General features: G+C 73.9%; 52 protein-coding genes and 1 pseudogene (1 of these 53 running past the window's edge). 31 read left to right on the forward strand and 22 right to left on the reverse strand.

What is annotated here, in order from left to right; genetic code table 11:
- Positions 1–101: 101 nt before the first annotated feature.
- Complete coding sequence (locus tag AB0K25_RS26225) at positions 102–617, reverse strand: LytR C-terminal domain-containing protein (protein WP_208569585.1); 516 nt, start codon at positions 615–617, stop codon at positions 102–104.
- Between the two features lie 436 nt (positions 618–1,053).
- Here AB0K25_RS26225 and AB0K25_RS26230 point away from each other — a divergent pair, with 436 nt between their 5' ends.
- Together AB0K25_RS26230 and AB0K25_RS26235 are read left to right on the forward strand one after the other, a co-directional pair.
- Positions 1,054–1,350 (forward strand): DUF4193 domain-containing protein, encoded by a 297-nt coding sequence (locus tag AB0K25_RS26230; protein WP_067315205.1) that lies wholly within the window; start codon positions 1,054–1,056, stop codon positions 1,348–1,350.
- A gap of 131 nt (positions 1,351–1,481) precedes the next feature.
- A complete protein-coding gene (locus tag AB0K25_RS26235; RefSeq protein WP_357537758.1) occupies positions 1,482–2,351 on the forward strand; it encodes a hypothetical protein in 870 nt (289 codons plus the stop codon).
- A gap of 151 nt (positions 2,352–2,502) precedes the next feature.
- Here the strand turns inward: AB0K25_RS26235 and AB0K25_RS26240 are convergent, their stop codons facing one another.
- Positions 2,503–2,997: a DUF3093 domain-containing protein gene (locus AB0K25_RS26240; protein WP_357537824.1), complete on the reverse strand. Its 495-nt coding sequence runs from the start codon at positions 2,995–2,997 to the stop codon at positions 2,503–2,505.
- A 48-nt stretch (positions 2,998–3,045) separates the two neighbouring features.
- On the opposite strand from AB0K25_RS26240, the gene dut reads away from it, so the two are divergent.
- From dut to AB0K25_RS26260, 4 genes are all read left to right on the forward strand, one after another.
- Positions 3,046–3,618 carry a dUTP diphosphatase gene (gene dut, locus AB0K25_RS26245; RefSeq protein WP_255599141.1) on the forward strand — a complete coding sequence of 191 codons (573 nt, stop codon included), beginning with the start codon at positions 3,046–3,048 and terminating at the stop codon, positions 3,616–3,618.
- 25 nt (positions 3,619–3,643) lie between these two features.
- A complete protein-coding gene (locus AB0K25_RS26250; protein ID WP_208569536.1) occupies positions 3,644–4,279 on the forward strand; it encodes a DUF3710 domain-containing protein in 636 nt (211 codons plus the stop codon).
- A 384-nt stretch (positions 4,280–4,663) separates the two neighbouring features.
- Positions 4,664–5,044: an OB-fold nucleic acid binding domain-containing protein gene (locus tag AB0K25_RS26255; RefSeq protein ID WP_208569535.1), complete on the forward strand. Its 381-nt coding sequence runs from the start codon at positions 4,664–4,666 to the stop codon at positions 5,042–5,044.
- Entirely contained in the window at positions 5,041–5,724 is a 684-nt protein-coding gene (locus tag AB0K25_RS26260) for a DUF3159 domain-containing protein (RefSeq protein ID WP_219468678.1), read from the forward strand. The genes AB0K25_RS26255 and AB0K25_RS26260 overlap by 4 nt, the downstream gene beginning before the upstream one ends.
- Before the next feature lie 10 nt (positions 5,725–5,734).
- On the opposite strand, the gene AB0K25_RS26265 is transcribed toward AB0K25_RS26260, so the two are convergent.
- Both AB0K25_RS26265 and AB0K25_RS26270 read right to left on the reverse strand, forming a co-directional pair.
- On the reverse strand, positions 5,735–6,424 hold the full coding sequence (locus tag AB0K25_RS26265; RefSeq protein ID WP_208569533.1) for a TrkA family potassium uptake protein: 690 nt from the start codon (positions 6,422–6,424) through the stop codon (positions 5,735–5,737).
- Between the two features lie 3 nt (positions 6,425–6,427).
- The gene (locus tag AB0K25_RS26270) at positions 6,428–7,093 is read right to left on the reverse strand and encodes a TrkA family potassium uptake protein (RefSeq protein WP_208569532.1); all 666 of its coding nucleotides are present in this window, start codon (positions 7,091–7,093) and stop codon (positions 6,428–6,430) included.
- A 160-nt stretch (positions 7,094–7,253) separates the two neighbouring features.
- On the opposite strand from AB0K25_RS26270, the gene AB0K25_RS26275 reads away from it, so the two are divergent.
- The 4 genes from AB0K25_RS26275 to dxs all read left to right on the forward strand — a co-directional run bounded on the left by AB0K25_RS26275 (position 7,254) and on the right by dxs (position 14,054).
- Complete coding sequence (locus AB0K25_RS26275) at positions 7,254–9,326, forward strand: APC family permease (protein ID WP_357537755.1); 2,073 nt, start codon at positions 7,254–7,256, stop codon at positions 9,324–9,326.
- A gap of 137 nt (positions 9,327–9,463) precedes the next feature.
- On the forward strand, positions 9,464–10,816 hold the full coding sequence (locus AB0K25_RS26280; RefSeq protein ID WP_363823253.1) for a TRAM domain-containing protein: 1,353 nt from the start codon (positions 9,464–9,466) through the stop codon (positions 10,814–10,816).
- A gap of 9 nt (positions 10,817–10,825) precedes the next feature.
- Positions 10,826–12,028, forward strand: a complete 1,203-nt coding sequence (locus AB0K25_RS26285; protein WP_363823256.1) for an anhydro-N-acetylmuramic acid kinase — start codon at positions 10,826–10,828, stop codon at positions 12,026–12,028.
- A gap of 70 nt (positions 12,029–12,098) precedes the next feature.
- Positions 12,099–14,054, forward strand: a complete 1,956-nt coding sequence (gene dxs, locus AB0K25_RS26290) for a 1-deoxy-D-xylulose-5-phosphate synthase (RefSeq protein WP_363823258.1) — start codon at positions 12,099–12,101, stop codon at positions 14,052–14,054.
- A 251-nt stretch (positions 14,055–14,305) separates the two neighbouring features.
- On the opposite strand, the gene AB0K25_RS26295 is transcribed toward dxs, so the two are convergent.
- A complete protein-coding gene (locus AB0K25_RS26295; protein ID WP_357537749.1) occupies positions 14,306–15,502 on the reverse strand; it encodes a hypothetical protein in 1,197 nt (398 codons plus the stop codon).
- 249 nt (positions 15,503–15,751) lie between these two features.
- Between AB0K25_RS26295 and AB0K25_RS26300 the strand changes: the two genes are divergently transcribed.
- Positions 15,752–17,722 carry a hypothetical protein gene (locus tag AB0K25_RS26300; protein WP_308291062.1) on the forward strand — a complete coding sequence of 657 codons (1,971 nt, stop codon included), beginning with the start codon at positions 15,752–15,754 and terminating at the stop codon, positions 17,720–17,722.
- Positions 17,723–17,767: 45 nt separating this feature from the next.
- Here the strand turns inward: AB0K25_RS26300 and AB0K25_RS26305 are convergent, their stop codons facing one another.
- Positions 17,768–19,624 (reverse strand): hypothetical protein, encoded by a 1,857-nt coding sequence (locus AB0K25_RS26305; RefSeq protein WP_308291134.1) that lies wholly within the window; start codon positions 19,622–19,624, stop codon positions 17,768–17,770.
- 156 nt (positions 19,625–19,780) lie between these two features.
- On the opposite strand from AB0K25_RS26305, the gene AB0K25_RS26310 reads away from it, so the two are divergent.
- From AB0K25_RS26310 to AB0K25_RS26330, 5 genes are all read left to right on the forward strand, one after another.
- A complete protein-coding gene (locus AB0K25_RS26310) occupies positions 19,781–21,055 on the forward strand; it encodes a hypothetical protein (RefSeq protein WP_363823261.1) in 1,275 nt (424 codons plus the stop codon).
- Positions 21,052–22,341: a PQQ-binding-like beta-propeller repeat protein gene (locus AB0K25_RS26315; protein ID WP_219468697.1), complete on the forward strand. Its 1,290-nt coding sequence runs from the start codon at positions 21,052–21,054 to the stop codon at positions 22,339–22,341. The genes AB0K25_RS26310 and AB0K25_RS26315 overlap by 4 nt, the downstream gene beginning before the upstream one ends.
- Positions 22,342–22,406: 65 nt before the next feature.
- Positions 22,407–23,069: a response regulator transcription factor gene (locus AB0K25_RS26320; RefSeq protein ID WP_208569525.1), complete on the forward strand. Its 663-nt coding sequence runs from the start codon at positions 22,407–22,409 to the stop codon at positions 23,067–23,069.
- Positions 23,070–23,229: 160 nt separating this feature from the next.
- Positions 23,230–24,408 (forward strand): HAMP domain-containing sensor histidine kinase, encoded by a 1,179-nt coding sequence (locus AB0K25_RS26325; RefSeq protein WP_208569524.1) that lies wholly within the window; start codon positions 23,230–23,232, stop codon positions 24,406–24,408.
- Between the two features lie 188 nt (positions 24,409–24,596).
- Positions 24,597–24,983 carry a VOC family protein gene (locus tag AB0K25_RS26330; protein ID WP_219468699.1) on the forward strand — a complete coding sequence of 129 codons (387 nt, stop codon included), beginning with the start codon at positions 24,597–24,599 and terminating at the stop codon, positions 24,981–24,983.
- A gap of 77 nt (positions 24,984–25,060) precedes the next feature.
- On the opposite strand, the gene AB0K25_RS26335 is transcribed toward AB0K25_RS26330, so the two are convergent.
- From AB0K25_RS26335 to AB0K25_RS26360, 6 genes are all read right to left on the reverse strand, one after another.
- A complete protein-coding gene (locus AB0K25_RS26335; RefSeq protein ID WP_219468702.1) occupies positions 25,061–25,774 on the reverse strand; it encodes a hypothetical protein in 714 nt (237 codons plus the stop codon).
- A gap of 235 nt (positions 25,775–26,009) precedes the next feature.
- The gene (locus tag AB0K25_RS26340; protein WP_363823265.1) at positions 26,010–27,329 is read right to left on the reverse strand and encodes a hypothetical protein; all 1,320 of its coding nucleotides are present in this window, start codon (positions 27,327–27,329) and stop codon (positions 26,010–26,012) included.
- A gap of 167 nt (positions 27,330–27,496) precedes the next feature.
- The gene (locus AB0K25_RS26345; protein WP_363823267.1) at positions 27,497–29,566 is read right to left on the reverse strand and encodes a 3-hydroxyacyl-CoA dehydrogenase NAD-binding domain-containing protein; all 2,070 of its coding nucleotides are present in this window, start codon (positions 29,564–29,566) and stop codon (positions 27,497–27,499) included.
- A 55-nt stretch (positions 29,567–29,621) separates the two neighbouring features.
- On the reverse strand, positions 29,622–30,815 hold the full coding sequence (locus AB0K25_RS26350) for an acetyl-CoA C-acyltransferase (protein WP_363823270.1): 1,194 nt from the start codon (positions 30,813–30,815) through the stop codon (positions 29,622–29,624).
- Positions 30,816–30,977: 162 nt separating this feature from the next.
- Entirely contained in the window at positions 30,978–32,288 is a 1,311-nt protein-coding gene (locus AB0K25_RS26355; RefSeq protein ID WP_219468713.1) for a ribonuclease D, read from the reverse strand.
- 189 nt (positions 32,289–32,477) lie between these two features.
- Positions 32,478–33,050 carry a DUF3000 domain-containing protein gene (locus AB0K25_RS26360; RefSeq protein ID WP_208569517.1) on the reverse strand — a complete coding sequence of 191 codons (573 nt, stop codon included), beginning with the start codon at positions 33,048–33,050 and terminating at the stop codon, positions 32,478–32,480.
- A gap of 226 nt (positions 33,051–33,276) precedes the next feature.
- Here AB0K25_RS26360 and hemE point away from each other — a divergent pair, with 226 nt between their 5' ends.
- Genes hemE through hemQ form a run of 3 tightly spaced genes read left to right on the forward strand, consistent with a single transcriptional unit; the run spans position 33,277 to position 36,500 of the window.
- Positions 33,277–34,374 carry a uroporphyrinogen decarboxylase gene (gene hemE / locus AB0K25_RS26365; RefSeq protein WP_219468717.1) on the forward strand — a complete coding sequence of 366 codons (1,098 nt, stop codon included), beginning with the start codon at positions 33,277–33,279 and terminating at the stop codon, positions 34,372–34,374.
- Positions 34,375–34,377: 3 nt separating this feature from the next.
- Positions 34,378–35,790 (forward strand): protoporphyrinogen oxidase, encoded by a 1,413-nt coding sequence (hemG, locus tag AB0K25_RS26370; protein ID WP_363823274.1) that lies wholly within the window; start codon positions 34,378–34,380, stop codon positions 35,788–35,790.
- Positions 35,787–36,500, forward strand: coding sequence for a hydrogen peroxide-dependent heme synthase (hemQ, locus tag AB0K25_RS26375; RefSeq protein ID WP_208569514.1), 714 nt, complete (start codon positions 35,787–35,789; stop codon positions 36,498–36,500). The genes hemG and hemQ overlap by 4 nt, the downstream gene beginning before the upstream one ends.
- Positions 36,501–36,639: 139 nt before the next feature.
- Here hemQ and AB0K25_RS26380 read toward each other — a convergent pair whose 3' ends face one another.
- From AB0K25_RS26380 to msrB, 4 genes are all read right to left on the reverse strand, one after another.
- Complete coding sequence (locus tag AB0K25_RS26380) at positions 36,640–37,755, reverse strand: lytic polysaccharide monooxygenase (protein WP_219468724.1); 1,116 nt, start codon at positions 37,753–37,755, stop codon at positions 36,640–36,642.
- 172 nt (positions 37,756–37,927) lie between these two features.
- Complete coding sequence (locus AB0K25_RS26385; RefSeq protein ID WP_219468727.1) at positions 37,928–38,374, reverse strand: GNAT family N-acetyltransferase; 447 nt, start codon at positions 38,372–38,374, stop codon at positions 37,928–37,930.
- A gap of 60 nt (positions 38,375–38,434) precedes the next feature.
- The gene (locus tag AB0K25_RS26390; protein WP_088645482.1) at positions 38,435–38,692 is read right to left on the reverse strand and encodes a Prokaryotic metallothionein; all 258 of its coding nucleotides are present in this window, start codon (positions 38,690–38,692) and stop codon (positions 38,435–38,437) included.
- A 104-nt stretch (positions 38,693–38,796) separates the two neighbouring features.
- The gene (msrB, locus tag AB0K25_RS26395; protein ID WP_219468733.1) at positions 38,797–39,207 is read right to left on the reverse strand and encodes a peptide-methionine (R)-S-oxide reductase MsrB; all 411 of its coding nucleotides are present in this window, start codon (positions 39,205–39,207) and stop codon (positions 38,797–38,799) included.
- Between the two features lie 47 nt (positions 39,208–39,254).
- Here msrB and ligD point away from each other — a divergent pair.
- Positions 39,255–40,268 (forward strand): annotated as a pseudogene (gene ligD / locus AB0K25_RS26400) (non-homologous end-joining DNA ligase); the annotation flags it as partial.
- 366 nt (positions 40,269–40,634) lie between these two features.
- Positions 40,635–40,790 (forward strand): hypothetical protein, encoded by a 156-nt coding sequence (locus AB0K25_RS26405; protein WP_219468737.1) that lies wholly within the window; start codon positions 40,635–40,637, stop codon positions 40,788–40,790.
- Here the strand turns inward: AB0K25_RS26405 and AB0K25_RS26410 are convergent.
- A complete protein-coding gene (locus AB0K25_RS26410) occupies positions 40,783–41,028 on the reverse strand; it encodes a hypothetical protein (RefSeq protein ID WP_363823279.1) in 246 nt (81 codons plus the stop codon). The two genes, AB0K25_RS26405 and AB0K25_RS26410, sit on opposite strands and share 8 nt — an antisense overlap.
- Positions 41,029–41,275: 247 nt before the next feature.
- On the opposite strand from AB0K25_RS26410, the gene AB0K25_RS26415 reads away from it, so the two are divergent.
- Together AB0K25_RS26415 and AB0K25_RS26420 are read left to right on the forward strand one after the other, a co-directional pair.
- Complete coding sequence (locus AB0K25_RS26415) at positions 41,276–41,464, forward strand: hypothetical protein (RefSeq protein WP_208569508.1); 189 nt, start codon at positions 41,276–41,278, stop codon at positions 41,462–41,464.
- 14 nt (positions 41,465–41,478) lie between these two features.
- A complete protein-coding gene (locus tag AB0K25_RS26420) occupies positions 41,479–42,066 on the forward strand; it encodes a GNAT family N-acetyltransferase (RefSeq protein ID WP_363823282.1) in 588 nt (195 codons plus the stop codon).
- A gap of 41 nt (positions 42,067–42,107) precedes the next feature.
- Here the strand turns inward: AB0K25_RS26420 and AB0K25_RS26425 are convergent, their stop codons facing one another.
- Positions 42,108–42,401: a hypothetical protein gene (locus AB0K25_RS26425; RefSeq protein ID WP_208569506.1), complete on the reverse strand. Its 294-nt coding sequence runs from the start codon at positions 42,399–42,401 to the stop codon at positions 42,108–42,110.
- A gap of 155 nt (positions 42,402–42,556) precedes the next feature.
- On the opposite strand from AB0K25_RS26425, the gene AB0K25_RS26430 reads away from it, so the two are divergent.
- The 4 genes from AB0K25_RS26430 to AB0K25_RS26445 are packed head-to-tail and all read left to right on the forward strand — an operon-like array spanning position 42,557 to position 50,213.
- Positions 42,557–45,742 (forward strand): ABC transporter permease, encoded by a 3,186-nt coding sequence (locus AB0K25_RS26430; RefSeq protein WP_219468744.1) that lies wholly within the window; start codon positions 42,557–42,559, stop codon positions 45,740–45,742.
- A 43-nt stretch (positions 45,743–45,785) separates the two neighbouring features.
- Positions 45,786–48,476: an FtsX-like permease family protein gene (locus AB0K25_RS26435; RefSeq protein ID WP_363823285.1), complete on the forward strand. Its 2,691-nt coding sequence runs from the start codon at positions 45,786–45,788 to the stop codon at positions 48,474–48,476.
- Between the two features lies 1 nt (position 48,477).
- Positions 48,478–49,476, forward strand: coding sequence for an ABC transporter ATP-binding protein (locus AB0K25_RS26440; protein ID WP_208569503.1), 999 nt, complete (start codon positions 48,478–48,480; stop codon positions 49,474–49,476).
- Positions 49,473–50,213: an ABC transporter ATP-binding protein gene (locus tag AB0K25_RS26445; protein ID WP_357537723.1), complete on the forward strand. Its 741-nt coding sequence runs from the start codon at positions 49,473–49,475 to the stop codon at positions 50,211–50,213. The genes AB0K25_RS26440 and AB0K25_RS26445 overlap by 4 nt, the downstream gene beginning before the upstream one ends.
- A 53-nt stretch (positions 50,214–50,266) precedes the next feature.
- On the opposite strand, the gene AB0K25_RS26450 is transcribed toward AB0K25_RS26445, so the two are convergent.
- Complete coding sequence (locus AB0K25_RS26450) at positions 50,267–50,719, reverse strand: GNAT family N-acetyltransferase (protein WP_219468750.1); 453 nt, start codon at positions 50,717–50,719, stop codon at positions 50,267–50,269.
- A 121-nt stretch (positions 50,720–50,840) separates the two neighbouring features.
- On the opposite strand from AB0K25_RS26450, the gene AB0K25_RS26455 reads away from it, so the two are divergent.
- On the forward strand, positions 50,841–51,335 hold the full coding sequence (locus tag AB0K25_RS26455) for a potassium channel family protein (protein ID WP_219468753.1): 495 nt from the start codon (positions 50,841–50,843) through the stop codon (positions 51,333–51,335).
- 110 nt (positions 51,336–51,445) lie between these two features.
- Here AB0K25_RS26455 and AB0K25_RS26460 read toward each other — a convergent pair whose 3' ends face one another.
- Positions 51,446–52,984, reverse strand: a complete 1,539-nt coding sequence (locus AB0K25_RS26460) for an alpha/beta hydrolase (RefSeq protein WP_219470803.1) — start codon at positions 52,982–52,984, stop codon at positions 51,446–51,448.
- 74 nt (positions 52,985–53,058) lie between these two features.
- A complete protein-coding gene (locus tag AB0K25_RS26465; protein WP_363823290.1) occupies positions 53,059–54,174 on the reverse strand; it encodes an ATP-dependent DNA ligase in 1,116 nt (371 codons plus the stop codon).
- Positions 54,175–54,307: 133 nt separating this feature from the next.
- Between AB0K25_RS26465 and AB0K25_RS26470 the strand changes: the two genes are divergently transcribed.
- The 3 genes from AB0K25_RS26470 (at position 54,308) to AB0K25_RS26480 (ending at position 55,747) form a co-directional block, all read left to right on the forward strand.
- Positions 54,308–54,517: a hypothetical protein gene (locus AB0K25_RS26470; RefSeq protein WP_208569499.1), complete on the forward strand. Its 210-nt coding sequence runs from the start codon at positions 54,308–54,310 to the stop codon at positions 54,515–54,517.
- 218 nt (positions 54,518–54,735) lie between these two features.
- Positions 54,736–55,158 (forward strand): SRPBCC family protein, encoded by a 423-nt coding sequence (locus AB0K25_RS26475; RefSeq protein ID WP_219468759.1) that lies wholly within the window; start codon positions 54,736–54,738, stop codon positions 55,156–55,158.
- A gap of 79 nt (positions 55,159–55,237) precedes the next feature.
- Positions 55,238–55,747, forward strand: coding sequence for a DUF1990 domain-containing protein (locus tag AB0K25_RS26480; protein WP_219468761.1), 510 nt, complete (start codon positions 55,238–55,240; stop codon positions 55,745–55,747).
- 114 nt (positions 55,748–55,861) lie between these two features.
- Here the strand turns inward: AB0K25_RS26480 and AB0K25_RS26485 are convergent, their stop codons facing one another.
- Positions 55,862–56,586: the 3' portion of a DNA-3-methyladenine glycosylase 2 family protein gene (locus tag AB0K25_RS26485; protein WP_219468764.1), read on the reverse strand. 196 nt of this gene lie beyond the right edge of the window; 725 of the gene's 921 nt are visible here — the last part of the coding sequence; its start codon lies off the right edge, out of view; its stop codon occupies positions 55,862–55,864.

Consider the following 56,586-nt stretch of genomic DNA (forward strand, 5'->3'; position numbering starts at 1 on the left):
CGGGGTCGGTTACTCGTTCTCGACCGGTGGTCGGTTACTTGTCCCCGACCGCCGGTCGGCACCGACCGCCGGGTGGTCACCTGTCGCTGACCGGTGGTCGGTTACTTGTTCTCGACCGGCATCGGGCAGGAGCCCTCCGGCGCGGTCGGCGCGCCCAGGTCGCCGAGGGACTGGTTGACCTCGGTGGTGGTGGCCAGCTGCTGGAAGCCGTCGCCCAGCACCACGTCGACCGTGTCGTCCTGGCGCTTCGCGTCGTAGTCGCGTTCGGCGTTGTCGAGGAAGAAGGCGCGCAGCAGGTGCGCGGAGCCGACGCCCTTGGGGCCGAAGCGCAGCAGCGCGACGCCGTCGAAGTGCGCGGCGTTGCCCTCCTTCTTGACCTGGAACTTCCGGTTCCGGAAGTCGTCGCCCACGCTGCTGGCCAGGCCCGGCTCCCCGGTGCCGTTCAGGATATTGATCTTGACATCCTGGTAGGTGCGCAGGGACAGGTCGGCCAACGGCCAGCCCTCGGGGCATCCCCTGGCGTTGGCCCCGCTGCCCTGGGTGTCGCGGACCACGGCGACGACGACGAAGACCAGGGCGACGGCCGCCAGCAGTCCGACGACAACGAGTGCTCGCACTCGCGCAAAACTCATCTGGGCGCTCCCCGGACAGTGAGGTGGTGGTGGCGGCGGACGTCGTCGGCGGGCGGTGTCGTCGGCCGTCGAGTACGCCGCTGAGGTTAACGGTTGTCCGGCAGTCGCGTGGAAACAGTCCGACATGCCGGCGCGCCAACCGGGAACGGGGTACTACTACCCCTATCTTCGTGTCGCCTGAGTCACATTGGGAACATCTTGGGTCCCGGGGGCGTACATCTCTGCCGCGAGGGCGGTATACATGCCTCGCCTGGGAGGGGGTAAGGTACCGCGCTCGTCGGTGCTTGCCCCGGAGACCTCGATCCAGAGGCCGTCGGGTGGGGCGACCGACACACATTGGTGGCCGGCCAGTGGGAACCGAAACAGCGTCGCCCGGCGTTACAACCGGAAGCGACAACATCGATATGGGAGAGTGAAACCGATGGCCACCGACTACGACGCCCCGCGTCGCGACGAGGTCGACCTCGGCGAGGACAGCCTGGAAGAGCTCAAGGCCCGGCGGGTCGACTCACAGTCGGGTGCCGTGGACGTCGACGAGGCCGAGGTGGCCGAGAGCTTTGAGCTGCCCGGCGCCGACCTGGCCGACGAGGAGCTGACCGTGAAGGTCCTCCCGATGCAGCAGGACGAGTTCCGATGTGGGCGCTGCTTCCTGGTGCATCACCGCAGCCAGTTGGCAGTCGAGCGCAACGGCGACCTGATCTGCCGTGAGTGCGTCTGAGTACCCACCCCACCGGCGGCGGCCTCCTCGCGGGGCCGCCGCTGCCCGAGCCGCCGTGCGCACACGGCGGGTTGCTGCTTGACTCGTACCGGCGTCCACCGGAACCGGTGGGACCTCGGGAGGGCAGGCAGATGAACGAGCACGGCGAGCGGCATGGCGAGTCCGACCCGGACGGGTCGCTGTCCGACGCCGGGCCGCCCGCCGCCGTACCCGAGGACCGGACCGCCGGGGCTGACCCGGCTGCCCGGCCCGGCGACGAGTTGGGCGCGACGGTGGCGGCGCTGACCGCCGACGACATCGCGCCCGCCCGCCGCCGGCAACTGCTCACCCGACTGGTCGGGCAGGCCCGTGGTCGAGGGCTGGGCGATCTGTTCAAGCCGCGGTCGGCGCTGCGTTGGATGGCCGACACGGTCGCCGACGTCGCGCCGCACGTCCCGGTCCGGGACCTGGCCACCCTGCGGCTGCACTTCCCCGGTCTGGACGACGAGGCGCTCGCCGACCGGCTCGTCCGCAACGCCGCCCGGGCCACCGCCGGGGTGGGCGCGGCCGGCGGCGGCGTCGCCGCGGTGGAGTGGGCCGTCGCGCCGACCCTGCTCTCCGCGCCGGTGCTGCTCGCCGCCGAGACGGTGGCCGTGGTGTCGATCGAGCTGAAGCTGATCGGCGAGCTGCACGAGATCTACGGGGCGCCGCTGCCCACCGGCACGACCCCCAGGACCGTCGCCCTGCTCCAGTCCTGGGCCAGCCAGCGCGGAATCAACCCGATGGTGCCGGGCGCCGGGGTGGGTGCCGTGCTCGGTACCGCCGCCCGCAAGGAACTACGGGACACCCTGCTCAAGCGTTTCGGCCGCAACCTGACCACGCTGGGCCCGTTCCTCACCGGGGCCGCCGTCGCCAGCTACCTCAACCGTCGGGCCACCCGCTCGCTGGCCGACCAACTCCGGCGGGACCTGCGCAAGCAGCGCCGGGAGCTGCCCCCCGGCGGGCTCCCCGCCCTGCCTTGACCTGCCCTGCCTTGACCCGCCCGCTGCACCCGCTCCGAACTGCCCTGCCCCGGGTGAGCCGGTCGGCCCTGCCCGCGAAGGAGCGGTCGACCCTGACCACGGGCGGGAAGGTCTGCCGGGAGCGGCGCAGTGGCGGGGCCGGCGGCGGCGTTCAGGCCGCGTCGCGGGCGGCCAGCAGGGCGGCGGCCAGCTCGGTCGGCCGGCGGGAACTCACCACCCAGAACGGGGTCGGGTCGGCCGGATCGTCGAGCACCACCTGCACCGCGCCGCCGATCCACGGTCGCTGCACCACGAAGGCCAGCGGGTCCGCGCCCACCCCGAGCACCTCGCGCCGGCCCTCGGCGTCGAGCGCGACGGCGTCGGCGACGTACCGCACGGGCAGGTGGGCGTCGTCGACCCACAGCTCACCGCCGTCGACCGCGACCCGGACCCGGCCCAGCCACCACAGCCCGGCCAGGACTGCCGGCAGCAGCAGCACGAACGGCAGCCAGGACCGCACCCCACCGGCACCCATCCACAGCTCGGCGGCGGCGAACCCGGCCAGGGCGAGCCCGGCCAGCCAGCACCACCACGGCAGGCGGAGCCGCTCGGAGTACGTCGGGGCGGCCGCGGCGCGCGGCGTCGACGACGACGGGGAAGGCGACAGGCTCACACTCGCAGGGTACGGAACACGACGGCCGGTCGACCCGGCAGGATGGCAGGGGCACCCCGTGAACGCCGACGGAAGAGGCAGAACGTGACCCACGTCGTACCCGTGCCCGTACGGCAGCTCGACCCGGAGCTGCCGCTGCCCGCGTACGCCCATCCCGGTGACGCCGGCGCCGACCTGGTGGCCGCCGCGGACGTCGAGCTGCCCCCGGGTGGCCGGGCCCTGGTCCCCACCGGTGTGGCGCTGGCCCTGCCGGAGGGCTACGTCGGCCTGGTCCACCCGCGCTCCGGGCTGGCCGCCAGGCTCGGCGTGACGGTGCTCAACGCGCCCGGTACGGTCGACGCCGGCTACCGGGGTGAGATCCTGGTCAACCTGATCAACCACGATCGGGACGCACCGGCGAAGATCTCCCGTGGCGATCGCATCGCGCAACTCGTTGTCCAGCGGGTGGAGCGGGCCGATTTCCAGCCGGTGGCGGTGCTGCCCGGGTCCCGACGGGGGACCGGCGGGCACGGGTCGACCGGCGGCCATGCCGGGCTCGTGCCCCCGCCCGGTGGCCCGGCCGGGCCCGAGGGTGCCGACCGGGCGGGCGAACGGACGGAAGAGGTGGCAGGGTGAGTGCGAACAGCGGAGGGTGGGCGCAGTGATCTTCTCCCGAAAGCGGGCCGACGGTGGGCGGCACGCCCGTGACCAGCGGGCCGACGTCCTCGACTCGTACGAGGCGGCGGGCCCGGCCCGTGGCCCGTACGACCTCGCCGAGGCACCGGACGACGTGCAGCGGCTCGACCTGGGCAGCCTGCACATCCCGGCGGTGCCCGGAGTCGAGGTGCGGGTGCAGGCCGACCCGCAGGGCGTCGTCCAGCAGGTCGTGCTGGTGAACGGCGACAACGCCCTCCAGCTCGGTGTCTTCGCCGCGCCCCGCTCCGAGGGCATCTGGGACGAGGTGCGCGAGGAGATCCGGCAGTCGCTGGTCGGCGACGGCGCCACCGTCCAGGAGACCCGGGGCGAGTACGGCGTCGAGTTGCACGCCCGGGTGCGTACCCCGGACGGGCCGACCGACCTGCGTTTCGTCGGCATCGACGGGCCGCGCTGGATGGTCCGGGGTGTCTACCAGGGCGCGGTCGCCACCGACCCGGCCGCGGCCGGCCCGCTCGCCACCTGCCTGGACGGCCTGGTGGTGGACCGGGGGCAGGAGGCGAAGCCGGTCCGTGAGCCGCTGCCGCTTCGGTTGCCCCGGGAGATGGCCGACCAGGCCGCCGAGGCCCCGAGCGAGAGCTGAGCGACCCCGTCCGGGCCGGAGGCCGTCACCCGAGGGTGGCCGCACCCGGCCCGGACCGCTGTCCGGCGTCGGACCGGGCCGTCGTCGACCGGGTGGTCGTCGGTCGGTCGGGTGGGCCTCGGTCGGGTGGTCGTCGGTCGGTCGGGTGGGCCTCGGTCGGGTGGTCGTCGGTCGGGTGGTCGTCGGTCGGGTGGTCGTCGGTCGGTCGGGTGGGCCTCGGTCGGGTGGTCGTCGGTCGGGTGGGCCCCGGGCTTCGGGCCGGGACCGGCACACCGCACCGACGCCGTCGGGGCCCGATCGGCGTACGCTGGCGGCACGGTCCCGCCCGGGGTCGGGGCAGCGCCGGTGCCGACCGGTCCACCTGGAGAGGGTGACGCGGAGGTCATGTCGACCGACGAGAGCAGGAAGTCACTGCGGGACATCCTGCGCCGGTTCACCGCCAGCGAGGCCGAGATCGAGGCGCAGGAGCTGCGCCGGGAGAGCGCCGAATCCGGTGGCGTGCTGGCCCGGCAGTGCATGCGGGGGCAGGTGGTCTCGGTCGCCGGGCGGCTCCGCACGGTGGTCTACACGCCGCGTACCAACCTGCCCACCCTGGAGGCGGACCTCTACGACGGCAGTGACGTGGTCACCCTGGTCTGGCTGGGTCGGCGGCACATCGCCGGCATCGAGCCGGGCCGGCACCTCACCGCCCGGGGCCGGGTGGCCGTCCGGGACGACCGCAAGGTCATCTACAACCCGTACTACGAGCTGGAGTCGCCGAAGTGACGACAGGACAGCCCCCGGCCACCGAGCCGCAGACCACCCCGACGGACGACGAGCGGCTGCCCAGCCTCGCCGAGCAGATGGCCGACCAGTTGGGCGGCTGGCGCGGGCTGGTCGAGTCCAGCATCCCGGTGGTGGTCTTCGTGCTGGCCAACGTGGTCGGGGAGCTGCGGCCGGCGGTGATCGCCTCGGTCGGGGTGGCGCTGCTGATCGCGGTGGTCCGGCTGGTCCAACGCCGTCCGGTCCGGCACGCCGTCAACGGGCTCTTCGGCGTGGGCATCGGGGCGGCCATCGCCTGGCGTACCGGGGACGAACGGGACTTCTACCTCCCGGGCATCCTCTACGGCATCGGCTACGGCATCGCCCTGCTGCTCTCCGCGGTGATCCGGCAACCCCTGGTGGGGTGGATCTGGTCGGTGCTGGTCGCCAAGGGGCGCTCCGAGTGGCGCGACGACCCCCGGCTGGTGCGCACCTTCACCCAGCTCACCGTGCTCTGGGGAGTGGTGTGGCTGGCCAAGGTCGGGGTGCAGGCCGGGCTCTACCTGGCCCACCAGGACACCGCGCTGGGGGTGGCCCGGCTCGCCCTGGGCTACCCGCCGTACGCGCTGCTGCTGCTGATCACGGTCTGGACGGTGCGCCGGGTGACCCGGGAGAACGCCCCGACGCCGCTGCCGGGCGGCTGACCGGCAGCGCTCACGTCGCGCCCCGGGTCCGTTCCACGCTGTCCGGGCCGAGGATCACCCCGCGCACGTCGTCCTCCACCTGGGCGGTGCACACGAAGATCAGCTCGTCGCCGGCCTCGATCGGGTCGTCAGGGCTGGGCACCAGCACCCGCTTGCCGCGCAGGATCGCCACCAGCGCGGCGTCCCGGGGGAGCGGCACGGCGTGGATCGGCTGGCCGACGTAGGGCGCGGTCGGCGGCAGGGTGATCTCCACCAGGTTCGCCTCGCCCTGCCGGAACGTCATCAACCGGACCAGGTCGCCGACGGTGACCGCCTCCTCGACCAGCGCGGCCATCACCCGGGGCTTGCTGACCGCCACGTCGACGCCCCACTGCTCGGTGAACAACCACTCGTTCTCGGCCCGGTTGACCCGGGCCACCACCCGGGGCACCGCGAACTCGGTCTTGGCCAGCAGGGACACCACCAGGTTGACCTTGTCGTCACCGGTGGCGGCGACCACCACGTCGCAGCCCGCGACGTTCGCCTCCTCCAGGCTGGCCAGCTCGCAGGCGTCAGCCAGCACCCAGTCGGCGGTGGGCACCCGGTCCGGGCGCAGCATCCGCGGCTGTCGTTCGATCAGCATCACCTGGTGGCCGTTGTCGATCAGCTCCTGGGCGATCGACCGGCCCACGTTGCCGGCGCCCGCGATGGCGATCCGCATGGCTCAGTGCCCTCCTTCGGGCGGCGTCGCGGCCACCGCGGTGACCGAGGCGGCGATGTCGTCGGTGACCAGCACGTAGAGCTGGTCACCCTCCTGTACGACGCTGGAGGCGGTGGGCAGCATGCCGATGCCGAACCGGGTCAGGTACGCCACCCTGGTCCCCGCCGTCTGCTCCAGTTGGCTCAGCGGTCGACCGATCCAGTCCTTGTGCACCGGCACCTCGATGATCGACACGGTGCTGGTCGGGTCCCGGAAGATCTCCACGTTGCCCTCGGGGACCAGGTGGCGCAGCATCCGGTCGGCCGTCCAGCGGACGGTGGCGACGGTGGGGATGCCGAGCCGCTCGTAGACCTGGGCCCGGCGCTGGTCGTAGATCCGGGCCGCGACCCGGGAGACGCCGAACGTCTCGCGGGCCAGCCGGGCCGAGATGATGTTGGAGTTGTCGCCGCTGGAGACGGCGGCGAAGGCGTCCGCCCGCTCGATGCCGGCCTGACGCAGCACCTCGCCGTCGAAGCCGGCACCGGTGACGGTGATCCCGGCGAAGTCGGGGCCGAGGCGGCGGAACGCGTCGGCGTCGTGGTCGATCACCGCCACCGAGTGCCCCCGGGACTCCAGGCTCTGGGCCAGCGTCGAGCCGACCCGCCCACAGCCCATGATCACGACGTGCACGGTGTCCCTCCCAAGGTGCGCCTGCGTCCGGCGACTGTCGTCTGCGAGCCTGCCACGTCCACCCCGCCGACGGGGGACCGAACCGTACCGCGCCGGGGCGTGGGAGCGGGATCAGGCACCCCCCGGCGACCACCATCCGGTGGTCGTACCCTTAGCGCTTGTGGCCAGTCCCACCTCGCTGCTGAAGCGACTCCTCGTCGGTCGACCGTTCCGGTCCGACCGGCTCCAGCACACCCTCCTGCCCAAGCGCATCGCCCTGCCGGTCTTCGCCTCCGACGCGCTGTCCAGCGTCGCGTACGCCCCCGACGAGATCCTGCTTACCCTCTCCATCGCCGGCGCGTCGGCGTTCCTGTTCTCCCCGTGGATCGCCCTCGCGGTGGTCGTGGTCATGCTGACCGTGGTGGCCAGCTACCGGCAGAACGTGCACGCCTACCCCTCCGGCGGTGGCGACTACGAGGTGGCGACGGTCAACCTGGGTCCCCGGGCCGGGCTGGCGGTGGGCAGCGCGCTGCTTGTCGACTACGTGCTGACCGTCGCCGTGTCGGTCTCCTCCGGGGTGGCCAACCTCGGTTCGGTGGTGCCCTTCGTGGCCACCCACAAGGTGCTGATCGCGGTGACCGCGGTGGTGCTGTTGACCGCGATGAACCTGCGCGGGCTGCGTGAGTCCGGCACCGCGTTCGCCATCCCGACGTACGGCTTCGTGATCGTCATCGGCGGCATGATCCTCACCGGGCTGGTCCGGTACTTCATCCTCGGCGACGACCTGCGCGCCCCCAGCGCCGGGCTGGAGATCCAGGCCGAGCACAGCGTGACCGGCTTCGCGCTGATCTTCCTGCTGCTGCGGACCTTCTCCTCCGGCTGCGCCGCGCTGACCGGGGTCGAGGCGATCTCCAACGGGGTGCCGGCGTTCAAGGCCCCGAAGAGCCGCAACGCGGCCACCACCCTGCTGCTGCTCGGCACGATCTCGGTGTCCATGCTGGTCGGCATCATCTGGCTGGCCCGGCTGACCGGCCTGCAGTTCGTCGAGGACCCGAACACGCAGATCCTCTCCGGCCCCGACGGGTACGTGCAGAAGACCGTCACCACCCAGCTCGGCGAGACCGTCTTCGGCGGCGGGTCGGTGCTGCTCTACGTGGTCGCCGGGATGACCGCGCTGATCCTGTTCCTGGCCGCGAACACCGCGTTCAACGGCTTCCCGGTGCTCGGTTCGATCCTCGCCCAGGACCGCTACCTGCCCCGGCAACTGCACACCCGGGGCGACCGGCTGGCGTTCTCCAACGGCATCGTCTTCCTCGCCGTCTTCGCGATCGTGCTGATCGTCGGTTTCCAGGCCGAGGTGACCCGGCTGATCCAGCTCTACATCGTCGGCGTCTTCGTCTCGTTCACGCTCTCCCAGGCCGGCATGATCCGGCACTGGAACCGGCACCTGCGCACCGAGCGTGACCCGCAGGCCCGCCGCCGGATGTTCCGCTCCCGGGCGATCAACGCGTTCGGCATGGCGATGACCGGCACCGTCCTGGTCATCGTGCTGATCACCAAGTTCCTGCTCGGCGCGTGGATCGCCATCGCCGCGATGGCGGTGATCTACGTGCTGATGCTGGCCATCCGCCGGCACTACGACCGGATCGCCGCCGAGCTGGAGCCGACCGAGGTGCGCGGGGTGCTGCCCGCCCGCAACCACGCCATCGTGCTGGTCAGCAAGCTGCACCAGCCGACCCTGCGGGCCATCGCGTACGCCCGCGCCACCCGGCCGGACACGCTGACCGCGGTCACCGTCAACGTGGACGAGAAGGACACCCGGCAGCTCCAGCAGGAGTGGGAGCGGCGGGAAGTGCCGGTGCCGCTGACCGTGGTCGACTCGCCGTACCGGGAGATCACCAGGCCGATCCTGAACTTCGTGGCGAACACCCGCCGGGAGTCGCCCCGCGACGTGGTCACCGTCTTCATCCCCGAGTACGTCGTGGGCCACTGGTGGGAGAACCTGCTGCACAACCAGAGCGCGCTGCGGCTCAAGGGCCGGCTGCTCTTCGAGCCGGGCGTGATGGTGACCAGTGTGCCCTGGCAGTTGGCGTCCACCGCGACCAAGAACCTCGACCGGCTGGACGAGACGTTGAGCCGTACCCCCGCCCGGGGTCCCCGGGTCGCGCCGCGCAGCACCCTGCCGCCGCCCGCCCCGCCGGTGACCGCCGTCCCGTCGGGCGAGCCCGACCCGTCGACCGGAGACCGCCCGTGACCGCCCGATCCCGCCCCACCCGTTCCGCGACCACCGCCCGTTCCGGCCCGGCCGGATCCGAGGCAGCCGGGTCCGAGGCGGGACGGTCCGAGGCAGCCGGGTCCGAGGCGGGACGGTCCGAGGGGGCCGGGTCCGAGGTGGGACGGTCGGCGGTCGGGGCCGGTGGGTCCGGGGCGGAGCGGCGGCCCGGGCTGGAGGAGGCCGAGCGGGTCGAGTTGACAGTCGACGCGGTCGCCCCCGGTGGGCACTGCGTGGCCCGGGTCGACGGCCAGGTGGTCTTCGTCCGGCACGCGTTGCCCGGTGAGCGGGTGATCGCCGAGGTGACCGAGCTGCACCGGGGCTTCGCCCGGGCCGACGCCGTCGAGATCGTCGCGGCGGCACCGGAGCGGGTCACCCCGCCCTGCCCGTACGCCCGGCCGGGCGGTTGTGGTGGTTGCGACCTGCAACATGTGGCCCCGGCCGCCCAGCTCGGCTGGAAGGCGGCAGTGGTCCGTGAGCAGCTCACCCGGCTGGGCGGGCTCACCGACGCCGAGATCGACGGGCTGCGGGTCACCGTGGAGCCGCTGCCCGGTGGGCAACTGGGCTGGCGCTCCCGGGTCCGCTACGCGGTCGACGCCGCCGGCCGGGCCGGGCTGCTCAAGCACCGCTCGCACGAGGTGGTGCCGATCGACCGCTGCCTGATCGCCCACCCGGCGATCCAGGAACTGCCGCTGCTCGGTCGGCCCTGGCCGACGGCCGAGTCGGTGGAGGTCGTCGCCTCGACCGGCGGCGACGTCGTGGTCACCGCCCTGACCGACGGGGTGCCCACCCTGGTCGACCTGCCCGGCCCGCCGGCTACGACCGTCGACGTCCCGGATGGGCCGGCGGCCGAGGTCGACGGACCGGCGACGGTACTGGAGGTCGACGGGCCGGCGACGGTACGGGAGGTCGCCGCCGGTCGGAACTGGACGCTGCCGGCCGGCGGGTTCTGGCAGGTGCACCCGGCCGCCGCCGACACCCTGGTCGACGCGGTCCTCGACCTGCTCGCCCCGCAGCCCGGCGAGTCCGCCTGGGACCTGTACGGCGGGGCGGGCCTGTTCGCCGGCGCGCTCGCCGCCCGGGTCGGCCCGGACGCCCGGGTCACCGTGGTCGAGTCCGCCGCCGAGGGGGTCGCCGCCGCCCGGCGCAACCTGGCCGACCTGTCCCGGGTCGAGGTGGTCGCCGCCCGGGTGGAGACCGCGTTGGCCCGCCGCCGGATCACCGGCCCGGTCGACCTGGTGGTGCTCGATCCGCCGCGTACCGGTGCGGGTGCGGCGGTGGTCCGGGACATGATCGCCGCCGACCCCCGGGCGATCGCCTACGTGGCCTGCGACCCGGCCGCCTTCGCCCGGGACGTGCGCACCTTCACCCGGGCCGGCTGGCGGCTCGCCGCCCTGCGCGGCTACGACCTGTTCCCGATGACCCAGCACGTCGAACTGGTCGGCCTGTTCCTGCCGCCGCCCGCTGACTAACCTGGCCCGATGAGGATCGTCGGGCTGATGTCGGGCACCTCCTACGACGGGGTGGACGTGGTCGCCGCCGAGTTCACCGCCGTCGGGCAGACCCTGCGGATGCGGGCGTTGGGGCACCGGGAGTTGGGCTACGACGCGGAGTTGCGGGAGCGGATCGGGGCGGTGCTGCCGCCGAACCCGACCACGGTCGAGGCGGTCTGCCGGCTCGACAACGCCCTCGGTGCGGTGTTCGCCGACGCCGCCGCACTCGGCGTCGCGCTGGCCGGCGGGCGGGCCGACGCCGTCGTCTCCCCCGGGCAGACGGTCTTCCACTGGGTCGCCGGCGGCACCGTGCACGGCACCCTCCAGCTCGGTGCGCCGGCCCGGGTCGCCGCCCGGGTGGGCGTACCCGTGCTGTCGGACCTGCGGTCGGCGGACGTCGCCGCCGGTGGCCAGGGCGCCCCGCTGGTCCCCGCCTTCGACGCCCTGCTGCTCGCCCCCGACGACCCGGCCGGGGCGCGCGGTGACCTGGGCGGGCGACCCGGCGGCGGGGTACGGGCGGCGCTCAACCTGGGCGGCATCGCCAACCTCACCGTGGTCGCCCCGGACGCACCCGTGCTCGGGTACGACGTGGGCCCGGCCAACGCCCTGCTCGACGCGGCGGCCCGCCGGTTCCTCGACCGGCCCTGCGACGTCGACGGGGTACGGGCGGCGGCCGGCCGGGTACACCCCGGGTTGCTGGCGCTGCTGCTCGCCGAGCCCTACTACGCGGCACCACCGCCCAAGTCCACCGGCAAGGAGCTGTTCCACCCCGGCTACCTCGACGAACGGCTGGCGGCGCTGGGGGAGCCGGTCGTCCCGGACGACGTGTTCGCCACGCTGACCGAGTTGACCGCCCGGACGGTCGCCGCCGCCTGCGCGCGGCACCGGGTGACCGAGGTGGTGGGGGCCGGTGGTGGGGTACGCAATCCGACCCTGTGGGGTCGGCTGGCCGCCCTCGGTATCGGCCGCTGGGCGCTGCGGACCACCGACGAGCTGGGGGTGCCCGCCCAGGCCCGGGAGGCGTACGCGTTCGCTCTGCTGGGCTGGCTGTCCTGGCACGGCCTGCCGGGGGCGCTGCCCTCGGTGACCGGGGCCCGCCGGGCGGCCGTGCTGGGGTCCTGGACCCCGTCCGGGCCGCCGGCCGGGGTGACCGGGACGCTCCCGCCGCGTCGACTGGTCGTGCTGCGCTGATCGGGGCCCCCACCAGCGATGATCCACGGCCGCACTGCGGAGTGTGCGGCGGCCGATAGACTCTCTCGTCATGAGTGTTGACGAGGACACGGCCCACCACGGCCGGCTGCTGGGCACCGTGCGTGGTCCGCAGGACGTGAAGCGGATGACCGGCGAACAGCTGGACATCCTCGCCGCCGAGATCCGTGACTTCCTGATCGCCAAGGTCTCCCGCACGGGTGGGCACGTCGGCCCCAACCTGGGGGTGGTGGAGCTGACCCTGGCCATGCACCGGGTCTTCGACTCCCCGCGCGACCGGCTCCTGTTCGACACCGGCCACCAGTCGTACGTGCACAAGATCCTCACCGGCCGGCAGGACGGCTTCGACAAGCTCCGCCAGCGCGGTGGCCTCTCCGGCTACCCCAGCCAGGCCGAGAGCGAGCACGACCTGATCGAGAACTCGCACGCCTCCACCGCCCTGTCCTACGCCGACGGGCTGGCCAAGGCGTACGCCCTGCGTGGCGAGCAGCGCAGCGTGGTCGCCGTGGTCGGCGACGGCGCACTCACCGGCGGCATGTGCTGGGAGGCGCTGAACAACATCGCCACCGCCGGCAACCGGCTGGTGATCGTGGTCAACGACAACGGCCGCTCCTACTCGCCGACCATCGGCGGCCTGGCCGACCACCTGTCGTCGCTGCGGCTCAACCCCGGCTACGAAAAGGTCCTCGACACGGTCAAGGACGCCCTCGGCAACACCCCGTTCGTCGGCAAGCCGATGTACGAGGTGCTGCACGCGGTCAAGAAGGGCATCAAGGACGCGGTCGCCCCGCAGGCGATGTTCGAGGACCTCGGCATCAAGTACGTCGGCCCGGTCGACGGGCACGACATCGCCGCCGTCGAGTCGGCGCTGCGCGCGGCCAAGAACTTCGGCGGCCCGGTGATCGTGCACGCGGTGACCCGCAAGGGCTACGGCTACCGCCCGGCCGAGGAGGACGAGGCGGACTGCCTGCACGGTCCGGGCGCGTTCGACGCCGAGACCGGCAAGCTGCTCGCCGCCCCGTCGGTGAAGTGGACCCAGGTCTTCGCCGACGAGCTGGTCGCCATCGCCGACGAACGGCCCGACGTGGTGGGCATCACCGCCGCGATGGCCGAGCCCACCGGCATCGCCACCCTGGCCCGCAAGCACCCCCACCGGGTGTACGACGTGGGCATCGCCGAGCAGCACGCCGCCACCTCGGCGGCCGGCCTGGCGATGGGCGGGCTGCACCCGGTGGTGGCCGTCTACGCGACCTTCCTGAACCGCGCGTTCGACCAGGTGTTGCTGGACGTGGCGATGCACCGGCTGCCGGTGACCTTCGTGCTGGACCGGGCCGGCATCACCGGGCCGGACGGGCCGAGCCACTACGGCATCTGGGACATGTCGGTCTTCGGGGTGGTGCCGGGCCTGCGGATCGCCGCCCCCCGCGACTCCGCCAGCCTCCGCGAGGAGCTGCGCGAGGCGATCGCCGTCGACGACGGTCCCACCATCGTCCGGTTCCCCACCGGCACCGTCGCCGCCGACCTGCCGGCCATCCGCCGGGTCGGCCCGGTCGACGTGCTGGCCGAGTCGGCCCGTACCGACGTGCTGCTGGTGGCGGTCGGCTCGTTCGGGCTGCTCGGGATGGAGGTGGCGTCCCGGCTGGCCGAGCAGGGCTACGGCGTCACCGTGGTCGACCCGCGCTGGGTGCGTCCGGTGCCGGCCGAGCTGGTCGAGCTGGCCGCCGGACACCGCCTCGTGGTCAGTGTCGAGGACGGCGTACGCATCGGTGGTGTCGGTGACGCGCTGGGCCAGGCGCTGCGCGACGCCGACGTCCGGGTGCCGCTGCGCGACCTCGGCGTACCGGCCGACTGGCACCCGCACGGCACCCGCGCGCAGATCCTGGCCGACCTGCGGCTGACCGCGCAGGACGTGGCCCGCGACGTCACCGGCTGGATCTCCGGCCTAGACGGCGACGCCCCCACTGTGGAAACCGTCCGCCTCCCCGCCCGCGACGCCACCCCCAACTGACCCACCGGCGACCCCACAGGGGCGGTCACGGCACTGCCGTGACCGCCCCTACCCCGTCTCCCGTCTCCCGCCCCGCCGTCCGCCGCCCGTCGCCGCCGTCGCTGACCCCGGTGATCAAGAAGTTTGCGTCAATCCCTCCCGTGATCAAGAGGTTTGCGTCAATCCAGTGATCAACTTTGACGCAAACCTCTTGATCACCGGGGCGGGGGCGAGCCGGGGCGGGGAGGGGAGGGGAGGGGGGAGGGCGGGGGTCAGCGGCCGCCGGCGGAGCGGTAGTAGGTTTTTTCGGCGGTGGCCAGGCTGAAGGTCTGGCGGGCGGCGGGCAGTGGGACGACCACCAGGCCGGGGCGGTCCACCAGGCGGGGGGTGCCGGGCGGCACCGACAGGGACGCGTCCCGGTTGCCCCGCCAGGTCAGCACCACCAGCGGCTGCCCCGGCACCGGCAGGACGTACGTCTGGAGCGGGTTGGACCGGTCGGCGGGGGAGACCACCGGCGTGCCGTCGCCGGCCGGGCGGTAGACCACCGCGGTCATCGTCCCCGCGTCGGTCTCCCAGGTCAGCTGCTCCAGGTCACCGGGGTCGGCTCCGCCGCCCAGCATCATCTCGCCGATCGCCCGGACGGCAACCTTCTCCATCGGCCACGACTCGGGCACCGAGCGGGGGGCGTCCCGGTCGCCGATGCGGCGCGGGATGCTCCCGAACGGCCCCTGCTCGTCGGCGAGCATGCAGGTGTCCAACCCGTCGAGGGCCCGCCGGCCGGAGCCGGTGTCGTCGCGGACCAGGGGGTACCTCGGGTCGGCGGTGGCGACGCCCAGGTCGAGCAGGCGGTCGGCGGCCCGCCCCCGGGGCAGCGACTCGGTGGCCCGCAGGGTGGCCGTCACCGGCACCGCCCGGCACTCGGGCACCTTGACCGCGCCGGTCAGCCCGTCGGTCAGCAGCAGCGCCCGACCGTCCGGGCCGAGCAGGCGTTCCACCCGGCCGGAGGTCAGGTAACGCCGGCCGTCGGGCAGGTGCAGCGGGAGCACGTCGGCGTAGACCAGGTAACCCGGGTCGGTGTACTCGCTGGCCCGGGTCACCTCGTACCGGCCGTCGCGACCGGTGAGCTGAAGCAGCCAGGAGGCGCTCTCCCCGGGCACGTCGGCGGCGACCAGGGCCAGCGGGACGCCGTCGACCGCACCCGACCACAGGATGCCCGACGACGGCAGGTGGGCGCGGTCGTCGATCGGGGATCGCCAGGCACGGACCGCCTCGGTCACCGCCGACGTCGCCGTGGCGTCCCCGGCGAGCGACCCGCGGGGCGGCCACACCGCGCGGGTGCCGTCCAGGCTGTCGTAGCCGACCCGCAGCTCGCGGGCCTGACGCCCGGCGACCGGGCCGCACGCCGGGACGGTCAGCAGCAGACCGAGCAGCACGGCGACAGTCGTGCCACGACGGCGAACCGAAGCCATCCCTACGCCCCCGATCGCGTCGCCGTCGTTGTCGGAAGCCCACATGGTACGCAACGCCCGGTGACGCCCCGCAGCCGTGTCCCCGATGACCACAAGGGACACCAGAGTGAATTTCGGGCTTTTTCCCGGCTCCGGTAGACTCCGCCGACTGTGACGTCTGCCGAGCCCCGTGGCGCCTCCGCACCGGCCCCCGACGACTCCGAGGGCCCTGCCCGCGGCACGACGGCCACCGCGACAGCGCCCCCACCCGTGACCCGTACCACCCCCGCCGACCTGCGTATCACCGGAGTGCCGGCACCCGTGGACCGGACCGTCGAGGCGACGCCGGTCGACGCGCCACCGGTGGAGGCCGCGCCCGTCGGGGCAGCCGACGGGTCGGAAGTCGACGGCGACGGCACGGCGGCGGTGGGCGTACCGGAGCGGGGGGCGGCGGACACGGACGGTGACGGCGCGACGCCGGCCGCGTGGTGGCGGCGCTGGCGCTGGACCGCCCGCCGCAAGGACCTGGTGGTGTACGGCATCTTCCTGCTCGTCGCCCTCTGGGTGACCAGCCGGATCTGGGCCGACCCGGCCGGCCGGGTGGCCTCGCTCTACAGCAGCGACCCGGCGCAGGTGCAGTTCTTCCTGGCCCACTCGGTGCGGGTGGTGCTGCACGGGGAGTTCCCGTTCTACACCGACCAGTTCAACTTCCCCGACGGCGTCAACCTGATGGCCAACACGGCGGTGCTGGCGCTGGGCATCCCGATGGTGCCGGTCACCCTGCTGTTCGGGCCGGCGGTGTCCTTCGTGGTGCTGGTCACCCTCGGCCTCGCCGGCACTGCCGCCGCCTGGTACCACGTGTTGTCCCGGCACTTGGTGCGGCGGCGGCTCGCCGCGGCGGTCGGCGGCTGGTTCTGCGGGTTCTCCCCGGCGATGCTCTCGCACGCCAACTGGCACCCCAACATCATCAGCCAGTTCCTGCTGCCGTTCATCGTGTGGCGGGTGATGGTGCTGACCCGTTCCACCCGGCCGCTGCGCGACGGTCTGCTGCTCGCCGTGCTGGTCACCGGGCAGGCGTTCATCAACGAGGAGATCCTGCTCTTCACCGCCCTGGCCTGCGGCATCTTCCTGATCGCCATGGTGGCCCAGCGGCCGGCGCTCTGGTCGGCGGCGTGGCGGCCCCTGGCCAAGGGGGTGGCCGCCTGCGCGGTGCTGGCCGGGGCGCTGCTGGCGTACCCGCTCTACATCCAGTTCGCCGGGCCGATGGCCTACCACGGGCTCAGCGACGCGGTGCAGGACTACGGCAACGACATCGCCGCCTTCTTCGCCCCCGGCTCGCCGACCTTCGGCGGCAACGAACGGGCCAACGTCAACCTGGCCCCGAACTACTCCGAGGAGAACGCCTTCTTCGGCTGGAGCCTGTCGCTGATCGCCGTCGGCATCGTGCTCTGGCTGCGCCGCGAACGCCTCGTCCGGGCGCTCGCCGTCACCGGCGCGTTCTTCGCGCTGCTCTCCCTCGGCGAGCGGATCTCCTGGTGGGGGCGGGACCTGGTCACCGGGCCGTGGGAACTGCTGGTGCGGCTGCCGCTGCTGGACGCGGTGGTGCCCACCCGGTTCGCGCTGATCACCTCCGTGGTGATCGGCATGCTGCTGGCGCTGGCGGTGCAGCGGGCCTGGACGTTGCGCGGCGCGCAGTGGCGGCACGCCAAGACCGTCACGGTGGCCGCCCTGGTGCTGGCCCTGCTGCCGATCGTGCCGATGCCGCTGAAGGTGACCTCCCGCCCGCCGGTGCCGGACTTCATCACCGCCGACCGCTGGCGGGAGTACGTCGGCCCCGGGCAGACCCTGGTGCCGGTTCCCGTGCCCAGCATGGGCAACACCCACGGGATGCGCTGGGCGGCGGCCACCAACCTGGACTTCAAGATCCCCGGTGGCTACTTCCTCGCCCCGCGCAACGGCAACACCGGTGACCCGGGGCGGTTCGGCGGGCGGCCCAGCGGCATCGGGCAGCTCCTCGACGAGGTCGCCACCACCGGGCGTACCACCAAACTGGACGACCGGCAGCGCCGCCGCAGCCTGGACGAGCTGCGGCACTGGAACGCCGCCGTGCTGGTGCTGCCGTTGCGCCAGCACAACGCGGAGCCGCTGCGCCGGACCGTCGAGCAGTTGGTCGGCCCCGCCCGCCGGGAACTCGACGTGTGGGTGTGGGACGTCCGGCCGCTGTCCGCCCGCACCGCCTGACTGTTCCGGTCGAGCCGGGCTGGACTGCGCGACGGGCCGGGCGGGTCAGCCGACCAGCGGGCGGACGTCCCAGAGCCAGACGTCGTCGACCCGCTGCGCCGGGCCGAGCAGGCCGGTCATCAGGTCCCGCAGCACCGCCTCGCGCGGATGGGCGCCCAGCACCACCACCGAGGCCCGCCAGAACCGCAGGTCCGCCACCGCCTGCCGACGGTTCTCCTCGGTCAGGGCGGGCACCGTGCCGGCGTCCATGGTGGCGTAGACCAGGGTGCTGGTCGGCCGGTTCGGGGCACCGAAGACACCCTGACCCAGCTCGTTGGGGCCGATGAAGTAACCGCCGGGCACCGGGAACTCGTGCCCGGTCAGCGCGCTCCACCGCAGCGTGGACAGGCCGTGCACGTTGCTCGGGATCGGCACCGGGACCAGGGTGCGCCCGTCCGGGACGTACGGCCGCCAGCCGCCCGCGGTGATGAAGTGCGGTGGCAGGTCGATGTGCTGCGCGGGCAGCGGACGGGGGAACAGCGGCAGCACCGCCAGCGCGATCGCCGCGTACCCGACCGGGCGGACCCAGCGGCGGCGGGCCGGTGGCCCCGACGGGTCGGTCGCGGCGGTGTCCCCGGCGACGGTGTCGTCGGCGGCGGCGCGCGGCGCGGGCACCCGGGGCCGGCCTCGGCCGCCTACCGCGTCCCAGGCCAGCGCGAGCAGGACGCCGACCGCGCCGGTCACCACCAGGGTCAGCCGGGTCGGCATCATCATCTCGACAAGCGGCAGATCGTCGGAGATGTACGCCCACGGGCCGTCGATGGTGGTCTCCACCCCGTTGAACCGCACCTTGGGGCCGATCGCCGCGACGGTGAAGACCACCACCAGCACACCGGCGATCCGGGCGGCCAGCGACCGCCGCCAGAGCAGCACCAGGGCGGCCACCGCGACCAGCACCAGCGGCCAGCCGAACCAGGTGTTCTGCTCGGTCAGTCCGATGGTCTTCTCGACCGCCTCGTCCCCGGCCACCGTGTCCCGGGCGAAGGTGACGAAGGCCATCAGGTCCTCGCCCCAGTTGTGGAACACCCCGCCCTGCAACCCCCGGTAGGACTGCGGCCCGTTGAACTGGTACCAGATCGGGTACGCGGTGAGCAGCAGCGCCAGCCCGCCGCCGACCCCGAGCGCGGCCAGGAAGCCACCGGCCCGGGCGCGGGCCTCGCGGGGCCGCTGCACCACGTACGCCACCACCGCCACCAGGCAGGCCAGCGCGGTCAGCAGCAGCATCTCCTCGTTGATGAAGACCTGGTACGCCACCAGCAGCCCCAGCACCAGCCCGTCGCGGCGCCACCGGCCGGGCCGGCCCAGCAGCAGCACCCGGGTCACGATCACCGGCAGCAGGAAGTTGGAGACGAAGTTGGGCTGCCCGTTGGCGTGGTGCACGATGCCCGGGGCGAAACCGAGGAACGCGCCGCCGACGAACGCGCCGGCCCGCGAGCGCACCAGGTGCCGGGAGAGCATCCAGTACGAGGTGGCCGCCGTCGCGGCGAGCGCCCCGCCCAGATAGAGCGCGTAGGTCACCTGCGGGCCGAACAGCAGCGTGACCGGGGCCAGCGGGATGGTCATCCCCAGCAGCGAGGTGTTCGCCATCATGTTCACCCCGTCCGGGGCGTTCTGCCGGGCGCTGAACAGCGGGTTCTCCAGGTGCCGCACCGAGTACGCGCCGTGGGTGAACAGCCACTCGAACCAGCTGTGGTCGGTCGGCAGGTGGGACGACACCCGATGCTGCACGTCCACCCAGTAGTTCAGGCACACCAGAACGCCGATCAGCACATAGGCTCCGATGGCGAGCACGTCGGCCCGGCCCGGCCGACGGCGGGGCCGCCGGTGCGGGTCTGTCGCGTCCGGCTCGACGGCGTCGGGCACGGACGTCGGGTTCAACGAGGGATCTACCACCGGCACGGCCACGACGGGCCATCGTACAGGCGACGGTCGGCCGGTCCGGTGACCCGGTGCACGGCGGTCCCCGTCCACCAGCGGGCGGTGCGGTCGACGGGGTGCGACGGTCGAAAGAGGGTGCGCGTGACGGTCATCGATCTGGGTGAACTCCGCGACGCCGGGTCACCGCCGCCCGGTCCCGTGCCCCGGCCCGTCGGCCGACCGCTGCGGCTGGCTGTGGTGCTGGTGTTCGCCCTGCTGGCGTTGGCCGCCGCCACACCGGTGGCGAAGCGGGCGACGTTCGTGGTGCCCGCCCCGCTCGGCGCGGTGGCGCTGCTGCACGACGGGGACGTCTTCCTGCTCGAGCCGGGTGACGTCTCGATCGCTTCCGGCCGGTTGAGCGCGTGGCGCATCCCCGACTCCCCGAGGGCGCGGCCGGTGCGGCGCTGGCAGGTGCCGGTGCCGGTGGTCAGCGGTTCCGCCGAGCTGCGCTGGCACGCCGACCTGGTGCTGGTCACCGGCTCCTCCGGCCGACCGGACGGGGCGTACCGGACGTTCGCCCACGCGCGGGACACCGGTCGGGTGCGGTGGCAGCGGTCCGGGGAGGGCCTGGCCGCCGGCCCCGACCTGCTCTTCGAAGACGGTGGGGACGGCCCACCGACGGTTCACTCGGTCGACCCGGTGACGGGAAAGGACCGCTGGTCGGCGTCGATGCTGTCGGCGGTCACCCTGTACCGCAACCGGGCCGACGGCGTGGACCGGATCGTGACGGTACGCCCCGACGGCCCGGCCGAGGTCTGGGACGCCCGCCGTGGGGTACGCCTGCACACCGCACCGCTGGTGGCCTCGCCGTCGGGCACCTACGGGGTCGTCGGCGATCTGCTGCTCGCCGTCGAGCCGAACGCCGACCGGCTGACCGGGTACGACGTCGACGGGCTGACGCGCCGGTGGGACGTACCGTGGCGGGTCCCGTCGTTCTTCGTCCCGTGCGGGTCGTTGATCTGCGCGCAGGGTGAGGCCGGTGGGGTGCGGGCGTTGGATCCGGCGACCGGCCGGACGGTGTGGCGCGACAACCGGTGGGAGCTGGCCGGCGCCGAACGCGGCGGCCGGATGCTGGCGAGCAGCCTGGGGCGGGGCGTCTGGCACCCCCTGGTGGTGCTGGACGTCGCCTCCGGGCAGGTCGCCGCCGAGCTGGACGTCTGGAACCTCGCCCCCTCGGACACGTCGGACGGGCCGGTGTTCGGGGTGCGTCCGGCCGGCGGGGACCGGATGCTGGTCGCCGAGTTGGATGTCGCCGCCGCGCGGGTCCACGCGCGCGACGTGCTGCCCGCCGTGTCCGGTGACTGCCGGGCCGACGCTCAGCTCCTGCTGTGCCGGCTGATGGACGGCAGGTACGGGGTGTGGCGGGTGTCCCGGTGACGGTGATCGATCTGGGTGAGGTCGGTCACCACGATGAGCCGACGCCGCCGCCGGCACGCCGGCCCCGGGCGCGGCGGTCGGCCGGCCACCCGGTGTTCGTCGCCCTGACCGTCCTGCTCCTGCTGCTCACCATGGCCGGCGCGGCACCCGGGCCGCCCCGGTTGATCCCGGTGCCCCTGCCGGACGTGCCGGAGCCCAGTCACCTGATCGTCGGGGACCTGCTGGTGCTCGCCTACCCGTCGGCGCTGTCACCGGCCGGCAGCCGGCAGCTCACCGCGATCGACCTGACCGACGGGCGGGTGCGCTGGGAGACGTCGCTGTCGCCCCGGCACCAGCTGGTGGTGCTGGAGGGGGTCGACGACGACGTGGTGGTCACCACCGATCCCGGCGGCGAACCCGTCTCCATGGTGCTCGACCACGTCGACGGGCGGACCCGGTGGCGGCAGCCCGGGGCGGCGGTGGTGACCGGCGACGGCGGGTTGCTGCTGGAGGATCTCCACGTCGACCGGGTGGCGGTGCGCGGCGTCGACCCGGCGACCGGCGCGGTCCGCTGGACGGCCACGGCCGGACCGGCCACCGTCGGGTACCGGACGGGCCCCCGGGGCATCGAGGACCTCGTCCTGGTCACCAGCGCCGGTCAGGCCGAGGTGTACGACGTCGGCACCGGCGCGCGTCGGTCCACCTTCCCGGTGCCGCCCGCCCGGGGCGACCACCACCACCTGGCCCAGCCGGTCGGTGGCCTGCTGCTCGTCAGCGAGGACCCGGGCCGGGTCGCCGCGTACGACCTGGGGTCCGGTCGGCGTCGCTGGGACACGACGGATCCGGTCCCCGGCGGCGGGAGCGCCTACGCCTGCGGCGATGCCGTCTGTCTCGGTGGCTCCTCCACCGCCCGGGTGCTCGATCCGGTGACCGGCCGGGAGCGCTGGTCCAGCGACCGGTGGGCCCCGGTCGAGGCGGTCGGCAACCGGATGCTCGGCGTCAGTTTCGGCGACGGGCCGCAGCGGCTGGCCCTGCTCGACTCGGCGACCGGCCGACTGGAGGCCGAGCTGGGCGAATGGAGGACGGTCTACCAGCGGCCGTTCACCGCGCCGATCCTCGCCCTCCGACCGGCGGCGGGCGGCCGGCAGTTGCTGGCCGAACTGGACCCCACCGACGGCACCGCCCGGGTACGCGACGTGCTGTCCGGGCGGTGGGACGTCTGCTGGCACAGTCAGGGTGTGTTGGTCTGCTGGCGGCAGAGCAACAGTCTCGGGGTGTGGCGGATGCCGGCTGACCGTGCCGGGTGACCTGCCTGCGGCGGTCGTTTGGCCGGCGGCGCTAGGTTGTCGGACAGGTCGGCGAGGAGGTCGGGATGCGGGTGCTGGTGGTCGAGGACGAACGGAACCTCGCCGACGCGATCGTGCGTGGGCTACGCAAGCGGGGGATGGCGGTCGACGTGGCGTACGACGGGGACGCCGGCCACGAGGCCGCCTTCGTCACCCGGTACGACGTGGTGGTCCTCGACCGGGACCTGCCCGGGATGCACGGCGACCAGATCTGCGCCGAGCTGGCCGCCTCCGGCACCCTCACCCGGGTGCTGATGCTGACCGCCAGCGACAGCGTGGCCGACCGGGTGGCGGGGTTGGGGCTCGGCGCGGACGACTACCTGCCCAAGCCGTTCGCCTTCGACGAGTTGGTGGCCCGGGTGCAGGCGCTGGCCCGTCGGGCCACCCCGGCCGCCCCCCCGGTGCTCCAGGTGGGCGACGTGGTGCTCGACCCGGCCCGCCGGGTGGTGACCCGGGCGGGTGCCCCGGTCGACCTGACGAACAAGGAGTTCGGTGTGCTCAGCGAGCTGGTCAAGGCGCGCGGCGCGGTGGTCTCCAGCGAGGAGCTGCTGGAACGGGTCTGGGACGCGAACACCGACCCGTTCACCACCATCGTCCGGGTCACCGTGCGGACCCTGCGCAAGAAGCTCGGCGACCCCCCGTTGATCGAGACGGTGGTCGGTGCCGGCTACCGGACGGTCAGCCCGTGAGCGCGAGGAGTGAGTGGGGTGTGCGAGCCCCGCAGTCGCGAGCTGAGGTCGTTTCGGTGAGCGCGAGGAGTGAGTGGGGTGTGCGAGCCCCGCAGTCGCGAGCTGAGGTCGCTTCGGTGAGCGCGAGGAGCGGGCGGGTCGTGCGGGTCGGGGTGGGTTCGTGACCCGGCGGTTGCGGCCCACCCTGCGGCTGCGGCTGACGCTGCTCAACGGGGTACTGCTGGTCGGGGCCGGGGCGATCCTGGTGACGCTGGCCTGGCTGCTGGTGCGCGACGCGCTGCGGCCCACCGACGAGCTGCGGCCGGGCACCACCGTGCTGCTGGCCGACGGGCGGTCGCTGGACGCGGCGGTGTGGCAGCGGCAACTGGTCGACGCCGCCTCCGACGAGTTGCTGGTCAAGGGCCTGCTGGCGCTGCTGGCGATCAGCGTGGTCGGGGTGGCCGGGGCGTACTGGGTGGCTGGCCGGACACTGCGCCCGCTGCACCAGGTCACCGCGACCGCGCGTCGGCTCGGCGAGACCACGCTCGACCAGCGGATCGGCTGGTCGGGGCCGGACGACGAGGTGGCGGAGCTGGCCCGGACGTTCGACGCGATGCTGGACCGGATCACCGCCGCCTTCGAGGCGCAGAAACGGTTCGTCGCCAACGCCTCGCACGAGCTACGGACCCCGCTGGCGGTGATGCGTACCGAAATCGACGTGACCCTCAGCGACGACGAGGCGGACGCCGCCGAGTACCGCCGGATGGCCACCGTGGTCCGGGACGCCTCGGAACGCGCCAACGGTCTGGTGGACGCGTTGCTGGTGCTGGCCCGCAGCGAGGCTCAGACCGGCCGCCGGTTGGCCCGGCGGACGGAGTGTGACCTGGCGACCGGGACCGCCAACGCGTTGTCGGCGATGTCCCGGGAGGTGGAGCGGATCGGGCTGCGGGTGCAGTCCTCGCTGCGGCCGGCCCCGGTGACCGGCGACCCGGGCCTGCTGGACCGGCTGGCCGGGAACCTGATCGAGAACGCGGTGCGTTACAACCACCTGCACGGTCGACTCTGGGTGCGTACCGGCACCGACGGGCGCTCCTCGTGGCTGGTGGTGCGCAACACCGGCTTCGAGGTGGACCAGGCCGACGTGCCGGGGCTGTTCGAACCCTTCCGTCGGGGTGGGCGGGAACGGACCGGGGCCCGGGGGTCCGGGCTGGGCCTGTCCATCGTCCGGGCGGTCTGCGACGCCCACGGGGGGACCGTCCAGGTCACCGCACAGAAGGGCGGCGGGCTGGAGGTGACCGTCACGTTGCCGTCGGTCGACCAGGTGCCGACCGGCTCCGGTCGGGTCGAGCCGCACCGGTAGCACCCGGTCCACCGGGCGGATCAAACGGATTGCCGGCCGGCCGGGCCGCCTGCGAGGATCATGCGGTCGGCCCGAGCCGGAGAGAGGGGGTGCGGTTGATGTCCACCATGACCTGTCCCGCGCCCCACCCCGCCCACCGCTGACATCGCACGTCGCGGGGCGCGTACCACTGCTTCGGAGGCAGACCCGTGAGCGCACGAATCCACAACCTGAGCATCGACTGTCATGACACCTACGCCCTGTCCGGCTTCTGGGCGCAGGTCTTCGAGTGCCCCCGCCAGCCCGACGACCTCCCCGGCGACCCGGAGGCGATGCTCCTGCCCGAGGGTGGGCCGGAGGTGCTCTTCCTGGCCGTGCCGGAGGGTAAGTCGGTGAAGAACCGCCTGCACCTCGACCTGGAGCCGGTCGACCGGACCCGGGACGAGGAGGTCGAGCGGCTGCTGGCTGTCGGCGCCGTCCATGTCGACGACAAGCGTCGGCCGGACGGCACGGGCTGGGTGGTGCTGGCCGATCCGGAGGGCAACGAGTTCTGCGTCCTGCGCAGCGCCGCCGAGCGGGCCGCCACCGCCGGCTGACGTTCGCGTCCCGTCGTCGACGGCGACAGGCCCCGCCCACCCTGAGGTGGACGGGGCCTGTCGGGCCGACCGGTGGGTCAGCCCTTCTTCTCGATCTGCCCGCGCATCGTGACGAACTCGGACTTCAGGTCGGCGGCCGACTTGTAGTACTGCACGATCAGACCGACGCTGCCCCGGTCGGCCCAGATGCAGACGCCCAGCGGGACACCCTCGCTCTTGCCGTCGCCGCACTTGGCGTCGCCGCCGAGCGGGCCGGCGTCGACAGCCGCCATGTTGGTGACGTTCAGCTGGGTGGCGATGCCGGTGACGGCGTCGTTCAGCTCCTTCTTCGGGTCGGCCATCACGCCGGACGCGGCGGCGATCATCAGCAGGTCCCGCTTGGCCGGGTCACCGTAGAAGGCACCTGCGGTGCTCGTCTCGTTTTGCACGGACTTCTTCATCTCGGTGACCAGCCCGTCGGCGACCGCCTTCAGCGCCGGCTCGGTGACCTGCGGCCGGCCGGCCAGGGTGGCCGGGGCGGTGACCGTCGTGTTGACGGCGTCCACGGCCTCCTTGACGTCGTCCTTGAGGGCGAAGGCGGCGATGGCGGCACCACCGAGGCAGAGCACCAGCAGTACGGCCAGCACGATCAGGACGATCTTGACAGGGGACCGCTTCTTGGCCGGTGGCGCGGGCGGCCCGGCGTACGGCGGCGTGCCGACGGTGTCCGGCTGCGGCGGTGGCGGGTAGCCGCCCTGGGGCGTACCGCCGTCCGGCTGGGAGGCGTGCGGACCGGTCGGGGGCTGGGACATGAGGTGGACTCCAGAACGTCGTGGGTAAGGCCGGATGATCTTAGCCAGAGGGTCGGACAACCCTGGCCCCGCTCCACCGGCCCGTTCCGACCCGGCCCGTCGGGCGGTCGGCGGTTTCGGGACAGGTCGATGCGGGCGGAGGGGTACGGTCGCCGGGCGGCACGCGGGGTGGACCCGGGCGCGCGGAGTCACCGGTCCCACGTGGGACCGGTGACCGTGACCGTCGTCGCGCGGATCAGTCCCGCTTCTCGATCTGCCCCCGGATGGAGACGAACTCGGACTTCGCCTTGCTCGCCGAGGAGAAGTACATGACGATCATGCCGACGCTGCCGTGGTCGGCCCAGACGCAGACGCCGAGCGCGATGCCGGACGCCTTGCCGTCCCCGCACTTCGCGACCCCACCCAGCGGACCCGGTTCGATGGTCGACATCTTGGTGACCGCAAGCGAGCTGCCCAGGCCCTTGACCGCGTCGTCCAGCTCCTGCTCGGGGAGGATGACCGGGCCCGACGCGCCGGCCATCATCACCATGTTCCTGCTGGCCGCGCTGCCGTAGAACGCGCTCACCGCCCCGGTCTCGTTGCGGACCTCGGACTTCATGTCGCGGACCATCTGGTCGGCGATCCGGCGCAGCTCCGGGTCGGTGCTCTTGGACCGGCCACCGAGGGTCGTCGGGGTCACCAGCCGGATCGGGCCCGGGTCGTCGGCGCTCTCGGTGGGGGTCGGCTCGGGAGTCGGGCTGTCGGTCTCGACGGGGGTGGGGCTCGGGGTGGGCGACGTGACCGCGGTGGGCGTCGGCGACGGGGTCGGCGTCTTCGGGTCGTCGTCGCTGAGGGCGACCCAGGTGAGACCGCCGCCGCCGAGGCAGAGCACCAGTAGGCCGGCGAGCCCGAGCGTGAGCAGCAGCGGCAGCTTCGACCGCTGCGGCGCGGGTCCGTGCGGCAACCCCGGCGGAGCGCTGTACGGCGCACCGCCGAAGCCGGCGTACTGCGGCGCGGCGGGCTCCGGGTAGCCGCCGGGCCGGGGCGCACCCGGGTACCCCGGCTGCGGGCCGGGGTAGCCGGGCTGCGGGGTGCCCTGGTAACCGGGCTGCGGGGCCGCCGGGTAGCCGGACTGCGGCGCACCGGGATAGCCGGCGGGCGGGCCGGACTGCGGCGCACCGGGATAGCCGGCGGGCGGGCCGGACTGCGGCATGCCGGGGTAGCCGGCGGGCGGGCCGGACTGCGGGGTGGCGGGGTAGCCGGACGAGGGGGTGCCGGGCGGGCCGGACTGTGGGGGCGTGGGGTAGCCGCCCTGCGCCGGGTCGGGCTGCGACCAGCCGCCGTACTGCGGACCGGGATAGGAGTCGGCCGGGGGAGCTGACTGCGGGTCGGGCCAGCCGCCGGACTGCGGGGTCGCTGCTCCCGGGTACGGCGTGGTGGGCCAGCCGCCACCCGGTGGCGGGGTGTGCGGACCCTCGGGCGGGGCGGGCGGGCCGTCGGACGCAGGCGGGTAGTGACCGGTGGGCGAGCCGTGCTCCGGCTGTCCGGACCAGGGATCGACCGGCGGTGTGGTCATCAGATCAGCTCCAGGCGAGGGTGAGAACGCGTGATCGTAGCCAGACGGAGCCCGGCCCCGCAGCCCCCCGAGTCTGACGAGGGTACGCAAATGACGATCGCGGTGGCCACGATAGCCCGGGGGGAGGACATCGTCGGCCACCGCGATCGCGGGGGAGCGGGGATGGTTCAGGCGCGCAGGCTGGCGACTCCGCGCGGCAGGAAACGCTGCCCGGTGACCCGCTCGGAGGTGCCGGTCCGGTCCAGGTACGGGGTGACCCCGCCCAGGTGGAACGGCCAGCCCGCACCGAGGATCATGCACAGGTCGATGTCCTGCGCCTCGGCGACGACACCCTCGTCGAGCATCAGCCGGATCTCCTGCGCCAGCGCGTCGAGCGCGTTCTGCCGGACCTGCTCGCCGCTGAGCGGCTGGTCGCCGACGACGAGCAGCTTGGCCACCTCGTCGTTGATCCGGTCCTCGACGACGATCGGCTGACCCGACTCGGCGATCCGGCGGAGGTTCTCGCTGACGTCGAACCGGTCCGGGTACGCCGCGTGCAGGGTGCCGCCCACGTGGTACGCCACGGCCGGCCCGACCAGCTGGAGCAGGGCGAGCGGACGCATGGGCAGCCCCAGCGGGTCCAGGGCGCTGTCCGCCACGTCGAGCGGGGTGCCCGCGTCGACGGCGGCGAACACGGTGCCCAGGAAACGGGTGAGCAGCCGGTTGACCACGAACGCCGGGGCGTCGGAGACCAGCACCGACGACTTCTTCAACTGCTTGCCCACGGCGAAGGCGGTGGCCAGGGTGGCGTCGTCGGTCCGTTCACCCCGGACGATCTCCAGCAGCGGCAGCACCGCGACCGGGTTGAAGAAGTGGAAGCCGACCACCCGCTGCGGGTGCTCCAGCTCGGCCGCCATCGCGGTGATCGACAGCGACGAGGTGTTGGTGGCGAGCACCGCCTCCGGCGAGACGATCTTCTCCAGCTCGGCCCAGACCTGCTTCTTGACGTCCAGGTCCTCGAAGACGGCCTCGATGACGAAGTCGGCGTCGGCGAAGACGGACTTGTCGACCGAGCCGGAGACCAGGCCGTACAGCTTGGCGGCGGTGCCCTTGTCCATCCGGCCCTTGCTGACGGCCTTCTCGATCTGGGTGTGTACGTAGCCGACGCCCTTGTCGACCCGCGACTGGTCCAGGTCGGTCAGCACGACCGGCACCTGGAGGCGGCGGGCGAACAGCAGCGCGAGCTGGCTGGCCATCAGGCCGGCGCCGACGATGCCGACCTTGGTGACCGGCCGGGCAAGGGCCTTGTCCGGTGCGCCGGCCGGCCGCTTGGCCCGCCGCTGCACCAGGTCGAAGGCGTACAGACCGCTGCGCAGTTCCTCGGAGAAGATCAGGTCGGCCAGTGCCTCGTCCTCGGCGGCGGTGCCGGTGGCGAAGTCGGCGTCCTTGGCCGTCTCCAGCAGGTCCAGCGCCTTGTACGCGGCCGGGACCGCGCCGTGCAACCGCTGGTCGAGGGTTTGCCGGGCGAAGTACAGCACACCCGCCCACATGTCCTTGTCGACCTCGGGTCGGGTGACGGTGACCGCGCCCCGGACCACCCCGGCGGCCCATTCCAGCGACCGTTCGAGGAAGTCGGCCGGCTCCAGCAGCACGTCCGCGATGCCCATCTCGGCGGCCTGCTTCGGCTTGAGCATCTTGTTCTGCATCAGCGGGTTCTGCAGGATCACCTGGGTGGCGGCGGGGATGCCGATCAGGTTGGGTAGCAGTTGGGTGCCGCCCCAACCGGGGATCAGGCCGAGGGAGACCTCGGGCAGGGCCAACGCCGCCGCGCCGCCGGACAGCGTCCGGTAGTGGCAGTGCAGGGCCAGTTCCAGGCCGCCGCCCATCGCCGCGCCGTTGACGAAGGCGAAGGTCGGCACCGCGCTGTCCTTGAGCCGGGCGAAGACCCGGTGGCCGAGCCGGCCGATCTCCAGCGCCTGCTCCCGGTCCGCCAAGGCCGGCAGGCTGGTGATGTCCGCGCCGACGCAGAAGATGTACGGCTTGCCGGTGACCGCGATGAACGCCGGGTCGGCGGCCAGCGCGGCGCTGATCGCCTCGTCGAGGCTGGCCAGTCCGGCCGGGCCGAAGGTGTTCGGCTTGGTGTGGTCGAGACCGTTGTCCAGGGTGATCAGGGCGGCCGGCCGGTCCAGCCCCGGCACGGTCACCTGACGCAGCAGCGCCCGGGTGACGACCTCGTTCGGTGCGACCAACGCGCTCACTTGACGCCCTCCGTCCGCGACTGCGGGACTCGCAAACCCGGCTCGTTCCTCGCGCTCACTTGACGCCCTCCCAGTTCGGGTTCTCCCAGATGACCGTGCCGCCCATGCCGATGCCGATGCACATCGCGGTGACGCCGTAGCGAACCTCGGGGTGCTCGGCGAACTGCCGGGCGAGCTGCGTCATCAGCCGTACGCCGGAGGAGGCGAGCGGGTGGCCGATGGCGATCGCGCCGCCCCATGGGTTGACCCGGGGGTCGTCGTCGGCGATGCCGAAGTGGTCGAGGAAGGCGAGCACCTGCACGGCGAACGCCTCGTTCAGTTCGAACAGGCCGATGTCGTCGATGGTCAGGCCGGCGATGCGCAGCGCCTTCTCGGTCGACGGGATCGGGCCGACGCCCATCACCTCGGGCTCGACGCCGACGTAGCCGTACGACACCAGCCGCATGGCGACCGGCAGGCCCAGCTCACGGGCGGTGGCCTCGTCGGCGAGCAGGCTGGCGGTGGCGCCGTCGTTGAGGCCGGCCGCGTTGCCGGCGGTGACCTTGCCGTGCGGGCGGAACGGGGTCTTCAGGGTGGCCAGTTTCGCAAGCGAGGTCTCCCGGGGCGCCTCGTCGGCGGTGGCCAGGCCCCAGCCGCCGTCGGCGTCGCGGATCGCGACCGGCACCAGGTCGTCCTGGAGCTTGCCGTCGGCGTACGCCTTGGCGGTCTTGAGCTGCGAGGCGAGCGCGAACGTGTCGGTGCGCTCCTTGGTGATGTGCGGGACCCGGTCGTGCAGGTTCTCGGCGGTGGCCCCCATCACCAGGGCGGACGGGTCGACCAGCTTCTCGGCGATGATCCGCGGGTTGGGGTCGACGCCCTCGCCCATCGGGTGCCGGCCCATGTGCTCGACGCCACCGGCGATGGCGATGTCGTAGGCGCCCATCGCGATGCCACCGGCTACGGCGGTCACGGCGGTCATCGCGCCGGCGCACATCCGGTCGACGGAGAAGCCGGGGACGGTCTTGGGTAGGCCGGACAGCAGGGCGGCGGTGCGGCCGATGGTGAGGCCCTGGTCACCGATCTGGGTGGTGGCGGCGACGGCCACCTCCTCGACCCGCTCCGGGGGCAGCTGCGGGTTGCGGCGCAGCAGTTCGCGGATGCAGCGGATCACCAGGTCGTCGGCGCGGGTGTTGGCGTACATGCCACCCGCCTTGCCGAACGGGGTGCGGACACCGTCGACAAAGACGACATCCCGAACTTCTCGGGGCACTTGGAGCCTCCTCTTCGACCACGATCCGGCGTCGTGCCGCCGGACGGCGGCACGCGCCGAACGAGGGTCGGCCGGCACTGGCGTTTGCCCCGAATGCTACTAGCCAGTAACCATGGGCGTCACCACCCCGGGTGTGGCCCACCCCACACCCCGACCGGTCGGTCAGGGGGTGGGCAGGAGGGCCTCGGCGAGCGCGGGGAGCAGGAGGTCGAGCTGCCACTGCCGGGCACCGTAACCACGCAGGGTCTCCGTGACGGTGTCCACCGTGATCTCGCCGGGCGGCTGCCAGGCCAGCCGGCGGACCGAGTCGGGGGTGATCAGGTTCTCCGGCGGGAGCCGGTGCTCACCGGCGACCCGTACCACCAGCTCCCGGCACCGGGCCAGCCGGCCGGCGGCCACCGGGTCCCGCTCCGCCCACCGGTGCGGCGGGGGTGGCCCCTCCACCGTCGGGGTGACCGGCAGCGCGTCCTCCGCCAGCTGACGGGCCTCGTCGAGGGCGACCAGCCAGGTGCGGGCCAGCCGGCGTACCGACCGGCCCCCGAAGCCGGGCAGGGTCAGCAGGGTCTTCTCGTCCTTCGGGTCCAGCTCGGCGGCGGCGATGATCGCCGAGTCGGGCAGCACCCGACCGGGCGCGGCGTCGCGTCGGACGGCGATCTGGTCCCGGGCGTACCACAGGGCCCGGACCCGGGCCTGCGCCCGCGACCCGCGCACCCGGTGGATGCCGGAGGTCCGCCGCCACGGCTCCGCCCGCACCCGGGGCGGCCGGGTGGCCCAGGTGATCAGCGCGGCGAACTCCTCCGCCGCCCACGGCGACTTGCCCTGCGCGTGCAGCTCGGCGTCCAGCGCGTCGCGCAGGTCGACGAGCATCTCGACGTCCAGCGCGGCGTACGTCAGCCACGACTCGGGCAGCGGCCGGGTGGACCAGTCCGCCGCCGAGTGGTGCTTCTCCAGCGTGTAGCCGAGCAGCTGCTCGGTCAGCGCGGCCAGGCCGACCCGTTCGAAACCGGCCAGCCGGGCGGCCAGTTCGGTGTCGAACAGCCGGCGCGGACGCAACCCCACCTCGGCCAGGCAGGCGAGGTCCTGGCTGGCGGCGTGCAGCACCCACTCGGTGTCACCGATGGCCTCGTCGAGGGTGGACAGGTCGGGCAGCGGCAGCGGGTCGATCAGCGTGGTGCCGGCACCCTCGCGGCGCAGCTGCACCAGGTAGGCCCGCTGGCTGTAGCGGTAGCCGGAGGCGCGTTCGGCGTCCAGGGCCACCGGGCCGGTGCCCGCCGCGAAGCGGGCCACGACCTCGTCCAGCTCAGCCGGGGTCGCCACCGGTTGGGGGGTGCCGTCGCGGGGTGCGGTCAGCGGAACGGGCCCGCCGGTGGGCTGCTCGGTGCCCGGGTCCGCCGGCTCCGCGACGGCCGGGGGCGGAACGTCTGCCGTGCGGCTTTCGGCGGCCCGACGGCGCAGGGGTGGTTCGTCGGTCACCTGACAACCCTAGTGCGCCCGGCGATGTGGTGTGCGCAGCCGGTCCGGTGTGTGTCGTCCCGGTGTCCGGCAGAGGTCCGGACGGTACGGACACCGACCTCGCGCCGGGGACGTTCCCGGCCGCCCGGGACGTCCCTGTCGTGTCCAGGACATCTACTTGCGGCTCGGGCGTGTCGCGCGGTCCTACGGTCAGGCCGCGCCGGCCGGCCGGCGCTCGGAGAGCGCGGTGACCCCGGGCGGCGGCAACCCCGCGGTGGAGGCGAGCAGGGCGCACCAGGCCGACAGATGCGCGGCGAGGTCCTCACCCAGCGGCGTCCAGGACGCCCGGATCTCGACGTCCCCGGCGGCGGGCGGGCCGGCCAGCTCGCCGAACCGGGTCGAGACGGTCTGGGTGACCGTGCCGCCGGCCGCCCGGTGCCGCGCCTCGTGCGCCTCCAGGGCGTCGGTGAGCCAGGTCCAGCCCACCCCCGGCAGCAGCGGATCGGCCGCCAGGTCCACCTCCAGCTCGGCGGTCACGTAGGTGACCAGCCGCAGGGTGCCCTGCCAGGCGTCGTGCCCGGCCGGGTCGTGCAGCAGGATCAACCGGCCGTCGGCCACCTCGTCGTCGTCGCGCAGCACGGTGGCGGAGAGGGCGAACGCGTACGGCGCGAGCCGCTGCGGCGCACCGACCTCCTCCAGGACGATCTCCGCCCGGGGCGTGACCGACCGCAGGCCGGCGACCGCGCGGGCGAACGTCTCCGGGAGCGCGATCGGGGGGGCCATGACCGGAGCTTATGCCGACGCGCCGCCGCCCGCTGGGACGGCACGCCGAAGCAGCCACCGACGGCGGTGTCCCGTCGCCGACCGGGGCGTCCGGGGGTCAGCCGGCACCGTCGGCCGGGGGCGGGCCGGGCCCCGGATCACCGCCGCCGGGCCCGACCGGGGGCGCGGGTCACAAAAGGCGGCGCTGCCCGCCGCGTCCCCACGGGTGCGTGGCACGATTGCCCCGATGACCACCGACACCACGGGCACCGCCGCCCGAGACGGAGAATCCCGCCGCAGCGGGCCGGCCGACTCGCCCTTCGTCCGGGCCTGCCGCCGGGAGCCCGTCGGGCACACCCCGGTCTGGTTCATGCGCCAGGCCGGCCGGTCCCTGCCGGAATACCGGAAGATCCGGGCCAACGTGGGGATGCTCGACTCCTGCCGCCGGCCGGACCTGGTCGCCGAGATCACCCTCCAGCCGGTCCGCCGGCACGGCGTCGACGCGGCCATCCTGTTCAGCGACATCGTCGTCCCGGTCGCCGCGGCCGGCGTGGACCTGGACATCGTCGCCGGCACCGGGCCGGTGGTGGCCGAGCCGGTCCGCACCGCCGCCGACGTCGAGCGGGTCCGCCGCATCGACCGGGCCGACGTGTCCTACGTGGACGAAGCCGTCCGGCTGCTCGTCGCCGAGCTGGGCGACACCCCGCTGATCGGCTTCGCGGGCGCCCCGTTCACCCTGGCCAGCTACCTGGTCGAGGGCGGGCCGTCGCGTACCCACGCCAAAACCAAGGCGATGATGTACGGCCAGCCCGAGCTGTGGCACGCGCTCTGCGCCCGGCTCGCCGAGGTCACCCTGGCGTTCCTGCGGGTGCAGGTCGACGCCGGGGTCTCCGCCGTGCAGCTCTTCGACTCCTGGGCCGGCGCGCTGTCGGAGGCCGACTACCGCCGCTTCGTCCTGCCGCACTCCACCACCGTGCTGTCCGGCCTGGCCGACGCGGGGGTCCCCCGGATCCACTTCGGGGTGGGCACCGCCGAACTGCTCGGCGCGATGGGGGAGGCCGGGGCCGACGTGGTCGGCGTCGACTGGCGTACCCCGCTGGACGTGGCGACCCACCGGATCGGTCCGGAGCGCGCCGTGCAGGGCAACCTCGACCCGACCGTGCTGTTCGCCCCCTGGCCGGTGATCGAGGCCGAGGTGCGGCGGATCGTCGAGCAGGGCCGGGCTGCCCCCGGCCACGTGTTCAACCTCGGTCACGGCGTGTTGCCGGAGACCGACCCCGAGGTGCTGACCCGGGTGGTCGCGCTGGTGCACGAGGTGTCCGCGCGCCGGGCCGAGCAGGGCTGACCCGTGGGCGCGCGACCGTGGCGGGTGGCGGTGGTCGGTGGCGGCATCACCGGCCTGGCCGCCGCGCTGCGGCTGCGCGACCGCGCCCCCGCCGACACCGAGATCACCGTGTACGAGCAGTCCGGCGCGCTCGGTGGCAAGCTGCGCACCGGTGAGCTGGCCGGCCGCCCGGTGGAGTTCGGCGCGGAGTCGTTCCTGATGCGGGACCCGGCCGGGGGCGAGTCCGCAGCGGTGGCCCTGGCCCGCCGGCTCGGCCTGGCCGGGCGGATCGTGCACCCCACCGTCGGGCAGGCGGCGCTCGTCGTCGACGGCGGGCTGCGCCCGATCCCGGGCGGCACGCTGGTCGGCGTACCCGGGGATCTGGCGGCGGTGGTGGCGGTCGCCGAGCCCACGGCGGACGCCGACCGCGACGGCGGCCGGCCGCTGCTCGACGCGGACCAGGACGTCTCGGTCGGCGCGCTGGTCCGGGCCCGGTTCGGTGCGCAGGTGGTGCAGCGGCTGGTCGACCCGATGCTCGGCGGCGTCTACGCCGGCCGGGCCGACGACCTGTCCCTGGTCACCACCATGCCGGCGCTGGCCCGCGCGGCGCGGGTGGAACACACCCTGGTCGGGGCGGTCCGGGCCGCGCAGGCCGCCGCGCCCCGCGCGCCCGGTGCGCCGGTCTTCGGCACCCTGGACGGCGGGCTGAGCACCCTGGTCGAGGCGGCGGCCACGGCCAGCGGGGCGACGATCCGCCGGCACGCTGCGGTCCGTGAGCTGACCCCGGTCGGCGACGGCTGGCGGCTCACCGTCGGCCCGACTCGCGACCCGGAACTGGTCGAGGCGGACGCGGTGCTGCTCACCGTCCCGGCCCGGCCGGCCGCCCGGCTGCTCGCCGGGTTCGCCGAGGCGCAGGCGGCGACCGTCGGCGGGCTGAACTACGCCAGCGTCGCGCTGGTCACCCTGGCCCTGCCCCGGCCGGCGCTGCCCCCGCTCTCCGGCTTCCTGGTGCCGGCCACCGAAGGGCTGTTGATCAAGGCGTCGACGTTCTTCACCACCAAGTGGGGGCACCTGGCCGCGCCGGACGGGTTGGCCCTGGTCCGCGCCTCCGTCGGCCGGTACGGCGAGGAGACCTCCCTCCAGCTCACCGACGACGACCTGCTCGCCACCGTGCACCGGGAGCTGACCCGGGTGCTCGGGGTGGCGTTGCCCGCGCCGGTCGCCGGTCACGTGCAGCGCTGGGGTGGCGCGCTGCCCCAGTACCCGCCCGGCCACACCGGGCGGGTGGCCGCCGTCCGGGCGGCGCTGCGCGCGACGCACCCCACCCTGGCGGTGGCCGGGGCGGGTTTCGACGGGGTCGGCATCCCGGTCTGCGTGCGCTCCGGCGAGGACGCGGCCGGGGAGATCATCGAAGCACTGGAAGGATCGGGGCCATGACCGAGCAGACGACCGAGCAGACCAACGCGGCCCGACTCAAGGAACTCAACGCCACCGTCCGTTACACCATGTGGTCGGTCTACCGGGCCACCGGCACGCTGCCGGCGCTGCGGGAGAACGTCACCGGTGAGGTGGAGTCCCTCTTCGAGGAGCTGGCCGGCAAGGACGTGGTGGTCCGGGGCATGTACGACGTGGCCGGGCTGCGCGCCGACGCGGACGTGATGATCTGGTGGCACTCGTCGTCCAGCGACGCCCTCCAGGACGCCTACCTGCGGTTGCGTCGGACCACCCTGGGGCGGGCGTTGACCCCGGTGTGGTCGCAGTTGGCGCTGCACCGGCCGGCGGAGTTCAACAAGAGCCACATCCCGGCGTTCCTCGCCGACGAGGCGCCCCGCCCCTACCTGTGCGTCTACCCGTTCGTCCGGTCCTACGAGTGGTACCTGCTGCCGGACGCCGAGCGGCGGGAGTTGCTGGCCGAGCACGGCAAGATGGCGCGCGGCTACCCGGACGTACGGGCCAACACGGTGGCGTCGTTCGCCCTCGGTGACTACGAGTGGATGCTCGCCTTCGAGGCCGACGAGCTGCACCGGATCGTCGACCTGATGCGCGACCTGCGGGCCTCCGGGGCCCGTCGGCACGTCCGCGAGGAGGTCCCGTTCTACACCGGCCGCCGTCGCTCCGTCGCCGACATCGTCAACTGCCTGGTCTGACACCTGCCCTGCCCTGCCCGGTCGGTCGGGTCGCGGTGCCCCGGCGGTCATGATCGTGCCCGATCATGGAAATAGTGGCCTCCCGCCGCGGGAGGCCACTATTTCCTTGTTGTTGCGTGTGCTGTGCTGTGCCGACCGGTCAGACGGTCGCGGTGCAGACCGGGGTGGGGCTGGCGCCGCTGCCGGAGGCGAGGAAGCCGAAGGTGGTCTTCCCCCCGGCGGCCAACGCGCCGTTGTAGTTGACGTTGCGGGCCGTCACCGTCGAACCGCTGCTGGCCAACGTGGCGTTCCACGCCTGGCTGACCTGCTGGCCCCCGGAGTACGTCCAGTTCACCGTCCAACCCTTGATCGCCGAGGACCCGGCGGTCACGTCCACCTCACCCTGGAACCCGCCGTTCCAGGTGGAGGTCACCCGGTAGGTGGCGGTGCAGCCACCGGTCGCCGGCGGCGGGGTGGTCGGCGGGGCCGTGGTGGGCGGCGGCGTGGTCGGCGGGGCCGTGGTGGGCGGCGGGGTGGTCGGCGGCGCGGTGGTGGGCGGCGGGGTGGTCGGGTTGTTGCCGCCACCGAAGTCGACGTCACTGCACAGGTAGTACGACTGGTCCAGGTGGCTGGCCTGCCACACGGTGTAGACGATGTGCCGGCCGGTACGGCCGGCCGCGTTCACCGGGATCTGGATCGACACGCCACCGGTGTCCTTGTCCCACTGGGAGGCCGGCGTGTTGCCGATCTGCCCGGCCAGCTCCAGGTTGCTCCAGCCCAGTGGCGTGGTCAACGCGTTGAAGCCCTGCTTGGTCACGTAGACCCGGATGTAGTCGGCCCCGTGGCTGGCCTGGTCGAAGAACTTCAGCCGGAAGCTGTTCGCGACCGACGTGGTCTTCCAGGCGCCGACGGTGTCCAGGGCGTTGTAGCGGCCGTTCTGGGTGCGTCCGCCGCTGCACAGCTGGCCGTTCGGGATGGCACCCTGGTGGTTGCCGGCGACACCCTCCCGGAACAGGCCGTTCCAGTTCCACATGGCCTGCGGGTCGGCCTGCCAGGCCTGCCAGCACATCGGGTCCTCGGTGGCCATTCTCGGGTTCTGGAACTCGGCGCCCCAGCGCTCCCAGCAGCTGTAGGCGCGGAACCCGGGGTTCACCACCGCGCCGTGCGCGGAAGCCGAGTTGGCCAGGGCGGTGGTGAGCAACAGCGCGATGATCGCGCCGATGGTGAGCAGCGACCCCGCGAGCGCGGTGGGTCGTCTGCGTAGGACGGTGGACATGGAGCCTCCGAGGTGAAGGGGTCGGTCGAACGACGCCCGGACGGCCGGGAGTTGCCCCTCCCATGCCTGCTGTGCGGCTCCCACGACGGCTCTATCCCGCAGGCTTGCACAGGAAAGCGGAATCCGTCAATGTTTCGGACGGCTCGACCAGGCGGCACCCCGGGTGGGCCGGTCAGCTCTCCCGCCGCATCGGCAGGTGCGGGATGCCGTCCTCGACGTACTGCGCTCCGGTCACCGTGAAGCCGTGCCCGGCGTAGAACCCCGCCAGGTGGGCCTGCGCCTCCAGCACGCACGGCCGGTCACCGACCAGCCGCAGGGCCTCGGTCATCAGCCGGCCGGCGAGCCCGCCGCCCCGGGCCGCCGGGTCCACCACCACCCGACCGATCCGCGTCACGTCACCCGGGTCGACCAGCATCCGCAGATACGCCAGGGCGACGCCGTCGTGGGCCAGCCAGAGGTGCCGGGTGCCGGGTTCGACGTCGCGACCGTCCAGCTCCGGGTACGGGCAGCGCTGCTCCACCACGAACACGTCGATGCGCAGCCGCAGCAGGTCGTGGAAGGTGCGCGCGTCCAACTCGGCGAACGTGGCGACGTGGACGTCGACGGTCTGAGGGGCCATCCCGCGATGCTAGGCGACCCCGCCCGCCGGCCCGGCACGCCCCGTGACGTCGGGGCCGGGTCAGGCCGGGCGGGCACCGACCGCGTCGCGGATCTCGGCGCCCAGGGCCTCCACCGCGCGGGCGCAGTGCGCGCAGCAGAAGAACCGGCCGCCGACCTCCACGCCGTGCCCGATGATCTTCACCTGGCAGTGCTCGCAGATCGGCGCGAGCTTGTGTGCCGCGCACTCGAAGCTGTCGAAGGTGTGCACGTCACCGCTGACCGTACGCACCTCGAACGCCATCCAGTAGTCGTTGCCGCAGACCTCGCAGGTAGCCATCTGTCGTACCCCCCGAATCGGACATCTGCCCCAAGCGTGCCTCGCGGGAACGCCTAAAGGAGGCAAATGCCCTGAATTCGGTCGGGTTGGACGGCGTGTCGGGGTCAGCTCTGCGTCGGCTCCAGCCGGATCGAGACCGAGTTCACGCAGTGCCGGGTGTCCTTCGGGGTGAAACCCTCGCCGTGGAAGACGTGCCCCAGGTGGCTGTCGCAGCGGGCACAGCGGATCTCGGTGCGGACCATGCCGAGGCTGCGGTCCTGGATCTCCTTGACCCGGCCCGGGATGGCGTCGTCGAAGCTCGGCCAGCCGCAGTGCGAATCGAACTTGGTGTCACTGGAGAACAACTCCAGCCCGCAGGCCCGGCAGTGGTAGACGCCTGCGGTCTTGGTGTCGACGTACTCGCCCGTGAAGGGGCGCTCGGTGCCGGCCTCGCGCAACACCCGGAACTCCTCCGGGGTCAACCGGACCCGCCACTCGTCCTCGGTGCGGGGCAGCTCTTTCTCGTCAGGACTCACCGGTCAACCGTACGTCGGATGTCGGGGGCATCGCATATGGTCGCGCCATGGCGGGCAGCGCGAAGGCGACCGAGGTCGAGGTGGCCGGGCACACCGTCCGGCTGAGCAGTCCGGATCGGGTGATCTTCCCGGGGCGTGGGTTCACCAAGGCCGACGTCTTCCACTACTACGTCGCGGTGGGCGACGGCATCATGCGCGCCCTGCGGGACCGGCCGACCACCCTGCAACGCTTCCCCGACGGGGTCGAGGGGGAGGCGTTCTACTCCAAGCGGGTGCCCACCCGGGGGGTGCCGCCGTGGGTGCAGACCGTCGGGATCACCTTTCCCAGCGGGCGCGGGGCCGACGAGTTGCGCCCCACCGACCTCGCCCACGTCGCCTGGGCCGCGCAGATGGGCACCGTGGTGTTCCACCCCTGGCCGGTCCGGGCCGCCGCCGTCGACCACCCCGACGAGCTGCGGGTGGATCTCGACCCGCAGCCCGGCACCGACTTCGCCGACGCGGCCACTGCCGCCGCCGAGCTGCGCGGCATTCTCGGCGAGTTGGGCATCACCGGCTGGCCGAAGACCTCCGGCGGTCGAGGGCTGCACGTCTACCTGCGCATCGCCCCGCGTTGGACGTTCACCGAGGTCCGCCGGGCCACCATCGCGCTGGCCCGGGAGCTGGAACGGCGTCGTCCCGACCTCGTCACCACCGCCTGGTGGAAGGAGGAGCGCGGGCACCGGGTCTTCGTCGACTACAACCAGATGGCCCGGGACCGCACCATCGCCTGCGCGTACTCGCTGCGGGCCAACGCGCGGGCCACCGTCTCGACCCCGGTCACCTGGGACGAGTTGCCCGACGTCGACCCGGACGACTTCGACCTGAAAACGGTGCCGGTCCGGTTGGCCGAGCGGGGCGACCCGCACGCGGGCATCGACGACGACCCGGTCGACATCACGCCCCTGCTCGACTGGGCCGAGCGGGACGCCGGGCACGGACTGGGCGACCTGCCCTACCCGCCCGACCATCCGAAGATGCCGGGCGAACCGAAACGGGTGCAGCCGAGCCGGGCGAAGCGCCCGGCCGACGACACCGCCGAGTCAAAGCCGCCGACCCCCGCCGACGGAAATCGGAATGCCGGCGGCGACGGTGGGTACGGGCTGTCCGCCGGTAATCCGAAATCAGTTGCGCAGCATGCCACTCCCACGCGTGAAAATGGCATTCCTCCGCACTCTTTCCGGTACTGATGATTGCGCTCGGCTGGTCGTCGCGCCTACGGTCGAATATGAAAGGTAGGATGCGCGGAAGTCGGCTGCACTCGTGTGACCAGGGATTATGCCCTCGCTGTGGAGTGTCCGGTCGGCTGCTGCCCGGCGGCGACAGTCGATTCGCCGGTCAGCGGCTCCGATTCATCCGACCGGACGCGGGCACCGGACAGGGGAATCACCATGGCGGCCACGACGAGAAGAACGCAGCGGATCGGTGGGACGCCGCACCGGCATTCCGTGATCCTGGAATACCTCAAGATCTTGCCGGCCGTGCTCACCGGGGTGGCGGCGGTCCTCGTCGCCCTCACCGGACTACTGACCCTGCTCGTCAGATAGTTTCCGGCAGGCGGTCGGCCGGGCGGTCCGTAGCCGGTTCCGGTTCCGGGGTCGCGGCCCCGGGTCGACGCCCGTCGCCCGACCGGGACGTGTTCGCGGCCCGGGTGGACGGTCGGGCCGTCCAGGCGAGGAAACGGTCGAACAGTTCCGCCGGGGACGGGGCCGGGTGCGGATTGAGTCGCACCAGATCGGCGGTGGCCTCGAACAACTGGCTGGCCATGTAGATCGACAGTGCCACCCGGTCCCGCCGGTACTCCCTGGTCAGGAGCAGGCGGGCGGGTTGGCACGGCCAGGGTGCGGCGCACGTGCGGCACCGCCACAGCGGGCGCATCGGCGGATGCCCGCCCACGGGCCGCCGCTGCCGATCATGAACAGGCGAAACGTTCGACTCGGTCACGCTACTATCGTGGCCCTGTCCGTTGTCTCCGTCAATAGCCTCCGTAGTTGTCGGCGTCGAGATCGGTGGGTGCTGTCATTGTCAACCCGTGGACCTCGTCGGCGTGTCGGAGATCAGGACGATGCTCGGGAACGTCTCCCGGCAGCGCGCGTCCGTGATCGCCAACCAGAGGAACTTCCCGGAACCCGTGGCGGTGCTGGCGATGGGCAAGGTGTGGCGGAAGGTCGACGTCGAGGCGTGGATCCGCGAGCACCGGCCGGAGCTGACCAAGGACTGACTAGGCTCGGGCCGATGACCAGCCACATCCGCCGGGCCACCGCCCTCGACCTGCCCCGCGCCGCACGTACGCTCGCCGTCGCCTTCCACGACTACCCGTGGACGCGATGGTCGATCCCGGCCGACGACCACCCGCGTCGACTCGAAGAGCTACAGGCCCTCTACCTGGGCCACGCCCTCGCGCACGGCCTGGTCCTCGTCACTGACGACGCTCAGGCGGTCGCCGCGTTCCTGCCGGGCGACGCGCCCGCGCCGGGGGAGGGCCTCCAGGCGCGGATCGCGGAGCTGCACGGTGACCGGCTGGCGGCGCTCATGGCCGTCGAGCTGCCGGCGCGGCCACCCGGCGCGTGGGAATTCGCGACGTTGGGCGTCCACCCGGAGCGGCGCGGCATCGGTCTCGGCTCCGCCGTCGCCGCCGCGGGGGTGACCCTCATCGACGAGTCCGGCGACCCGAACGGCATCGCGCTGGAAACCTCCGACGAGCGCAACGTCCGCCGCTACGAACGCCTCGGCTTCACGGTCACGGCGCGCACCACGATCGAGGGCGGCCCCCTGGTCTGCTCCATGTACCGACCGGCCCGGCGGACGCCGGTCCAGGGCTGACCCTGGCCGGGTCGGGAGGCGTCCCGGCCGGCCCAGTCGGCTCAGCGTCCGGCGGCGATCGCCTCGACCGCCTCCTTGGCGGTGCGCAGGTCCGTCCCGGTCGCCTCCCGGTAAGCCTTGATCGCCTTGATCTTCTCGCCCCGGGCCAGGTGCTCCCGCACCCCGGGCAGAGCCGGGCCCCGGTCCACGATGCCCAGATGCTCCATGATCAGCCGCTGGCGACGCTCGATCTCCACCAGCCGAAACGAGCCGTCGCCCCGGCCGTCCCGGCGGGGGAGCTGCAACAGCAGCGCCAGCACGAGGGCGGTGCTCGACAGGATGAGGGCGATTTCCATGCCGCCGATCCCACCAGATCGACGCCGAACGGCCAACCCCGGCCCGGCCGCACGGTGACCGGAGTAACGATCAAGTAACGGGTGCGAACCTTTACCGCCGGGTCGCCACTCTTGCTCTCCGTCGGCCCGACCCCGGGCCCCCGGGGAGGCAACGGATGAAGCTGGTGTGGAGGCGGGCCCGCGAGGCGCGGGGGCTGCTGCTCGCGGCGGTGGCCGCCGCACTGGTCGCGATCGCACTGGTCACCGGGCTGGCCGACTACAACCGGCGGGCCGTCGACGCCGGTCAACGCGCGCTGATCGCCGCCGCCCCCGTCGAGGAACGCAGCCTGCTGGTCAGCGGCTCCGGCGGGCGCGACCACACCGAGTTCACCAGCCGGGACCGGGCCGTGCGGGACGGCTTCCGGACCGCCCTCGGGGACGTCCCGGTGCGGGTCGCCGCCGCCCGCTACGGCACGGGGCGGGAACTCACCGGCGACCTCGGGCCGGGCACCCGTACCGGCAAGGAACCGGTCTTCGCCAGCCTGGCCACCCTGGACGACCTGGTCGACCACGCCGACCTCGTCGACGGCGGCTGGCCCACCCCCGGGGCCGGCCCGCTCCAGGCCACCCTGCCGGAGAAGGTCGCCGGTGCGCTGGGACTGCGGACCGGCGACCGGGTGCCGATGCGCGACCGCAGCGCCGACCGGCGTACCGAGGTGGTGCTCTCCGGGACCTGGCGACCGCGCGACCCGGCCGACCCGTACTGGCGGCTCGCCCCCGGGCTCGGCGTCGACCCGGACGCCGACGCCACGCACGGGCCGTTCGTGCTCGACCCGGCCGACTTCGCCGCCACCTTCTCGGGCTCGGTCTCCGCATCCTGGGTGGTCGCGCCCGACCTGGCCGCCGTCGGGGCGGACCGGTTGCCGGCGCTGCGTCGGGCCGTCGCCACCGCCGCGACGGAGGTGCCCGAGGCGGCCGGGCTCGGCTCGTCGGCACAGGCGGTCACCACCCTCGACCGGCTGATCGACCGGATCAGCCGGGCCGACCTGGCCGGTCGCTCCGCGCTGGCCACCCCCCTGCTGCTGATCGTGGTCCTCGGCGGGTACGCGCTGGTGCTGATCGCCGCCCTGCTGAACGAGGACCGCCGAGCGCAGACCGCCCTGCTACGGGCCCGGGGCGCGGCCCGCCGGCAGCTCGCCGGCCTGGCCGCCCGGGAGGCGACCCTGGTGGTCGTCCCGGCGGCCCTGCTCGGGCCGCTGCTCGCCGGTGGGGTGCTGCGCCGGGTCGCCGCCGACGGCCCGGTCGACCTGGGCGGTGCCGTCGGCGGCGGCCGGTGGGTGTGGGTGGCGGCCGTCGCCACCGCCGTCGGTTGTCTCGTCGCCATGGTCGCCCCCACCCTGCGGGGCGCGGGCACCTACGTGGCCGACCTGGCCGCCCGGTCCCGCCCCGACCGGGTCGCCACGGTCAGCCGGGCCGGGCTCGACCTGGCCCTGGTGGCCTTCGCCGTGCTGGCCTGGGTGCAGCTGCGCCGCTACTCCTCACCCCTGGCCGGCGCGGGCAACGACCTCGGGGTCGACCCGCTGCTGGTGGCCGCGCCGACCCTGGGGGTGCTGGCCGGTGCGGTGGTGGCGTTGCGGCTGCTCCCCCCGGCCACCCGGTTCGCCGAACGGTTCGTCGACCGGCGGCTGTGGACCGCGACCATCTTCGGCATGTGGCAGGCCGGCCGGCGTCCGCACGCCGGACCGGTGCTGCTGCTCGCCCTCGCCGTCGGTGGCAGCACCCTGGCCTGGTCGCTGGTCGCCACCGGGGAACGGTCCCAGGTCGACCAGGCCGACCACACCGTCGGCGCGGACCTGCGGCTGGTCGAGCGGAGCGGGGTCGCCCCCGTCGACCGGGTCGCGACGCTCGCCGCCCTGCCCGGGGTCGACCGGGCGTTGCCGGTCTGGCGGGACGACATCCGGGTCGGCCGCGACGACCGGCAGGCCACCGTGCTGGGCCTGGACACCGCACACGCCGCCGAGGTGGGCAAGTTCAGCGACCGACTCGCCGACCGGCCCGCGCGGGAGCTGTTCGCACCGCTGACCGCCGCCCGGGGACCGGCCCTCGGGGTGCCGCTGCCGGCCGACGCCCGCAGCCTCACCGGCACCGTCCAGACCCCCGTCGACCAAGCCGTCGTTCCGCACCGGATCGCCGTGTCGGTGCTGCTCACCCGGGCCGACGGGGTGGCGTACCGGCTGCCCGTGGCGCGCACCGGCAGCGACGGGCAGGCCGTCGGGTTCCGCGTCACCCTGCCGGCCGTGGACGGGCTACGACTGGCCGGATTCGAGGCCGACGGCGGGGACGTGGCCGGCACCGAATACGCGCTCCAGGTGCGTGACCTGCGTACCGTCGGCCCGGACGCCCGGTCGACCGCCGTCGCCCTCACCGGCCGGTGGCGGGTGGCTGCCGCAGAGCCCACCGGGCAGAGCAGCGCCAGGGTCGTCGACGCCGGGCTGACCGCCACCCACCCCGTCGGGTTCCTCGACGGCGGCCGGTACGCCTACCAGCCGTCGTCCCGCTTCACGGTGGTGCCGGACGGCCCGGACACCCCCGCACCGGCGCTGATGACCCCCGCCGTGCGGGCCGCGCTCAACGTTCGGCCCGGGGAGACGGTCGTGCTGACACTGTCCGGGGTTTCCCTGCCGGTGCGCCTGGTCGGGGAGGTGACCGCGCTGCCCGCCACCGCCGGTGACGGGGTGCTGCTCGACCTGCCGGCGGCCACCGACTGGCTGATCCGCAACTCCGGGACCGTCCGGACGGTGCCCGAGTGGTGGTTACGGGTCGACCCCGCCGCGCACGCCGAGGCGACGCGGGCCGCCGCCGCCCTGCCCGGGACGACGCTGCTGGACCGCCGGCAGGCCGCCGCCGTGGCCGCCGACGACCCGTACTGGCAGGGTGCCCGGACGGGGTTGCTGGCCGCCGCCCTCGGTTCGGTGCTGCTCGCCCTCGTCGGTCTGGTGGTGGACGTCTGGGCCACCGCCCGACACCGGACCGGTGAGTTCGCGGTGCTGCACACCCTCGGCGCGTCGCCCCGGCTGCTGGCCCGGGCGCTGCTCGCCGAGCAGACCTTCCTGGCCGGGATCGGCGTCGGTGTCGGGCTGCTGCTCGGCGCGGTGGTCGGGGCCACCATGGCGCCGCTGGTGGTGCTCACCCCGGCCGCCGGGCGTCCGGTGCCCGCACCGGTGTTCGCCCTGGCCTGGACCCCGATCGGGTGGACCGTGGCGGGGTTGCTGCTGGCCGCGCTGGCCGGCAGCGCGGCGATGGCCGCCGGGCTGCGGCGGCGGGTCGCCATCGCCCGGCTGCACACCGGGGGAGACCGGTGAGGGCGTCGACGACCGGACCGTCGCACCAGGGGGAGGACCAGCGATGAACATCGGTGCCGTGATCCGTCGGGTGCGCGCCCACAGCGGGCAGTTCCTGCTGCTGGCCGCGCTGACCCTGGTGATCGCCCTGCTCGTCGGCGGGGTGCCCCGGGTGGTCAACCGGCTGGCCGACCAGGGCCTGCGGGAACACCTCGCCGCTGAGCCCGCCGCCCGCCGCGACCTGACGTACACCACCCGCCCCGGCGTCGACGCCCCGTCGGTGAGCAGCCAGGCGGTCGAGCTGGACACGCTCCAGCAGCGGATGCCCGCCGACGTACGGGCCGCCGTGGCGCAGCGGTGGTATGCCGCGCAGACCCCCGAGGACCGGGTCACCGGCCCCGACCTGGCCCGGGGCAACTACCTGGTGCACCTCGGCCTGCGGGCCATGCCCGGGGTCGAGACGGCGGGCACCCTGGTCGAGGGACGCTGGCCGGACGGGACGGCCGCCGCCGACGCCCCGGTGCAGGTGGCCCTGGCCGCCGACATCGCCGGCCGGTTCGGGCTACGGGTCGGCAGCCGGCTCACCCTCGCCCCGCCCGACGAGGAACACCCGCCGACCCCGCTGACCGTGGTCGGGTTGTTCCGGCCCGTCGACCCCGCCGACGGCAACTGGGACACCCTGCCCTCGGTGCTGGAGGTGGCCGAGCCGGAGGGGGACGGCCAACCGTTCATCCTGGTCGGGCTGGTCTCCGTCGCCGCGCTGGACCGGCTGGCCGTCGAGGACCATCCGGTGTCGTTCACCTGGCGGTACCGGCTCGGCGCCGACGGCATGGACGTCCGGCGCATCGACCACCTCGTCGACGGGGTGCAGCGGCTGGTGCGGGCCAGCACCGGCACCGGCAAGGAGCTGACCCAGGGGGTCGACGTCCCGCTGCGCGAGTTCGGGCGGGCGGTCACCTCGGCCCGTACCCTGCTCGCCGTCATCGCCGCCGGGGTGTTGGCGACACTCGCCGGGCTGGTGGTGCTGGCCGCCGCGTCGACCGTGCGCCGACGCCGCACCGAGTTCGCGCTGATCCGGGCCCGGGGTGGCGGGGTCACCACCGGCGTGCGGCGCAGCCTCGCCGAGTCGGTGCTGGTCGTACCGCCGGCCGCCGGATTGGGCTGGCTGCTCGGCGGCCTGCTGCCCGGTGCGCCCGGCGACACCGGCCCGCTCGCCGTCGGCGCGACCGCCCTGGTCACCCTGGCCCTGCCGGTGGCGACGCTGGCCGTACCGTCCGGGGTGGTCGGGCGGCGGGACCTGGGCCGGCTACGGCCGTCCGCGCGGCGGGCCACCACCGAGGCCGCCCTGGTGCTGCTGGCCGGGGTGGCGGTGGTGCTGCTGCGGCGGCGCGGGCTCACCCCCGGCACGGTGGACCCGCTGCTGGTGTCGGTGCCGGCGCTGGTCGCGGTCGCCGCGTCGGTGCTGGCGCTGCGGCTCTACCCGTGGCCGGTGCGGCTGGCCGGGCGGCTCGCCGCGCGTACCCGGGGAAGTGTCGCCTTCCTGGGCACGGCCCGCGCCGGCCGGGCGGCGGCGGCCACCCCGCTGGTCGTGGTGGTGCTCGCGGTCGCCACCGCCGCCTTCTGCGCGGTGATCGCCACCGGCATCGAGGACACCCGCGACGACGTCGCCACCCGGGCGGTGCCGGCGGACGCGCTGATCCGAGGCGACCGGCTCGCCCCGGACACCGGCCCGGCACTGGAACGCCTGGCCGGGGTGCGGGCCGCCACCGCGCTGGCCGACGAGTCGGCGCAACGCCTGGCGACCGACGCCGACGGCACCGACGCCCGGCTGCGCGACACCAGCGTGCTGCTGGTCGACGGCCCCGGGCTGGCTCGCACGGCACGGGCCGCCGGCCGGGACGTCCGGGTGCCCGGCCCGCTGCGCGACGCCCGGCCGGGCGGCGGACCGCTGCCGGCGGTGGTCTCCCCGGCGGTCGCCGCCGACCTGGCCGACGCCGGGCTGCGGTCCGCCTTCATCACCGTGCAGGGCCAGCGGTACGAGTTCACGCCCGTCGACACCGTCGTCGACTTCCCGCTGGCCCGACCCAACACCAGCCGGTACGTGGTGCTGCCCTGGCAGGCGCTGCCCCCGCGGGACAGCCCGCCCGTTCCCACCGCGTTCCTGGTCGCCGGTGACCGGCTCGACGCCGGGGTGCTGCGGCAGGTCGGGGACGAGGGACAGCAGCGCTACCAGACCGGCGGCGCGGTGACCGGCCGGGAACGACCCCGGGGCGTGGTGGTGCAGACCTGGTCGCAGACCCGGCTGCGGCTGGGCGGCGGTGGCGCGAACGGGCTGCTGGCGTTCGGGTTCGTCGCCGGGGCGGTGGCCGGTGGGGTGCTGGCCCTGCTCGCCGTCGCCTTCACCGTCCTCGCCGGGGCCCGCGCCCGGGGTGAGGTGCTGTCCCGGCTGCGCACCCTGGGGCTGTCCCGCCGGCAGTGGCGGGGGCTGCTGCTGGTGGAGCTGGCCCCGCTGGTGGGGGTGGCGGTGCTGACCGGAGCGCTGGTCGGGGTGCTGCTGCCGGTGCTGCTCACCCCGCTGCTCGGGCTCGCCGCGTTCACCAACGGCACACCGGTACGTGTGGGTTTCGCGCCCGGTCTGGTCGCCGCCACGGTCGGGCTCGGCGCGGTCGCGCTGGGCTTCGCCATGGCGGTGGAGGCTTTGAACAACCGTCGGATGCGCCTCGGCGAGGTGCTCCGGCTCGGAGAGGAGAGCTGAGATGACCACGACCGCCCAGAACCCCGTCGTACCCGACCTGGCGGACCTGCAACGCCGGGCGGCGCAGCGGGCGGCCGAACGGGCCGGCGGGCAGGACCGGCTGCGCGGGCACATCGTCTGCGACGGCCTAGTCCGGATCTTCAAGACCGAAGGGGTCGAGGTGGTCGCCCTCCAGGGGCTCGACCTGGTGATCGACCGGGGTGAGCTGGTGGCGATCGTCGGGGCCTCCGGCTCGGGCAAGTCGACCCTGCTCAACATCCTCTCCGGGCTGGACACGCCGACGGCGGGGATCGCCCGGGTGGCCGACTACGACCTGCTGGCGCTGTCGGCCCGCCGCCGGTTGCGCTACCGGCGGCACACCGTCGGGTTCGTCTGGCAGCAGACCGGCCGCAACCTGCTGCCGTACCTGACCGCCCGGGAGAACGTGGAGCTGCCGATGCGGCTGGCCCGGCGTGGCGGTGGTGGCCGGGCCCGCCGACGACGGGCCGACGAGCTGCTGGACCTGGTCGGGGTGGGCTACTGCGCGGACCGGCGTCCCGGGCAGCTCAGCGGTGGTGAGCAGCAGCGCTGCGCGGTGGCGGTGGCGGTCGCCAACGACCCGGAGGTGCTCTTCGCCGACGAACCGACCGGGGAGCTGGACGAGGCGACCGGCGCGGAGGTCTTCGCGGCGCTGCGCACCATCAACGCCGAACTGGGGGTGACCGTGGTGGTGGTCACCCACGACCACGCCGTCGCCGACCAGGTCCGCCGCACCGTCGCGATCCGCGACGGCCGGACCGCCTCCGAGGTACGCCGGACCGCGCGGATCGGCGCCGACGGCAGCACCGAACTGGTCAGCGAGGAGTACGCGGTGCTGGACCGGACCGGCCGGATGCAGCTCCCGGCGCCCTTCGTGGCGGCCCTGGCGTTGCGGGACCGGGTCCGCCTCGATCTCGCCCCCGACCACGTGCAAGTCCGCCCCGGCGACCAGACGCCGGACCAGAACGGGAGTGACGCATGAGCGAGCAGGTTCCCGCCGTCCGGGCCGACACGACGGTCGTCCGGGCCGCCGACGCGGTCACCGACGAGGTGGTCCGGGTCGAGGGGGTGAGCCGGACGTTCGGCCGGGGACGGCACGCCGTGCACGCCGTCCGTGAGGTCTCCTTCACCGCCGCCCGGGGTGAGCTGGTGGCGGTGCGGGGCCGCTCCGGCGCGGGCAAGACCACCCTGCTGAACCTGGTCGGCGGGCTGGACCGACCGGACACCGGCCGGGTCCGGGTGGCCGGGCACGACGTCACCGGTGCCGGCGAGGCCGAGCTGCTGCGGCTGCGCCGGGGCACGGTCGGGTTCGTGTTCCAGACCTTCGGGCTGGTGCCGATCCTGTCGGCGGCGGAGAACGTCGGGGTGCCGCTGCGGCTGGCCCGGGTCCCGGCGGCGGAGCGTGAGCAGCGGGTGGCGGTGCTGCTGGAACTGGTCGGCCTGGGTGGCCACGCCGGTCAGCGCCCGTACGAGCTGTCCGGTGGGCAGCAGCAGCGGGTCGCCGTGGCCCGCGCCCTGGCCAACGAACCCGACCTGCTGATCGCCGACGAGCCGACCGGTCAGCTCGACTCCGAGACCGGCCGGGCGATCATGGACCTGCTCCGCGCGGTGGTGCACGCGCGGGGGATGACCGCCCTGGTCGCCACCCACGACCCGGCTCTGATCGAGGTGGCCGACCGGGCGCTGACCCTGCGCGACGGCCGCCTGGTCGACGACTGACCGGCAGAGAGTGGGTCAGACCGGCCGGGTGACCCGCTCCCACATCCTCACGGTCAGAGGGGGAGTTTCATGCCCTCGTGGCTGGCGACGAAGCCGAGGCGCTGATAGAAGCGGTGCGCGTCGGTGCGGGACTTGTCGGTGGTGAGCTGCACCAACCCGCAGCCCCGCCGTCGAGCCTCGTCGATCGCCCAGGTCATCATCGCCTGGCCCACCCCGTGCCCGCGCAGGTCGGAGCGGACCCGGACCGCCTCCACGAGCGCCCGTTCCGCGCCGTGCCGGCCCAGCCCCGGAATGTAGGTGAGCTGGAAGCAGCCGACGACCTCCCCGGCGCGTTCGGCCACCAGCTGCTGGTTGCGTGGGTCGGCGGTGATGGCGGCGAACGCCCGCTCGTACGCCTCGTCCACCCCGGTGTGCTCGCGTGTCCGGCCGAGCACGTCGTCGGCGAGCAGGGCCAGGATGGCGGGCAGGTCGTCCCGGACCGCCTCGCGGAGGATCACGTCGGTCATGACCGGCAGCCTGTCACAGCACGCCGCCCGGTCGCCGGGCACAGGTGGGTGTCCCGGCCTGCGGTCGGTCGTCGGACGCCCGGCGGGCGGCGGTGGCGTCCGGGAGGCAGCATGGTGCGGCATGAAGCTGTTGTTGCCGTTCCGGTGGGTCTACCGGGGCCTGGTGTACTTCGCCAACTCGCCCCGGACGCTGATCACGTCGTACCTGCTGATGATCGTGGTGGCCGGGGTGATCTACGGCCAGGTGGAGCACCGCAGCGCCGCCGACGCCGTGTGGTGGGCGGTGGTCACCGCCTCCACCGTCGGCTACGGCGACATCTCCCCGACCAGCTGGCAGGGACGCGTCCTGGCCGCGCTGCTGATCTCCACCATGGTGCTGCTGGTCATTCCCCTGATCACCGCGCACTTCGCCAGCCGGCTCATCGTCGACGACGACGCCTTCGAGCACGTCGAGCAGGAGGAGCTGAAGAACGACGTGCGCCGGATGCGGGCGCTGCTGGAGGAGTTGGCCGCCCGGCAGGGCATCGAGCTGCCGGAGCTGCCACCGCCGCCGGCCCCACCGGACCACGCGACCCTGGTCAGGCAGCGGCTGCGCGGACGCCGCAACCGCCGCTGACCACCGGCAGCGACCCCGAAACCCGGTCGGAGCAGCGACCGTGACGTGGTGGGGTCGGTGACCGTCTCGCCCGGCGGGAGCGTCCATCGCCCGGTGGCGGCGTCGCCGGGTCAGCGGGCGGGGCAGCGCAACCCCTCCCGGGGGACGGTGAGCGAGATCAGGTAGGCGTCCACCGCCTCGGTGATGCAGGCGGTCTGCGGGTAGGCGGTGTGCCCCTCGCCCTCCCAGGTGAGCACCCGGCCGACCCCCAGCATCGCGGCCAGCCGGGCCGTCTGCTCGTACGGCGTGGCCGGGTCACCGGTGGTGCCCACCACCACGATCGGTGGCGCCCCGTCGGCCGGGCCGGTCGGGTACGGGTCCCGCCCGCCCGGCCACTCGACGCAACCGAACATCCCCACCGCCAGGGCCGGCCCGAACAGCGGGTACTGCTGCCGCCACTGCGACTGCAACTGGCGGATCTGCGCCACGCTGGGCTTCTCGGTCTCGTCGGCGCAGTTGACCGCGAGGTTGGCGTCGAAGAGGTTGGAGTAGTGCCCGTCCTCGCCCCGCCCGGCGTACGCGTCGGCGAGCTTGAACACGTCGGTCGGGTCGCCCTCGTCGAGCCGGTCGATCGCGCGGGCCAACTCCTCCCAACCCGACTCGGTGTAGAGCGAGGAGATCACCGCGTAGAAGACCCACCCGGAGGTGGCCTCCCGCCCGTCGGCACCGCGTACCGGGGAGACCTTCGCCTTGTCGATCGCCGCGGTCACCGCAGCCCGGGCGTCCGGGGCGATCGGGCAGCGGCCGGCATTCGCCGCGCACCACCGGTCGAAGTTGTCGAATGCCCGCTCGAAGCCCCGGGCCTGGCTCTCCGACCCGGCCACCAACTGCTGTCGGGGGTCGACCGCACCGTCGAGCACCAGCGCCCGGACCCGCTGCGGGTAGAGCTGGGCGTAGGTCGCGCCGAGCAGGGTGCCGTAGGAGTAGCCGAGGTAGGTGAGCTTGTCGTCGCCGACGGCGGCCCGCACCGCGTCCATGTCCCGGGCGGCCTGCTCGGTGCCGTAGAGGGGGAGCTGGTCGCCGTACCGGTTGCCGCAGCCCTGGCCGATCCGCCGGTTGAGCGCCTGGTAGGCGTCGAACGACTGTTGGCTGCGCGGGTCGGGGTCGTAGCCGAAGCTGGCGTCCAGGTCGGCGTCGGAGATGCACTTGACCGGGCTGGACCGGGACACCCCGCGCGGGTCGAAGCCGACGATGTCGAACCGGTCGGTGACCGCGGCGGGCAGCCCCCCGAAGGACGGCCCGAAGGACAGGTAGACGGCGGTGTCCACGCCGGAACCGCCCGGCCCACCCGGGTTGATCACCAGGGAACCGATCCGGTCCCGTTGTTTCGAGGACCGGGCCCGCAGCAGCGCGATCTCGAAGGTCTCGCCGCTGCCCGGTCCGGTGGTCGCTCCCGTCCCGGCACCCCAGTTGCGGGGCACCGCGATCCGGGCGCACTCGTAGCGCATGCCCGGGGCACCCCGGCCCACCAGCTCGTCGGCCACCTCCGGGCAGGCCCGCCAGGCGGGCGTGTCGCCCGGTGCCGCCGCCGACGAGTCCTCCGTCCGCGGGGCGAACGCCGGCAGGGTGCACCCGGTGACGAGCAACGCGCCCGCGACGAACCCGGCCAGGGCGAGCCGGAACCGGCGGTTGCGGCGGGCGGTGCTGGTCACCGGCGAACCTCCATGATCGGGTAGCAGTCAGGCTACGCCCGGGTGCCGACGTCCGGCGGCACGGTCGCCGCCGGATCGCCCCGGAGCACCTGGTCGACGTCGAAGCGCACCGGGCGGTCGAGCTGGTCGTAGCGGCAGGACCGGGGATCGCGGTCGGGCCGCCAGCGGACGAACCGGGCGGTGTGCCGGAACCGGTCGCCCTCCATCGCGTCGTAGCCGACCTCCATCACCAGCGCGGGGCGCAGCGGCACCCAGTCGAGGTTCTTGCCGCCCGTCCAGCGGCTGACCCCGCCGGGGATCCGCTGGCCGCGCTCGTGGTCGCCGTGCACCCACGGGTGCTCCGCGTCGCCCTCCCGGTAGGGGGCCAGCTCGTCGAGCAGCTCCTGCCGGCGGGCCATGGTGAACGAGGCACTGACCCCGACGTGGTGCAGCACCCCGGCGTCGTCGTAGAGGCCCAGCAGCAACGAGCCGACCACCGGCCCGGACTTGTGCCAGCGGAACCCGGCGACCACCACGTCGGCCGTCCGGGCATGTTTGACCTTGGCCATCAGCCGCTTGCCCGGCTGGTAGGTCAGGTCGGCCGGCTTGACGATCAACCCGTCCAGCCCGGCACCCTCGAACACCTCGAACCAGCGCCGGGCGGTCTCCGGATCGGTGGTGACCTGGGTGACGTGCACCGGCGGCCGGACCCCGGCCAGCGCCCGCACCAGACGCTCCCGCCGGGTCGGGTAGGGCTGGTCGACCAGCAGCTCGTCGTCGAGGGCGAGCAGGTCGAAGGCGACGAAGTCGGCCGGGGTCGTCTCGGCGAGCAGGGCGACCCGGGAGGCGGCCGGGTGGATCCGCTGGGCGAGCTGCTCGAAGTCGAGCCGGGGCTGGCCGCCCGGACCGTCGCGCCGGATCACGATCAGCTCGCCGTCGACCGCGCACCGCTCGGGCAGCTGCGCCCGGACCTGCGCGACCACCTCGGGGAAGTAGCGGGTCATCGACTTGCCGCCCCGGCTGGCCAGCTCGACCTCGTCGCCGTCGCGGAACACGATGCAGCGGAAGCCGTCCCACTTGGGCTCGTAGGTCAGGCCGGGATCGGTGGGCAGGCGGGCCACGCTCTTGGCCAGCATCGGCTCGACCGGCGGGTTGATCGGCAGGTCCACGGCGACAGTCAACCAGACGCCACCGACAGTGGTGAGGCAGATCACCGTCGGTCCCGGTCCGGCGTGTCCCCGTGGGTACCGGCCGTCCCTCGGGGGCGGATTCGTCTGCGCAGCTCGGAGCTACCGTCGCGGGGTGGAGTGGCGGTGTGGTTGCTGTGGGCGCTGGCAGGTCAGCGTCGAGCTGGTGCGGGGCCGGCACCGCTACCGCCTGGTGCACCGCTATCCGGCCCGCTTCGGCGGCGGCAGGAACGTGCTCGGCGAGGCGGGCACCGTCGCCGAACTGACCGAGCTGCTCCACCGGCACACCCCGCTGGACCTGGCCGACCTGCGCGAGGCCGGCTGACCCGCGCACCGGTCGAGGCCCGACCCGGCCGAGGCCCCGTCCGGTCGAGGCTACGTCCGATCCCCGCGTCCGGCCGGGCCGCGTCCCGGCGGGCGCACGGTCGGGAGGTCGCACGGTCGGGAGGGCGACCGGAGGGTGGCCCGGTCACGATCGCTGCGGCAGGCTCGTCGGGGAACCGGGCGGCACGCGGGTGCCGCCGGTGGAGCCACGGAGGCGGCATGCGGTTCGAGACGGCGACCGAGATCGACGCGGACATCGACACGGTCTGGGCGGTGCAGAGCGACATCGACCGCTGGCCCGAGTGGACCGAATCGGTGCGGACCGCCCGCCGGGGTGAGGCCGGACCGTTGGTCCTCGGGGCCACCGCCCGGCTGGAGCAGCCCTGGCTCCGTCCGACGTCCTGGCGGGTCACCGAGATCGACCCGCCCCGCTGCTTCGTCTGGGAGTCCAGCACCCCGGGGGTGCACAGCCGGGGCGAGCACCGGATCGTGCCGCTGCCCGACGGTCGGGTCCGGGTGGAGCTGGCCCTGGTGCTCACCGGACCCCTCGCCGGACCCACCGGCCGGCTCGGCGGCCGGCTGGTGCGCCGTTACCTGCGGTTGGAGGCCGACGGGCTCCGGCGACGCTGCGAGGCCGGCTGAGCCGGGTGGGCGGCACCGCCGGTCGGGTCGCCGGTCGACGACATCGGCCATAGGCTGGGGGTGACCCTGGGGAGGCACGGTGTCCGAGTTGACGTACCCCGAGGTGGGTGCGACCCGACGGGGGCCGCTACCGGCGGGCTACCACCACCTGCGGCACACCGCCCCGATGCCGCCCGGCAGTTTCCTGGTCGCCGCCGAGGCGGTGCTGAGCTGGCGGCTGCACCGGGCGGCCGGGGTGCGGATGCGCACCGACGCGCCCCGGGCCGCGCCCGGGGCGCGGGTCACCCCGGGGCTCGGGCTGGGACCACTGCGGGTGTGGGGGCCGTGCGAGGTGGTCTGGGTGGCCGAGGGCGACCGGGAGGCCGGCTTCGGCTACGGCACCCTGCCCGGCCATCCGGAACGCGGGGAGGAAGCGTTCCTGGTCCGCTGCGACGCTGAAGGCAGGGTCAGCTTCGAGGTCACCGCGTTCAGCCGGCCGGACCGCTGGTTCATGACCGCCGCCGGGCCCGCCGGTCGCGCCGTCCAGCACGGGTACGCCCGTTGGCTGGCCCACACCCTGCGCCGGCTCTCCCACCAGCCGACGTCATGAGCGACCCGGGGTCGCCTCGGTAACGGCAGCCACCCGCCCCGGTAGCCCCCTGCATCGGCGACACGGCGCACCGGGTCCCCGCCCGGCGGGGCGACGGTGGCTGGTGGGGAGGGGTCAGAAGCGGGCGAAGGAGCGGATCGGCATCCGGGGACCGAACCGGGGCGCCTGGATGCCGGCGACGGCCAGCAGCAGGCAGACCCGACCCCGGTGACCCCGGAACGGGGCGAGCAGGTCGAGCATCCGGGCGTCGTCACCGCGCGCCTCACCGGCGAGCGCCCAGGCCACCGTGTTCGGCACGTGGTAGTCGCCGACGCTTACCGCGTCCGGGTCGCCGTACCCGATCCGGACCACCTCGGCGGCGGTCCACGGGCCGATGCCGGGGATCGCGGTGAGCCGTCGGGTCGCCTCGGCGCTGTCGACGCAGCGTTCCAGCCGGTCGGCCAGGGCGGCGGCCCGCCGTAGCGTGTCGGCCCGGCGCTGCTCCACGCCGAACGGGTGGAACACCCAGTACGGCGTCGCCGCCACGGTGGCCGCGTCGGGTGGCAGCAGCAGCGGCTGGAACGGGCCGGGCGCGGGCTCGGCGAAGTGCCGTACGGTCGCCGCGTACGCCCGGTACGCCTCCGTGCCGGTGACCTTCTGTTCGAAGACGGCGCGCAGCACCCGGGGGAAGAGTTGGCCGGTGGCGGGCATCCGCAGCCCCCGGTGCCGGGCGGCCAGTTCGGCCACCACCGGATGGGCGGCGGCCAGCTCGGCGAAGCCGGTCAGGTCGTCGCGCAGGCCGGCGACCGCGTCGGCCCGCTCGACCACCCAGTCGGCACCCGGCCCGTGGCCCTCGGCGA

The sequence above is a fragment of the Micromonospora sp. NPDC049257 genome (assembly GCF_040678915.1).
In the GTDB taxonomy this organism is placed as follows: domain Bacteria; phylum Actinomycetota; class Actinomycetes; order Mycobacteriales; family Micromonosporaceae; genus Micromonospora; species Micromonospora antibiotica.

What these genes read in the sequence shown, in the direction of transcription:
- AB0K25_RS26230 (WP_067315205.1), top strand. Translation starts at nt 1,054, where the DNA reads ATGGCCACCGACTACGACGCCCCGCGTCGCGACGAGGTCGACCTCGGC.
- AB0K25_RS26235 (WP_357537758.1), top strand. Translation starts at nt 1,482, where the DNA reads ATGAACGAGCACGGCGAGCGGCATGGCGAGTCCGACCCGGACGGGTCG.
- dut (WP_255599141.1), top strand. Translation starts at nt 3,046, where the DNA reads ATGGCAGGGGCACCCCGTGAACGCCGACGGAAGAGGCAGAACGTGACC.
- AB0K25_RS26255 (WP_208569535.1), top strand. Translation starts at nt 4,664, where the DNA reads ATGTCGACCGACGAGAGCAGGAAGTCACTGCGGGACATCCTGCGCCGG.
- AB0K25_RS26265 (WP_208569533.1), bottom strand. Translation starts at nt 6,424, where the DNA reads ATGCGGATCGCCATCGCGGGCGCCGGCAACGTGGGCCGGTCGATCGCC.
- AB0K25_RS26285 (WP_363823256.1), top strand. Translation starts at nt 10,826, where the DNA reads ATGAGGATCGTCGGGCTGATGTCGGGCACCTCCTACGACGGGGTGGAC.
- dxs (WP_363823258.1), top strand. Translation starts at nt 12,099, where the DNA reads ATGAGTGTTGACGAGGACACGGCCCACCACGGCCGGCTGCTGGGCACC.
- AB0K25_RS26295 (WP_357537749.1), bottom strand. Translation starts at nt 15,502, where the DNA reads ATGGCTTCGGTTCGCCGTCGTGGCACGACTGTCGCCGTGCTGCTCGGT.
- AB0K25_RS26320 (WP_208569525.1), top strand. Translation starts at nt 22,407, where the DNA reads ATGCGGGTGCTGGTGGTCGAGGACGAACGGAACCTCGCCGACGCGATC.
- AB0K25_RS26335 (WP_219468702.1), bottom strand. Translation starts at nt 25,774, where the DNA reads ATGTCCCAGCCCCCGACCGGTCCGCACGCCTCCCAGCCGGACGGCGGT.
- AB0K25_RS26340 (WP_363823265.1), bottom strand. Translation starts at nt 27,329, where the DNA reads ATGACCACACCGCCGGTCGATCCCTGGTCCGGACAGCCGGAGCACGGC.
- AB0K25_RS26360 (WP_208569517.1), bottom strand. Translation starts at nt 33,050, where the DNA reads ATGGCCCCCCCGATCGCGCTCCCGGAGACGTTCGCCCGCGCGGTCGCC.
- hemE (WP_219468717.1), top strand. Translation starts at nt 33,277, where the DNA reads ATGACCACCGACACCACGGGCACCGCCGCCCGAGACGGAGAATCCCGC.
- hemQ (WP_208569514.1), top strand. Translation starts at nt 35,787, where the DNA reads ATGACCGAGCAGACGACCGAGCAGACCAACGCGGCCCGACTCAAGGAA.
- AB0K25_RS26380 (WP_219468724.1), bottom strand. Translation starts at nt 37,755, where the DNA reads ATGTCCACCGTCCTACGCAGACGACCCACCGCGCTCGCGGGGTCGCTG.
- AB0K25_RS26385 (WP_219468727.1), bottom strand. Translation starts at nt 38,374, where the DNA reads ATGGCCCCTCAGACCGTCGACGTCCACGTCGCCACGTTCGCCGAGTTG.
- AB0K25_RS26390 (WP_088645482.1), bottom strand. Translation starts at nt 38,692, where the DNA reads ATGGCTACCTGCGAGGTCTGCGGCAACGACTACTGGATGGCGTTCGAG.
- AB0K25_RS26405 (WP_219468737.1), top strand. Translation starts at nt 40,635, where the DNA reads ATGGCGGCCACGACGAGAAGAACGCAGCGGATCGGTGGGACGCCGCAC.
- AB0K25_RS26420 (WP_363823282.1), top strand. Translation starts at nt 41,479, where the DNA reads ATGACCAGCCACATCCGCCGGGCCACCGCCCTCGACCTGCCCCGCGCC.
- AB0K25_RS26425 (WP_208569506.1), bottom strand. Translation starts at nt 42,401, where the DNA reads ATGGAAATCGCCCTCATCCTGTCGAGCACCGCCCTCGTGCTGGCGCTG.
- AB0K25_RS26430 (WP_219468744.1), top strand. Translation starts at nt 42,557, where the DNA reads ATGAAGCTGGTGTGGAGGCGGGCCCGCGAGGCGCGGGGGCTGCTGCTC.
- AB0K25_RS26435 (WP_363823285.1), top strand. Translation starts at nt 45,786, where the DNA reads ATGAACATCGGTGCCGTGATCCGTCGGGTGCGCGCCCACAGCGGGCAG.
- AB0K25_RS26440 (WP_208569503.1), top strand. Translation starts at nt 48,478, where the DNA reads ATGACCACGACCGCCCAGAACCCCGTCGTACCCGACCTGGCGGACCTG.
- AB0K25_RS26445 (WP_357537723.1), top strand. Translation starts at nt 49,473, where the DNA reads ATGAGCGAGCAGGTTCCCGCCGTCCGGGCCGACACGACGGTCGTCCGG.
- AB0K25_RS26450 (WP_219468750.1), bottom strand. Translation starts at nt 50,719, where the DNA reads ATGACCGACGTGATCCTCCGCGAGGCGGTCCGGGACGACCTGCCCGCC.
- AB0K25_RS26455 (WP_219468753.1), top strand. Translation starts at nt 50,841, where the DNA reads ATGAAGCTGTTGTTGCCGTTCCGGTGGGTCTACCGGGGCCTGGTGTAC.
- AB0K25_RS26475 (WP_219468759.1), top strand. Translation starts at nt 54,736, where the DNA reads ATGCGGTTCGAGACGGCGACCGAGATCGACGCGGACATCGACACGGTC.